Origin of the sequence: Novosphingobium sp. PC22D (assembly GCF_002556635.1) — a bacterium.
Lineage (GTDB): Bacteria > Pseudomonadota > Alphaproteobacteria > Sphingomonadales > Sphingomonadaceae > Novosphingobium.
The window spans coordinates 57672-111632 of record NZ_MWMO01000016.1; the positions used below are offsets into that span (position 1 = coordinate 57672).

Genomic DNA, 53961 nt, shown 5'->3' on the forward strand with positions numbered 1-53961 from the left:
GTCGAGGTCTAGTCGCCTCGATCCTTTTCCTCAAACCATCTACGGTTCTGTTTGTCTGTTACCTGTTGGCCGAGATCCACAGCGCCTTGAACCGCCGACGTTCTGTTCGCTTCAGCTGAATCCCGTCGACCTTCAATCGACTGACGACCAGAACTGATCGCCTCCGCAACCTCGTCAGCCAATCCACTGGGGTCCGATTTGTCCCGACGGTGCCCTATCCCTCCGTGGCCGCCTAAGCTCGACCGTAAATCAGACTCCGAAAAGTTACCCGGGCCGTCCACATGTCCGCGCAATTCAGTAGGTGAAATGAACTCATCCCGCACAGGCGCCATAATGCTGTCGACATAGTCGCGTGCAATTCTGTCGACGATCATGTCGCGCGCGCGCATTTGCGTCGGCGTCAAATCCACGGACTGAAGCGATGGCGCGCCAAGGGCCCTGAATTCGGCGCTATGGGCATAGTCCTGATACCGGCTTGCCACGATTTGCGACATGTCCTGCGAGAACTGCGCACCACCGCCTTCTCGGAGTGTCCAGGTCGTACCCAGACTTCGCGATGCTTCCTCGATCTCGGCCAGGTTGTGGTCAATCGATCGAATCTCCTGAACCGTCCTGTCGCGAAACGATCGCGAATCCGAATAGCCTTCGCGCTGCGAGAAGGTGCCCGATCGCGCAGACGCCTCCTCCTGATGCCGAAAGTCTTGGCTAGCCTCCTCACCTTGGCGGCTAACGGACCCCGAACTTACACTGGCGCGGTCGCTACGCGATTGTGAAGCACCATCCGTGAAATATACCCCATCTGATGCATCAACTGAATAGTTGCCAGAAAGGGCGGCGTTTCCAACACCTGCACCGCCAACTTTGCCAATCTTGCTACCCTTTCCACCTCCCTTTGGGCCGCCGCCGGGAAGACCGACAGATCCTCCAAGACCCCATGTTGTATTCTCAGCAGAGCGGTACTGATCCTGCGCCAAGCGAGTAGCTTCAACGCCCTGCCCGATATCTCTGCTGGACCCGACCTGATCAGTTACGCCCTGATTTGACGAGTAGCCTTCTCCCTTGGAACTGCTCGAGCCTTGGGTCGTAGAGTTTTGTGAACCACTCGACGACCGGAACCCCGTCGATTCGCTAAAGCCCATGCTCTCGAGTGCCGCAACGCGCTCCTGGCGAGCATGGGTCAGCTGTGTACGGCGCGTTTCGAGCTCTGACGCGGCCTGGCTGATATCCGCCATCGTCGAACGCGTGACACTCGGATTGAAGCCGAGGCTGCTGATGCCCGGCCGGTTGTCGAAGATCGCAGTCCCATCAGATGTCTGACCAAACTGTGTGCCGTTGGGGTTCGTAAAGGACGAACGCGCGAAACCGCCCTCAAAAGAAGGCGCCGTGTTCCAATGATCGCGCTGCACGACGTTGCCAGTCAGATTTTGATAGCTCTGGTTGCCATAGGCGTAATTGCCGGTAGTCCGTTCGATCGCGGCAGCCTCGGCTGCCGACTGCGCCGGCGCCAGCATAGAGGTCGCCTGGCTCGACACCGCCATGGCCCCGCGCGCCAAGCCGGCCGCCAAGAAGGGAATCGACATCATCAGGAACCCCGCGATCGTCGCCGTGTCCGAGTTCACAGCGTCGATGCCCTCCATCGTCGCCATCGTGAAGCCCGTGGGCGCGGCCGCGGCCATTGCAGCTTCTTCACGCCCCATGATGAACATGTGAAGAACCGCATAGAGCGGGCCCCATGCGGCAAGGTAGAAGAAGCCCGTCAGGTAGCCCTGGAGCGCGCTCACGCCCGACTGAGGCATCAGGAACAGCGGGAAAATGACAGGGAACATCGCGTAGAACACAACCGTAAGCACGATGTTGAGCAGCGGAACCCACGTCATCGCCTGCTGCGCGATCGTCACATAGGTGTTCTTCGCCTGGGTCTCGGCGCGCAGCATCGCAAAGGTGTCCCCGTCAGTGCTGGACAGGTTTGCCCGCGCCTCGAGAAACGCGTCGGTTAGAGCCCTCTGCTGAAAAATCTGAGCGGCCGTCTGACCAACGCCATGAAACTGCGCCGCCACTTCGGGCAGATCGGCTTCCAGCTTGTTCTTGGCCGCCGCAGCGGTGAGATCTGGAAAGATGCTGCGCGCCGCAGTCGAGAGCTCAGTATCAGTGGCTGCAGGAACGCCTGCAGCCCCGGCGAGTGTGTTGTAAGCTGCCTCGCAGGTCACGATGCTGGTTGTGTTGTCGGCATTCCAGAACGTCATAGCGCGCGCCGGCGAGCCTGGTCCCATTGCGGCCAGCACGTCCGCCGAATTCATGACATCGCCAATATCCTTCTGCCCGAGCAAGAAGTCATAGAACAAGCACTGCTTGTCGTACTCGGTCAGATTGGCGTGGACGCGAGGATCGCGGAACTTGAAGTCTCGAGTCTTGTCGTACAGCCGCGCGCCATAAATCATCCCATTCGTCCGATACTCGAGCGTGTCCGGCATCACGAATACGGTCTCTGCCTGCTGGGTGAGCCAATCACCGATCTGGCTTGAAAAGGACGCTATCGCCGCAAGACCTATCGGAACGTTGGCCACGACAGCCGGCGCCAGACCGGGGTTGATCCGATCCGTCACTTTGACGCTCGTGGTCGGGACGATCAGCGCCATGTACATGAGCGTCGACGACAGGAACCACGAGAACCAGGCGCGCCAATTCAAGCTGAACGCCACCACGAGCAGCACGTAGGCAAAACCGATCACCATCGTTACCCGGAGCATGGCCCGAAAACCCCCTCCCCCGGTCCATGCGGCAACCGCGTTGAGGACATTGACGATGTACTCGCCGCCCCCGATGGTGAAGATCTCAAGCATGGATCGCCTCCGTCAGTTCAAGCCCTGGGCAGCCGCCCCAGATCTGAATGAAAGTGCCGCGGACATTTGCGGAGAGATTGTGTTTCGAAGTGTTCGCTCCAAAAACACGGCTCGATCGACAAAGATTTGGGTCCGCTGGAGACGCTCGTTCATCGAATAGCTGTAGCTATCGATGACCGAACTGACGTTCTGCAGCTGGTCGCGCCACTGCTGCAAGGTCGCATCGTCAGCTTCGCTGAACGATCCCTGCGCCTTCTGTACGTAGCTGTAATATTCCCGGACAATCGTTTCGAGCATGTCCATCGCCACGATCTCGGCGAGGCCTTGAATGTCGGCTTCTGTCATCCCTCCGAGCTGGGCTGCCGCGTTGACGGTAATAATCTTGTAGAGAGGGACGCTCGTACCACCGAGAATGCCGACCTCCTCGGCCGTCAGCGCTTCGTTGGTGCGAACCTTGTTCGCCATCGATCGGATTAAGGTGGCGATACGAGGCTGAAGAGCCTGACTGGCACTGATGGTGACGGTATTCGAATACGAAGGATTGAGGCAATCGTCCGTCTCATCGCAGCGCAGAACCTTGGTTTCCGTCGAACCGACCAGTAGAGCCTGGATCAAGTCGCGGTTTCCATGTCCAAAGTACTTGATGGTGCCGTTGGCATCGTCCGAATCGGCCCGCTGGTAGACGATCGTCCCGACCAGCGTCATCAGATATTCCTTGAACTCCCGATCGAACGACGGGTAGCTCTTGTTGAGCATGTGCCAGGTATAGTTGTAGGACTTCGACGGGATGGTATCATCGCCATTCTTATTGAGCGTCTCCGTTCGCTCCCCGCCAGCATTGCAATCCTGCCTCGCCTTCGCCCAATCGGTCGCAAAGCCCTGACTGTTCGCTATTGCCTTGCAGACTTCGGAATCGCGCCCCTGATTCTTACCCCATAGACCAGCAACCAGCCCCTGCGCCGCCTCGCAGGACGAGATGTTCATCTGATTGAGCTTCTCGATCTTCTGAGCCATCTCCTCGATGGTTTGCGAGATCTGTGGGCTGATCGACTTGATCGCCAACTGGAAAGCGAAACCAAGCGCGTTGCTCGCCACAGCTTTGAGCATCGCCACGATCTCGTCCGTATTAATGAACGAAAACGCCCCGCCGAAGATGTCGATGCCGCCACAGCCCGCCTTTACGCTCGGCAGCTGGACGTTGACCGGGTTGATGTCCTTGTTCTTGAAGCGCGTCCAGACGCCGCCACCCGTGTAGTACCCGGCCGACTGGCCCTGAAAAGCCGTCGGACCATATGCGTTGCCGGCACCGCCCATATCGTTGAAGAAATCGTTCAATTCCGTGCCCACATTGGCAAATGTCTGAACGGCGCACATCTGCGATGCTGTAAGCACCAGCACCGCAATCCTCACACGCTTCCGCCACGGGGCGCGCCCGCGCCTGTCGATCCCGGCCATCAGTAATCACTCCCTGGTTCGGTCTGCGTGAGTGTGAAAATCCGGTCCATGACCTCATCAGCAGCCATTAAACCGTAGCCGATCGGAATTGGCCGCTTGGTCTGGGTATCGAACAGAACAAGCGCCGGGACCTGATCTCCCGTCAGCCCCATCTTTCGATATTGGCCGGTGTCGACCACATAGTGCGGAAACTGGTCGTTCGGCCCGCCGTCCATGGAAACGGCAAGAACTTCGAGCCCATACTGATCTGAAAGTGATCGGACGATCGGACCGAAGACACGGCAAGCTGAGCACGCTGACGAGTAGAAATAGAAGACCCCGTAACGCTGCGACAGCTGCGCCATCGTCGAGGCCTTTGCGGCCTTGCGATCCTCCATCCAGGTTCGCTTACCAAGCGAATTTATCGGGCGCTCAAACGTATAGTCGAGCTCCGGATTCTGCCAAACCGTCCTTCCCCAAACATCGGCAAACGTCGAAGCACGATCCAACTGCGCGCGCTGATAATGCATATATGCCGCCAGGTTCTCGGTCGTCGGATTGAGAATGGCCCGCGCCTTGAGTTCATCGAGCTCTTCGCCAATGGCTGCCAATTGCTTGACTGCAGGCACCGCACTCGGCGTCTCTAGCAAGGTTGGATACTTCTCCTTGTCAGGATCACAATAGAACCAGCTCCCTAGCTTTCGCTGCTCACAATAGAAGACATCGCGAACTGGCCCTGTGTCCTCCGCAAAGGTTGGTATCGCCGCGGCCGCCTGCGAGATAATAAGCGCGACCGCCGTCACACCATGAAGCGTTTTACGCATCGTCCGACTCCCGCGTCGTTGTGAGTAGATTGAGAATCATGCTGACGTTCAGAAGGCCCAGGCCCCGATCGATCATTCTGATGCAGCCGCCGTAGAGCGACGTCACAGCGTCGATTCCGTGCGGGGTGAGCCGATACTCGCAGAGCGTTTCGTCACCGCGGCGCACGATCCCTTTGGCGATCATCGTGTCGAGCGCGGCCGATACGTCCGGAACACGCACCTTGCGCTGGAACCAGTCGGAGAGAACCTCCTGCAGGTCTTCATCAGTTGAAATCTTCTGGCGAGAAATCGCATTAGCGACCGCCAGCTCGAACACGCTGAGATCGGGCACCCTTCGGTCAAAATGGATATGAGAAACGTCAGGCATCAACGTCATGACCCCCCGTGCAACTTGTAATATTCCTCGATCTTGTTCTGGATCTCGATCGACGTCTCGACTTCGTCGGGCACCTTCGCCGCATCAACGAACTCGTCATAGACTTCGGTGAAATCCATCTGCGACAGATCGAGTTGCTGAAACTCTTCGACCGTGAAGCCTTCGCAGTCGGGGTTCTTTGCCGTTCCCCAACTCATTGCGAGCTGCGCGCGCCCCTGTTCCTGAAGGATCCGGCTCAACTTGCTTTCAAAGCAGCAATAGCTCTTGCGCTTGCTGGTGCAGACCCCGAGGATCTTGTCGGAACAATATGTCCCGACATAGTGGCACAGCCCCATCCGGTCCTTCACATCGAGCAACTTTTCGTCGTTCGAGCACAGGAACATCGTCAGGAACGGCGTAGCCAGTGCCGCGATCGCCGTGGGCCCGCCCGCGATCGCGGCGGCGCCCGCGGCTGTTGTTATGAGGCCCGAAGTCTTGCCTGCGCAGCAATTGACCAAACCGAATACCGGCTTGTGACACCCTTCCTTGGCCCCATTGAACAGCGTCAGGTTATCTGGGTCGAACTGATCTCGGACATCGCCCATGGTCTGCACCGCGACCATGGCATCCTTGAATTCAGTAGATGCCTGCCGCTCAACCTGCATGCATTCGCCGTTGATGCAATAAAGATCGCCAGCGCACAGATAGGCCTGCGGATTTGTCGTGCCGCTCGCCGGCGTGACGCAGCGATACACGTCATCGTAGACATTGCATGACCCGTCGTCGTTTTCGCTCAGGCATTCCTTGTGATCAAACGTACATTGGGCGTTCGCCTGCAGCTCAGAACAGTCGTTGGCTGCCTTGCGCTCCGTGCACTGAAATGTCCGCGTCCAGGCCCAGCATGGCTGCGTTACGTCGACGCCGTTGATGTTGCGAGTCACCGGATCGCTGTCGCTGCAAACTTCGCTGCCCTGTTCAGCGCACTGCGCGTTGCCGGCGAAAGAAGCACAAGCAGACGTATTTCTGGTGATAACGGCGGGCTTTACCGTCTCGCCCTTCGACATCCAGAACGCCCCTGTCGATGGAACGATGCCCGTAAAATAGGCGGAAGAAGCCGCCGTAAGTCCGGAAATTTCCTGCGTACATTCAAGTATCTCGGTGCTGTAAGAAGAGTCCTTGCAATCGCCTGCAGCCTTGTATCCATAGAGACCCACATTACCACAATAGGAAAACGTTCCTTTGCTTTGACAGGTTCCAGACGTGACATATGAATTGAACAGCGAGCGTTTGGCATATGGACCTCTGTCCGCTGTGTAATAAACCCATGTCGTTATCTTCTCTACTTCAACATTTAGGGTCTCAGTGCACGTTTGCGTGCTCGTGATGATCTGGTCGCCCTCATTACATGTCTCGAAATACGTCGATGATGTCGTGCCGTCATTGGGCAGAGGCTCGCAATTACCGGTCGATCCGCCTGCCGAAAGGCCCGTTCCAACATATGCCTCCGGATCATATTCGATATCCTGAGCCGTGGAGAGGTCGATCGTTGCGGGGTCAAACTCCGGCCGCGAACTGTCGATAACAACACCGTAGTCCGGGTTGGAATATCGCTCGGAAATGCCCGCGTCAGTCAGTCCATCGGGGTCATCGAGATATTTCGACGCGTCAATGGCGGTGCCGCCGTAGCCAGGAACATCATTTTCGCTTCCCTCAGCTACCGCGCCGCTCGCCTGTGCGTCACGAACTGACTTCGCGAAATCTTCGCCCTGCTTGAGCGCGTCCGCCTGCGCCCAGCCAGGAACGGGTGCCAACAGCAAAACTGCTACAACAAAGGCACGCCAACCAGTCATTGCCGCGGTGTCAGGTTGGCAAGAGCGACACGCGCCGCAGGCGCACCAGGCCCCCTGCCCTCAACGAATTCCTGGAGAGCATAGGCCAAACTGACGTTGCCCGAGATCCTGTCGTGTGGAGGCGCCGGAGTTACGCAGTCAAGCTGATCGCACGGCTCGAAATTCGTCGACGCCGCGACGATGGTGGGTACGCGGTCGACCTTGAACGCCCGAAAGAGCCGCGGATCGATCGCAATGTTCGACGCCGATTTCTGGTCTACTACTCGAGACAGCGCCTCGACAAATGGCTTAGGGCCCTCAGCCGAAAATCCCCGGAAGATCACGACACCGCCAGCTTTCGTCGTATCGGCGATCGTTCGGCGAAGCGATTCCCCTGGCATCGACAAACTCACGAACGCCATGATTAGCGGTGTCGATTTGGGCCCAGCGACGGTGCTCTTCGCGCCTGCCACCAGCTCATCCAGATTTACCGGACCTTCGCTCTTACCAATCGCACTCACATCAAGATCGGCGATCCGATCCCGGGCATTGTCGACCACCTCTCGTGCCGCAGCGGCCGGTGGATCGCCTTGGCCAGTGACGAAGTCGAACACGTCCTGCGCGTCCTGACGCCCGTTTTCCGCGCGCTTCTCCACAGCCTGCAAATCAAGCCCGTCGATCGTCTGCGCCAGTGCAGCGCTCACGATCCCGATCGCCAATACACCGCCAAGACCAACCATCGATTTGCGCATTTTCGTCCTCACAACACGCAGCAGTTACGCTTGCGCCAAAGTAGAAAGCCCATGTCTTCACCAGTCACTGGGTAAGTCCTCGCGGCACCGGGCAGCAAAACCGAACCGCCGATCGGGGAACAGGCCTCGCGCCCCGACACCATTGGCGTCGGGTTGACTTGCTGCAGCCGGTACTGACTCTTTTTGAGGATCGGCATGACATACTTACCGCACAGCGCCTTCGAACCCATCGTTCCCCATGCAAGCGCTTGGCGGTGCATCTTGTAGACCATGCGCTCTGCCGCCAATCGTCCCGACTGGGTCATACCCACGCTCGCACCCACGTTCCCGTTGAGCGGATACATCGACCCCTGGCAGCCATCACACCAAAACAGTTCATTGAGCGGCAGATGTGCCGTCGCGGCCACGCAGTCGGCCGCGCAAGCCGCCTGAGCTAATGGATTTGCAAAGATCAACGCCTCCGGATTAATCAGCGTCGTCAAGGTGTCGTCCTGCCAAAGCGGATCGATCTCGGTCATGTAAGCGATGTCGAAGCTGGCCTGTTCGAAACACACGAAATCCGTCAGGATCTCCAGCCAATAAAGCAGTGGATAGACGTAGTAGTGGACATGATACTTCGCCGTGTCAGTCCCGCCGTTCGAGCCCACATTGGCGGCATATCCACTGCCCATGGTCAAACCCGGTGACAACTTGATCCCACCCAGGTTCGGAAAACAGAAAGGCTTCGTCGTCACATCAATCAGGCGTGCCGGCTCCCAAAAACCCATTGCGACGCCAATGCGCGGAATGGGTGATCCGCACAGGCAGATGGGCGAGCTCGGATTGCTGGTGTCCGCTCGCGAAGAAGGCCAAATTCGCAGACCGCCAACGGATAGCGGGAACATGCACCCCCAGCACACATCAGTGATCGGATTGACAAAGCTTCCTGAGCAACTGCCTGTCGGAACTTGCGCGCGCGCCGCCCCGGGGATGATCAGGAGCAGGCCGAGAATGGCTTGGACAATCCACCTAGGCATCGTCATCGCAGCCGTCCCCGGAGAACAAATAGGCGTCGTCCGCTGCATTTTTCGCTCGAGCCCAAAAGAGGCCCTGGACGAGCACGAAGGCGCCGAGACCGGCAAACAACGCAGCCGCACCTAATTTCGAAACCGATACCGCAAGCGGCCACAGCCAGGTCAGGATAGCGACAGCGACGAGCGCTCCTATGAGCCGGCGTCGCGCAGAGCGAAGTTGACGCGTTTCCGGCGCCGCCATCGGATACGGCATATGCTTTTCGATGAACTTCCTCATGACCCCTGCCCCGGCTTGAGTGCAACTTCACGCACGATGAGTAGCTTGCCCTTTTGCTCGACGAGCGCAGGCGTATGTTCGATGCCGAACTTACCGGTGAGCGTGCCAGCCTGGTCGAAGTAGAACCGGCGCTGCTTGGCCTTCATGAGATCAAACGGAGACCCGCTGACCATGATGATCTTTGCTGCGCGTTCATCGCCCTGTCCAAGGGCCCACGACACCTGGGCTTCGTCGTCACCATCAATGAACAATAGCTTTTCGGACATTGTAATCTTGTCGAGGGGATTGATCCGCTGACCAGCCACCGCGATCAGGTTGCCCTTGGCGTCCCTAATGTCGCTCTCTAGAGTGATGGTCGGATCATATTCCCAAGTACGGCTCTCCGTAGCCGCGACCATCCCGGCGACAGGCGTTGGCCGCATGACTTTTGCCTTCACCCGCTCAGCGAAACGTGCGTTCAACTCGTCCAGCTTTCCGCTGGCCTTCGCCGCTTCGAGCTTCGCCTTGATCACGTCGAGAAAATCTGGCTCGATGATCGGCCATGCCTCGCCCACTTGCCCATGATCCACGGCCATCGCCGCGTGGAGGCCCGGCAAGCCTGCACCGCCGATCGCACCAAAGAGAGCGACTGCCGCGAGTGACCGAATCCTCACAGCACCGGGCTCCCAACGCCAGCAATGCGGTCACGGCACACAAAGCCTATCTCCGCATATCGGCTATCAAACCCGTCCTTGTGACCACTTCCTGCATAGACGCACCCATCAGGAATGCGGCCAGTCGGCCCCGCGGCCAGCGGGTCTCCCTTAAGTGTGAATGGCTTGAGCCGAGCGACCTTGTGACCGTTCACCAGGACGTCGCGGCCAACGTGCTCGACAACGTCACCGGGAACCCCATACGCAATCTTGGCGAACGCCGGCGGAGGACTTCCGAAATACTTGAGGACCATTGGATCGCGGCCCGGGTTGAAGATCACATAGTCCCCCCGGTGCGGGAATTGTCCTGCGGAAACCAGAAAGGCCCAATTGGGAAGCGACCCGCTTTCATTGATCATGAAGGCGTGCGTCCGGCTCCAATGGGAGAGCGACTGGCCGGCTACAGCAAGAACACACAGCCCGCCGATCGCCGCCATCTTGGCCCGAAACGACAACCGAACCGGCCGCGCCTTATTGTCTATGACGATCGTCACCGTGACCTCCGTTGCTGGCCATGAAGGATTCCATGCCCTGCTGTACCGGCGTTATGGCGGCCACCTTGGGCATGGGCACCTGGGCATAGACCTCGCTCTTCACTTGCGCTGTGATGTCCGGGATATCGCCGCCGACGATCGCTTCGTTCACCAGCACGATGCGGCCATCCTGGCCTGCGGCAGCCACAGCCTTGTCGAGCACCGCCATGAATTGGGCCGTCTGCTGCGCGGCCGTGCGATCGTCGCTCCCAGACCGGGCTTGCGCCTGAAGATACTCGGCTATCACACCCTGGAGTTGAAGCTTAACGAACCTGTCTTTACCCATGCCGTCATCGAGGAGGCTCTTCGTCACCCAGGCGCCCCAGACAAGGCAAACGGCCAAGCCGACAACCAGAGCGGCATCTTTCAGCTTCAGTCCCCCGGAATTTTTTGGCCGCTTCGCTCCCCGAGCAGACGCGCTGGCCGACGATACAGGTGCGCTTCTATGCTTCGCAACCAGCCCGTCTTCGGGAGAGCTCGCAGATCCGGCGCCGAGCTGGACTGCCATCGCTGAGGCATCCCCCCGGGAAGCTTCATCCTCGATGGCGCACGATGCTCCAGCATCCGCAGCAACATCCCCCTCTCTACCGCCTAGCAGGTCTCCTTCCATATCGCCCGATTGCAATGATAGGACCCCTGCAAGACCTCGCTTAACTCGCTGTGTCATCGTCAAATTCCTTCAGGAGAATGTGCGCCAGTGATTGCCGGCGAAAAATGCCAGCGAGTGCGAACACGACTGCCAGCACCCACAGGAGAATTGCATCGAACTGATGCTGCCGGGCTGCATCGGCCGTGATGTAGCGCGACGACAGATTGGCCAGCTGATGCATGAAGCCTTCGAGCGAGAAATTCGCGACGGCACACAGCGCCATCGTGACTGCACCGACCGCCACCAAAGCGTTGACCGACACCCAACCGAGCAGCCTCAAGCCAGTGGCGAGAAACGATTGCGCGAACGCTTTAATGCTGGCCTGCGCGTTCGGGCGAGGAGCAGTTCTTGCGAACGCCATCACTCCGCTGCCTCCCGCAGGCCATCCTCGACGACATACCGGTTCGGAAATGCGACCATCTCGATCGCCTGCGCCATCGGATATCCGGCAGTGACATGGTCCTCGATCTTCGCGAAGACATCGGGACTTGAGGAGTAGAGCGAGGCGGAAAAGGCGTCGAGCACGAGGCGGCAAACCGTCTCGGTTTCCGGCCCGCGAACCAAAACGTCCGAATATTCGACGCCGTTGCGCTTCAGGGAACGCAAAAGCGCCTCTGTGTAATTCGACATCTCAAATCGATCGGACTTGCGGAAATCGGCGATGGTCTCCGATTTCTGCTGCAGGATCACGAACCAGTCGGAGTTCTCGAGGGCAGCGCGCGATCCGTCGGACTTGTAATAGTCATTGATAGACTGTGTCGCGGTGATCAATGACGCACCGTATTTGCGGCATGTGCGCGCATAGGTTTCAACGAAATCCGCCATGGCGCCGCCCTTCAGCATCTGCCAGGCTTCATCGATCATCAGCGCCTTGGGAATCGAGCGGCTCATGCGACGCATCGTCTGTGATGCAACGAACATGATCGACGTCAGTACTACGCCCCTTAATTCCTCGCGCGAGGCGAGATCGGAAAGCTCGAACACCGTCAGGTCAGCGGTCAGATCGAGATTGTTGTCGCCGACGAAGAAGCGGCCATATGTCCCTTGCTGCGAAAAGGGCAGCAGCGACGTCGCCAAGTCCCGCGCGTAGTGGTGCGCCTCTCCTTCGAGCGCGGTGATGATATGATCAACCGTGCCGTCCCGGTTGTGCTCGGTCCAGACCGTGTTGACGGCTCTGTCGATCAAGCCCCGCTCGGTATCATTCAGCCTGTTCTCGTTCCGCGCCATCTGGGCAATGATCGCCTTGAGCATCGCCATGCAGTCCACGAGGTAATCCTCATCCTGCTCAGCAACTTCTTGGTCGATCATCCGGAACGGATTGATGGAGATCCCCGACGAAAGCTTGAATTCGCTGAATGTGCCGCCCAACGCCTTTGCCATGTGCTCGAACGACCGTCCGTCGTCGATCACGATGACCTTTGCTCGCACACCGGCAAGACTTGCAGTCAGATCCTGCAGAAGCACGGACTTTCCCGAGCCGGACTTTCCCGCGATGGCCACGTTGTGGTTGCCCGCCTTGTTCTGGAATGGAGACCAGAACTGAGGCTGCCCCCGTCTACCGATGAAAAGCACATGCGGAATTTCGCCGCCGACATATTCACCCTGAAGCGGCGCAATCGCCGCCACGTTGGACGACAAGAGTGTGCGAAACCGCTTCATACGCTCCAAATCGGATTGCAAACCGTCAGCAATCATCAGCGGGAAGTGCGACATGAACGCGGGGAGCTGAATATGGGTCTCGTCGATGAGATCCCACCCGGCCGCCTTGTACATGCCCTTCACAAGCCGCTCGGCGGTTTCGGCCGTCCCACGCGGCGCAATGATACTGAGCGTATAGTATGTACGGATCAACTTCTCGCCCGATTTCACCCGGTCCTGGACCATGCGCCACTCGGCCGCCTGATCCTTGATCTTCGGAACCAGCTTGACGCCTTGCCCTTCCGACAGCGATTGCGTGCGCGCGAACTTGAACCCTGCCTTGGCCTCGGATGCCTCGACGCCCGGAATCACGCCGCAGACCGATTGAAGCGTAGGACATGGCAGGCAGAGCTTTGGGTTGAAGATATCGCCGATGGTCTTCTGGGTGTCCCATGGTGCCCAGCGATCGGGAAAATTGCGGATCGACATCGTTCGAACGTCAAACCGCTCCGGAACGAAATCGTCATACTCCGGCACGCCGTCAACGACATTCCCGGTAGGCCGCAAAGATTGCGCGTGGAGAAGCAACCGATCTTTCTCGACATGCGTCACAAGGTCGCGCCGGATGCACTGCTCGTTGATCGGATCGAAACGATTGTAGCCAGGCGCATCATCTCCCGCCCCTGTCGACGCGCACAGAATCTCGTCAAAAAAGCGGATAAGGTGCACAGGGCCCAGATGTCGCACCGGCACATTGATGGAATCGAGAGCCGAAACGACGCCTTCGCGCATCGTCAGCAGGTCCTCAACTTTCAGTCCGGAACCATCCGGCGCACCGACTGACAGCAACACGCGAAAGTTTCGCAAATTGAATGGCCCGTCACTCGCGAGACTCTTCCATGCCCCCGACCGCAGCTTATCCGCTCGATGACGTGCGAGCGTGCCGAATACTCCGCCCGCCTCGATCCGAGGCAACACCCATTCAGTAAGCTTCTCGGAAATGCGCGGACTGGCATAATTGACAATGCTAAACGCACACCCTGGCATGAGAACGTCGGAAAATATCGTACCGACCATCTCGGCTGTCCGCTCATCGCCGCCGATCAACGGCGCCAGTTCAAGCACGAAGCCTTTGGACCGAACCTGGTAGAAGAGCTGCCTTTCGTCGTCGTAAGAACGATATCCCAGGAAATTCGACAACATCGGGATCGATGCCGGCCGCATCGTCTGTTCCGGCTTTCGCCGATCGCCCAACATCAGTTCGGTCAAGTTTTCGATGATGCCCATCGAATTCACTCCTGCGCAGGGAACGATGCGGCCTGCCGGCGCGCGCGCTTGGCAAGCTTGGCATCGACCTCGGCCTTGATTTGATCGATGGCCTCCGGTCGCGCCTTTGGTGCAGCGTCACCGGCGGTGACGAGCGCGCTTTCCGGCTCGGTTGCCGGGCGAACCAAAGACAGCAGCGGCGGCGCGCTCTCAGCCGCCGCCAACAGGCCTCGCGAGTCCCCTCCCTCGCGGCCACGATTAGCCAGCTCGACGCTGCTAGCCGTCCGGCCCGGCAAACCGACCTCCGTTTTCACGACCGCGCGATCATGCGTGACGCCGGCCCCATCAGTGTAGGCCGGAAACACCACCGAAAGTTGATATCGCTGGTTGTCCTGCATCGGCGCGGATGACGCCGCCGCCTTCGCATCAGCCATGTGCGAACGATCCAAATTACCGTCATCGACTTTGTACGGCCCTGCCGGTGAGACGAAGCCGTCCGCACTTCCCGTGGCGATTTCAGCGAGCGCCTGATCGTCGATCGTCATCGACGGTGCGCACTGGCCGTCTGGCGCCGCGCATCGAAACGAGCCCTTGACGTTCGTCCCAAGCGACGTGCAGCCGGCGAGCGCGACAAGCGCAAGAACGGCCATACCGCCTTTGGCAGCGTAAGCTATCGCGGCCATCAGCTCGCTCCCTTCAACCATGTCTCGAGAAATTCGCGCGGCCTGAAGCCATGGACCACTGCTCCGTCGCTGCGGACGATGACCGGCGTCCCGGAGAATCCGTTCTTGCGAGCAAAAGCCTCATTTGCATCAAGGCCGCTTGTGTCGCACTTCCTCGCCTCCAGAGGCTCCTGCTCGTAAGCCTTCTGCAGAGCCTTCGCCCGATCGGTTGAACAGATCACCGCGTCTGAAATCGACCGTGTGCCCAGTACAGAAATTGGGCGTTCGACCACTTTGACGTTCATCGCCGCAAGCGTCTGGTGCAGACGGTTACAATACCCGCAGCGAAAATCGCTGAAGACCGTCACAGTGCGGCTGCCCGAACCCCATGTAATGGCGCCCGACGCCGGCAAGCCTGCAAGCGACACCTTCTCTGCGGGCGCAGCCACCTCCTTGGCTCCAGGTTGCGAAGAACTACCCGCGTCGGCATCCGGATCGCTCGCTCTCGCTGCCCCCCCAACGATCGTTTCCGGGCTGATTTCCAGTAGCCGCGCGGCGGTCAGATCCTGCCGGGTCTCCATGTCGTAGACTCGGCCGATGATAAGGAAGCGGCCGCCCCGGTCCGTATAAAATAGGTTCGACCCCGCCTGAATCTCGCACAATCCAGGAATCTTGCCGCAATCAACCGCCGCGATCTTCGTCTTGGGCAAACGCTCTGCAAGCGTCTTCAAAAGCGACGCATCGTCCCCGCTCATCGCGTAAACGGCGGAGCCTCCCGCCACTACGAGCAAAGCCACGCCCAAAAATTTCGCCAGCTTGTACATGATCCACCTCAGTTTCGAATGAAGGTGCCGTCAAGGAACACCACCTCGACATCGGCGCCGGTGGGCATCTCGATGACCGGCTGATACTGCTCGGCCCGCTCGATCAGATAATCGGATACGGTATCGCCGGCCTTCGACACCCCTTCACCAAGACCGCCCTTGACGATGTCGCCTGTTGAAAGCTGCTGGCGCTGGCCGTTGACACTGACGTTCGCGCCGCTGAAGATTGAGTTCGCGTTTGCGGAGAAGCCGCGGCCGAAGCCACCCGCGAGCCCGGCCAGGAACGCCTGACCAATGAGCCCCCCTTCACGACTGACAACGCGCCCTCGCAGCCCGACTTTCCCTCCAAAGGAGATAAAGCCCTTCACTTCCGAAACCGCGAAGCGCCCACCGGGCTGCGGGCAGGTCATGCGCTGCAGCTTCACATAGACCTTCTCCGAGGAAAGATCTCCGTAGGCAGCCCCATTGACCATGCAGCCTTGGACTTGCGTCCTGTAGAGTTTCCCGTCCGAGAAGACCGACCGCGCAGGCCCGGTGATCCGCAGCAGAACGGGCAGAGGATCGCTTTGGCTGTGAACGTTTGTTGCCGCGTCAACGCCGACGACGACTTTGGCCGTCGCTATCGAATTAGGCGGCAGGAAATTTGGGCTGTCTGTATATGTTGCCGCCTGTTTTCCGCCCGCTTCGATCCTCTTTGCGTCACCCGAAGGACCCGGACTGCCACCATCAAACGAAACCAGCTTCACCTCATTGCTGCGACCTGTACCCGCTTGAACGCCGGATACGCCCAGCGCACGCGCCGATGCGAGAGCACCAGGCGCCGATGCTGAAGGGGCCGACTTCTGCAGGCTGTCCAGTTGCCCCTTCAGCTGATCGTTCTCGCGCTGATAGGCCTCCAAGACCCGCGTCGCGTCCGCCTTCATTTGCTCGTTTTCCTGACGAAGGCTCTGCACTTCATCCTGGACCTGATCGACCCGCGTCGCGGTCTTATCGACGCCCCTCAGCTGATTCTCCTGCGAATTGAGCTGCTGGTCGTACATCGTCATCCAATCACGATCGGCCATCTGCCGGTTCATGATCGCGTCGGTCGACACCTGCGTCTTGGCGTCGCCTATCACATTCTTGGTCGACTTCGAGCCGCTCCCGCCCAGAATATAGTACATCGCCAAAAGGCCCACGACGGCAACGCCCCCGTAGAGGATGAGTTTTTGACGCCGCTCCGCCGATGCATTCTCGGAGATCAGCCCGGTATCTTCGACGGCGTCATACTCGCCGCCCCGTTGCCCCTCGACGTCCTTGGCCTTGCGCTTGAAAATGTCCATCATAGCTCTCCTGCAGGAACCACCACGTAGGCTCCTGTCGCTTGGCCGGGGGCCAACGATGGGTTGGAAATGCTCACCGCGACAGCGCCGCGTGAGGCGATCAGGTCTTCGCCCAAAAGCACGGGCTCGCTTCCCGTGTTCTCGATGCGCAGCACCTTGCCCGCCAGCAACAAGCCGTCGTATTCGCTGACGAGCTGCACTTTCAGATTACCGACATTGACAGGCGCATGCGGCCGATCGTGGATCTCGAAACCTTCGGCCGGCTTCTGCTCGAACATCGCGCGCACCAAGCCAACCGCCTGCTGGTCGAGTGGCAAGCCCGATTTCAGAGCCATCGCCTCCCGTTTGGGCTTGTTGATCTCCGCATTGGCGACGAACACCTGTTTGGCTTCGGCGCCGGATACGCTGCAAACAAACTTGTAAACGAAGCCCTTCTTCGTCGTCCCGAAGAACGACAACGACGTGCGAACGTAGCCTTCGGGAACCGACAAGTAGATGTCACCTCGGGTCGCTTCGTGAACGACTGAAAAGTCCTCATTGGGATTGCCGCTCGATACTTTCGAGACCGACGCGAATTCATCGTCCTTGAGCGAGATTCTCGTGAGGTCCTGCTTAGAGGCATCGCATTGCACGGTTCCATTGTCGGCGACGGAAACTGTCTGATCGGCGAGAGCCGGTGCCGAAGACAGCAAACCTAGCGCCAAGATCACTGCTCCTAAGGAGCGCTTTGCCAGGCAATCGAGTGACGAGAGCAGCGCCGCTCCCGCGACCAATTCGCATTGGCCCAAGACGTTCGTCATTCGGTTTCATCCTTCTTGAGAACAACGCCAAAACCGAGAAGCTTGAGGCTCAGACCCTCGTATTTCCATGTGAAGCGGAAGACGCGATTCTCGCTGCGAACATCGCGCGCAGCGACAACCGTATGCAGAACGCCGCCGACCTCGCTGGTCAGCGCTTCGGGATCGACCCGTATCCAGTCGATCGTCACGAACTGGGTGACTTGGGAGCCCTGCTGCTCCTCGACGATCTTCGCGAGTTCCGCCTTCAACGGCCCGCGAGCCTCTGGAGCGGTAATCTTGAGGATGGAATCCATCCAGTACTGCAACGTCTCCGGCGATCGATTTAGAGTGAGGAGTGCCGCGTCGCGCGTCACCGCTTCCAGGTAGTCCGCCGAAACGCCCGCGGACGAAATCGCCATTTCCTTGGGCACGACAGGCTGAAGAATGACCTCGCGATCACGTCGGCTCGCGAACGTCAGAAGCGCGAAACAAGAAAGCAAGAGTACGAGGCAAGCGATCGCCAGCAGATTTCGCTGCTTGAGTGCCCGCTGCGATTGCTCGTGTGCGAAAGCAAGATCCATATCAGCCCGCCATGACCCGAAGATGAGAGGGCGGGGCGACCTTCAGACCAAAGAAGCCGCCCGGCAGATGCCAGTAAGCGACATGCAGCACCCAGTGCATCGAGCGACCGGCTCGAAGTTTGCGATACCCCAGCCAGGCAGCCACTGACAGGGCGAGCCCGATGACGATGTGCTGGCTAAGAATCCCCCAGGTGAAAGGGATAACCATCACAAGGAATTCATCGAGCGTCCAAAAGCCAATAAGCTCCGGGTCGTCGAGATGCTTGGGAATGCTATACTGATCCATAAGACCGCCCCGAGGAGATTTCATGGGCCGCCGGAGACGTGCGGCCCATGAAATTGGTTCAGATGGTGGCGGTCACAGTCGACGTGACGATCGGCACGCCGGTGCCGGCGCCGACGCCGACCCCGACCGGAATCGCGACCTGACCGAGCGAGAAGCGACCCGAAGCCAGACCGACAACGCCGCCGGCGAGAGACAGCACCGTGATGATCTTGCCGCCCGAACCTTCGAGGAAGTCCGTGAACTTCGTCAGCGCCGTATCGAAGGTGCCGTCCGTGCCGGCGAACGCCATTTCCACACCGACCACCGACGCAAGCGCCACCAAGCCGGCCGCGACGGCAATATTCTTGCCAACATTGGCAGCTTCCACTTTGAGAGCATTCATGAAGAGTACCTTTCCGTGTAATCCTGCGCATCTGCGCGAACACACCACGGAACAGACCCGGCGCTCGATCAATAACGCCCCGTCCTTTTTGTAACCACTTCTTAAATGAAGGCGGTCTATTTGATGAAATCGGGCATGATTCGGCACCCTGCACGGTTGCTTGCGGCACCACCTGGAGTCACGCAGTCTCCACTCCGGGTTCTATTTGCCCCCACAAGGAACAATATGCGCCCTCGCCTGGCGCTTTTGTGCGCCTCACGAGGCGAACATAGGTCGACCTACGGATACTCCGACCCATCGTTCCATGCCGAACCACATCGTTCAGCGCTCGAAGCAAGGCGCTTATCTACCGCCAGTTCCAGTGCTACCAGCGGCTCGGGATAAGCAGGGGCCTCCAGATCCGTGAACAGCGATTCAAGAGTTACCGTCTATAAGATGCGGGTAAACGAAAGTGCATTTGCGATGACACTGAACGCGATTCGGCAATTAAGCCGCCGTCATCTAAGATATGAAACCCTGTCCGGCGTTATAAACTACACGATATCGACTGATATCGCCCCCCCTTTCGAAGCCATTGAAGAATTACGTCTTGGAGCACCCTTTGATGGTGATATCCAGATTTTCCTCAGGCTGCATGCCAACAAGAGAGATCAATTCGAACACTTTCGTAAGCGGCTTCAAGAACTTGTGGATTTTCCTGTTTCCGCCCGAGAAACGGTAATCTTTTGCTGCTTGCTCGTGACACTCTCTGATTGAGGGCTTGCCAAAATCCTCTGTTTCCTCCCATAACAGCAATGCAAGTGCATTGGCCGTATAGGAGTCAGTCCCATACGGCTCAATGAAACCACACTTTGGGGTATTCATATGGGCCAGTTGATTCGGATGGACGCCGACGAGCAGAGCGCCGAAACCAACCCACGATCCAGCGCAGGCTTTGGGTATGCAGTGATCATCAGAGAAGCGATGGCCAGCCAGAATGTCAGCCTGCGCGAATTGCAACGACGAGGCGTCGTGAACGACCGGCTACGACGACAACTCTTCGAGAAAATCGAGGCAGGCCTAATAAGCGTTACCGAACTGCAGCAGGTCTACGATTGCCTCGGCATTGATCCCCTAAGAGCGATGGTCGCCGTCCAAGTCCTCAATAATCCGCAGGCCTATTTCGATCCATGCTGCGAAACGATCGCTGCCTACACCGAAGAACTGGGAATCGCTCTAAACGAGCAGCTCTCTGCGGTCCGGGGTGATTTCAAACCGATACGCAGAAACCTCTGCCGATCCCACGCGCAGAAGATCACAGAACAAATCTGCGCTCACCACGCGCGGGTCGTAGAGCGAGAGGAAACTCCGATCGCCTGACACTGTGCATCGGCCCTGCCATTGTTCAGCCTCCCCGTCCCTAGGAACAGCCGCGTAACGTTCCTCTCCGAGAGGAGTACCCACATGGCGATCGACCGAAAGGCAACGCACAGACAGCGCATGCGGGACCGCGGCCTGAGGCCACTGGAAGTCTGGCTGCCCGCGAGCCTCATCAACAGCATCGACGAATTGAAAAGGGACGGCGTAAGCCGTGACGCTGTCATTACCAACGTCATCAATTCCTACCTTAATCGAGAAAGGCACCAGAACGACGATGTAGCAATTCAACGCAACCCAGAATGAAAAAGGGCTCGGTTGGCGCCGAGCCCTTTTCATAACCCGCTGGTGGGAAAAGCAGTCACTTTCTCCTTACCAGTCCAACCCTTTTGGCGCAACCGATTTTGCGCAGCGTTTTGCTGCGCTCCAACGGTACGCCAAGCCCGGCCGGGCGTATGCCCGACCTTCACTGGTCCACGAAGGAGGAGATAGCACAGACAAAAAAGACCCAGGCATGGCCCGGGCCCTTGGAAGGATGAGGCCTCCGCCTGAAAAGGCGGGCAGCGCCAAAAGTTCACGTCCGAAAATACGCCTCACCTTCGCATTCTACAAGATCTAACCCGCGCCTGCCGCGGAGTATGATCGCGTCTGTGCCGTCTCTCGCAACACGCGGGAGCGAACGAATGAGTATTGCCATATGTCCGGCCGGAATCGTGACGACCCACCAAACAAGTGCGTATCGCGGTCATTCCAGTGCGATCGGGGACTTAGTTAAACTCGCTGATCGGCTGCCTACCGAGATCCCGGAGTTGCTCACGCCGGCGGACAGATCTCGATGGGCGGCACTCGTGTATTCAAGTTTGAGGAACGCGGCTAACAACCTCGAAACCCCTAACAAACCACTTCGAGCACGACTGCTCTGTGCGCTGAATTACCTTGCGAAACGAGGTAGCGTGACCCATCCCATCACGCGAAACACCTGGGGTAAACTCTATGAGCTTTGCCTCATGTGCGCCCATGAACAGGACTGGTCAGCTCCAGCAGGTCCGGTAATGGGCGCAAGCAACAAAACACTCGAAGACCGCTGGAACATCCAGAACGCAAGGCGTGTGCTGCGCGAATTGGCGCGCTGGGGCATGATCATCCCCTTCTGCGCCAAGGGCAATGGGCATCGATCCTATCGTCGAACGGCAAGCGGGCCGATTGGATCTGGATGGTCATTGGCCCCCCTGCGCATCCTCGTGAAATCGATAGAGGACCTCGTTCAGACCGAGGAACATCTGAGGATGAAGAGAATCGAATTGCCTAGGCGAACCACAGACGCACTGCGGTCAGCCTCAACTCTCCTTCGCAGCGTAACCGACTGCTCGTGGGCGAACGAGGCAGAGCAAAAACTCGGAATGTTAAGGGCGCAAAGAGACCAGCTACGAAACGCTGACATAGCCGAGCTTCAGGCCATTTGCTCCGATGCTGAAGACTTCCTGCTCGAAGTAGAACAGCTACTGCAATCTGCGATCCGTTGCCCCGATTTTGCGGACGAGTCGTCCACTAGACCGGACGATACCGTCCACTACCAATACAACGATTCAACAAACCAAGGTGAAAGTAGCAGCTCGGCAGAAGAGGAGTACGCGCACGACGGCCGCTCCCTTCCCGCTTCAAGGTCTTTAGGGGATACCTCTAAACCGGGTTTCGAAGATCCCTACGGCATCATTCGAAGCGGATTTTCGTGGCGTGAGACTTCTTGGCTTTTTCCCTTCACGCACGATCTGATCAATCTGCGTCATGGTCCTACCCGGTCGACACCACACGAACTGGCGCGGCTCATAGGCGTGTCCAACAACATCGCCGATGCCTCCGTCGCCGCGCTAGGCATCGCCGCAACGACACTGTGCTTGCTCATCACAGGCCAGCTCGTGGCGGAGAGTAAGATTCACAAATCAGCCGATGCCTATATGCGCGGAATAGTCCGTAAAGCCGCCGACGGCGATTTAAACATCGGGCATACTGTATTTGCGCGCAGGAGAACTGCGGAACACAAGCCCTTGGTTGCTTGTTAATGATATTTGCGTGAGTTGGGACTACACTTCAAGCATGAACCAAGCAGCGCTCATAGCCTGGACGTCCCTTTACATCGCGGTTGGCTGCATGGCGCTTATTTGCGGTGCTCTTGCCGCGGTAGCCACGTTTCTCGACCTGTTTCAAGGAAAATGGCGCCCCTCTTTTGCCACCCGCCTCGACATTGCCCTCGCCTTGCCCAAGATATGGCTGCGATGGCAACGAAACTATCTGCTTGGTACACCCGTAATCGCCTTCATTGCGCTGTATTTTGCCTATCATGTCGGCTTCGACGTCTTTTGGAACATCGAACCTACGGGATAAACGAAGCAAGCATCACCGATCGAGTTGGCACGCGCGTTCCGACCGGTTCATCACCACGACCCTGCTGGTGCTGCTCGATAGACGCCAAAATCTTACGAACATAGGCCCTCGTCTCGCGAAATGGCGGGACACCGCCATATTTCTGCACGTTGGCAGGGCCGGCATTATAGGCGCTCAGCGCCAGTGCCCAATTTCCAAACGCATCGAGCTGCTGCCGCAGATATCTCGCCCCACCTTCGAGATTGTCCGAGACATTCCACCGATCGGCAACGCCGAGAAGCCGCGCGGTGCCTGGCATAAGCTGAGTTAAGCCGGTTGCACCCTTCGGACTTAACGCCGCCGGATTATAGCGACTTTCCTGGACGATGAGCGCATCAAACAAATCTACGGGTACGCCGGCGCTGCAGGCGGCCGTGACCATCCGTTCGAAAAATCTGGCTCGCCGTACCTGCTGCTCTGCCGTCAACCCCGGGTAGGCCCGATATTGGCGTTGACCACATTGGGTTTCGGAGAGCCGCGCTGGAAAATCCCCAGTTACCCCGGCTCCGCCGCCACGCATCCATGACGGTATATACACCAAGTCTCCCGCAGATGATCGACTCGGCAATTCATCATCACCAAATCCGAGAAACTCCGACTGAAGGTTCAGTCCCGCAGATGCGGACGGATCATTTTCACGTCGAACCTCCGCCGCCGGCGTGTTGCCCGGCTGCAGCAATTGAAAGCCAACCGGTTGCCCTGAGAATGTCTGAACATCGGCTTCGCGAGCCTGGGCAGACCCTAGCCACCCCAAAGCACACGCCAGGGCCGTCATAATCGTCAACGTCTTCACATCAGACCTCGTTTCCAAAGCCTGGCTGTGGGTATCGCCGCGATGGCCTACACCCCCTCCGAACTGACATCAATCCGGTTTGTTCGCTGCGAGCCTTTGAGAACACGAGCGGTTGATGTCGCGGCTTTGCAAAATCGGGCTATTTTGAACAGCAGTTTGACATTTGACGCTGAATACTGGCATGAATATCAAAGTTGTTCGAAATTCTCGAATCAGGCCGGAGTGGTTCATCCATGCCATCGTATACCGTCAAAACACTTCGCGCTCTGACTCGCTCGTGCGAGGACATGCGCGACCGAGTCAAACAGATCGCATTCGAACCCGAAAATACCAAAGTGCTCAACCTTACGTTCGGTCCTGGCATTGCCGCCGAACTGGTCGGGCGTTCTGTTGAAGCTATCCGGCAAGCCGAAAAAGACGGTCGCCTGCCGCAGCCCAAGCAGCTGGGGAACGCTCGTCGATATTATACAATCGATGACCTCACACATATCCGAAAGGTGTTCGGCATCGAAGTCGGTAAAGCGTCCGATGAAGATGCTGTCGTCGTTGCAGTTCAGAATTTCAAAGGCGGCGTTGGCAAGAGCACCATCACCAAGCACTTTGCAGACTATCTAGCACTGCATGGCTATCGTGTTCTTGTGGTAGACTGCGATCCTCAAGCATCCACGACCACAATGTTCGACATCCAACCCGAATCGCTCCTCGACGACGAATGTACTCTAGGCGAATTTTTATCGCCTCGTAGTACCTTCGATGAATTCCCGAAGGCAATTCACGACACCGCTTGGCCGACGACCAAAATTGTCCCTTCCAGTCTTGGCCTGCAGGACGCTGAATGGGATCTCACTTCGACACTTACCGAAGGAAGCCAAGCTGTTCGAGAGAGCCTTCAACGGCTCAGGATCGGCCTGCAGACGGTCATCAAAGATTTCGACGTCATCCTACTCGATCCTCCGCCAGCCATGGGCTTTTTGGGCCTCAACGTAATGGCAGCTGCCTCGGGCATCCTTATTCCAGTGCCTGCCCGCCAACTCGATTACCTCTCGACCATACACTTCATGGAAACGATCGCTGAAAATCTCGAGATCCTGGATTCCCACGGAACGCCAGTCGACTACGGTTTCATTCGAATTGTGTGCTCCGCCTTCAACCCTGGCAAGCCGGGCGAACACGAAATGCTGCAGATGATGCAAGCGACCTACGCCAATTTTCTCCTGAGCCAGCCCATTCTGTCATCAGAAGAAATAAAGAACGCTACGCAAGCATTCCGCTCGATCTACGAAAGCAAGCCATCGGCTGCCACTGCGACATATCAGCGTTGCCGCGACAACCTTGATTCGGTCTTTGGCGAGGTTCTGCAACAAATTCGCCAACAATGGCCCTCTAAGAATCTTGCGATGCAACGAACGACGGACGATTCCGGGAGTATTGCAGCATGAGCCGTCCCCGCCGTCGATCAATTATCGGTGAGGCTTTGGCCTCCACTCCGGAAGCGGCCACCGATCAAAGCGAACCAGCGGCCCCCACAGCGCCGGAGCAACGAACCACGTTTACCGCGAAGCGTCTTGACGCATTCAGCGAAGCATCGCGCATGGTCAAGCGGCCCACCATCAAGCTCAAGCCCGCGGAATGCTCGATCTGGCCGGGCAACGCCCGCGACTATCAAGAACTGTCCGAAGACCGCCTACGAACCCTGATCGAATCCATTCAAGCCGAGAACGGAAACAAGATCCCCGTAGTCGTTCGACGTACCCCAAAAGCCCCCCTGCCCTATGAATTGATCATCGGCACCCGGCGACATTGGGCAGTTTCCTGGCTCAACGCCAACCACTACCCCGATATCGATCTTGTCGGCATCATCGATGATCTCGACGATGAAGCTGCATTTCGTCTCGCTGACATTGAGAACCGCGAACGCGAAGATATCTCCGACCTCGAGCGCGGACGAAATTACAAATTCGCTGTCGATACGTACTATGGCGGCGTCCAGACCCGCATGGCCGAGCGTATCAAAGTCTCAAAATCGATGCTGGCCCGCTACATCAGCCTGACCGAAATCCCCAGCATCATCGTATCCGCCTTCAATTCGCCGATGGACCTGCAAGTCCGTCATGCTGACAAGATCCTTCCTGCTCTTCGCGATCCAACCAAACGCCACAAGATGGAAGAAGCAGCTAAGGCCATTGCCGCAGAGCAAAGTTTCCGTCAGTCCGGTGACGAAGAGCCCATTGCAGGCAGCGCCGTCGTCGATCGACTTATTAAAGCTACGGCCAACCGCCCAAGAGGCAACACAAAAACCGTCATCCAGTCGGGCGACGTCGCAATCGGCCAGGTCGACCGTGATCGCTCAACCGGCCTTACGATTACGCTCAAGCCAAGCACCCTGTCCGCGGATGAAATTCTCGACGCAATCAAGCCGCTGATCGAACAGTCGAAAATTTTCCAATTACCGCCGCCCTCGTAGCGCCTCGACATTGACGGCATTCCCGGCACCGCTTGTCGACATTTTGAACGCCAAAATTGCACGGTTTCGTCTTGATTTTCATATACATACGTTGAATTTCCCACGCGTGGGAAACGCCGCTCCTCAGATAGGTTCACGCAGTGTCAAACAAGAACACAACCACGATCATAGACGGGAGGCCCGTCCAGTTCGAAATGTTCTTCACGCTGCCCGATTTCAGCGACATATCCCTTCGCGACTATCAGGAGACAATGCAGCGACCCTTCTTCAGCCTCTCCAAGAGGAAGCGGCTAAAGCCTATCGACTACGTCAGCCCCGACAAATCCGTTCGCGTCAACGTCTCGGCCAATCCTCAATACGGCATGGCAACGATCTGGGACGCGGACATCATGATCTACCTCGCCTCGCACCTTAATGAGCTGCGCGAGCGAGGGGAAAACGACCTCTCCCCTTCGATCCGCATCCAACCTGGCGACCTCCTCAAGCGTATCTGCTGGGGTGTGAGCGGCCGTGCCTATGAACGCCTGGTTGCGGCATTGGACCGCCTTCAAGCCACGACCATCAAGACGAACATCCGCGCGAACTCAAAGACCCGCGAAACGACATTCTCCTGGATCGACAGCTATACCCATCTTGTTGACGAGCGCACGCAACGCTCGCTCGGGATGGAAATCACGCTGTCCAAATGGTTCTTTGATGGCATTATGGACCAACGCAACATCCTCGCCATCTCTCCTCTCTACTTCGAGATCACCAGCGGTCTTGGCAAGTGGCTCTATCGCGCGAGCCGAAAACACGCCGGCGGCAACGGAGCAAACGGCTTCACGATCGGATTTGAAACACTCCATCAAAAGAGCGGCAGCGAAAGTTCGCTGCCCTCCTTCAAAAACAAGATTATCGAGCTCGCCAGAGCGAACAGCCTTCCAGACATTAGCCTTGAGGTCATCGATCCCGACACCGCAAGGCCAAAACTCAAGATGGTAATGCGCAAGTTCCTCAAGGAGGAGCCGCCATGTGATGATCAAGAGCCCCCTGCCCTGCGCTCCGCTTCCCGGGCCATTGAACCCGAGCGCACCGCCGTCTCGCGTCCTGCACAACAACGTACTTCAGATGCACCCGATAATGAATTTGTGAGTGTCGAAGCCGCTCGAAACGTGATTGCCAACGTAGCCGACCTGCTGAAGGCAAACGACCTCGAAACTCCTGCAGGAGCGGCCTCTAGCGAACCGTCGGGCCAAAGGAAACGCAGCGCCACCACCCGAGCAGAGCGAATACTCGATCCAGGCGTATACCACGCCATAAGAACCGAGTGCCCTGGCTGGGACCTCGACGTTATGATGAAAACCTTCGACGCGTTTCTCAACGCAAATCCCGAGGAATTGCCGCACAACTACTCGAAGCGCTTTCTAGGGTTCATGCGCAAGCATCACGAGCGCAACAAATATCAACTTCGACAAGGTTAAACGTCTCGCGCCTCTCGCCCTGCACACGAGACCGCTGCCCTCATCCTCTGCCCTCCCGGGCCCCTCCCCACGCAAATGCCTGGCCCACGATCGCGCCGACGTGTTTTCAGGAATCGGACAATTCATCGATCCGCCCGCGCCTACCTTTGCAACGCCGTCGAAGGTAGACAGTGTGTTAGGCCCCCTTCCCTGCCTAATTCAAAGGTACGGAGCCATCACTCGAACGTGGAATAGATCGCCAAAATGCGCGCGATTGAGGCGCTTATGCCTCCTCTCGCGCGTTCACACCGCGATTCATGTCAACAACCACGCCAACCCGACATGAACCGCCGAGAATCGAGAAGATCGACCTTCCCGAAAACACGATACGACGTTTGACACACGTTCCCGAAAACACGTTCCTCAAGCCTTCGCAGATGCCAGACACCCCATACATCCGCCGCAATTCCAACATCATAAGCCATCATGCTCGCGACATCCGGCTGAGTTATCCACACCGCGCCCTTGGCCAACGTACTTTCAGATGCGGATCGACGTGTTTTCAAATCAGCCGCAACGTACTTTCAGATCGAATCCGACGTGTTTTCAGAATCTGTCCACAACCAGCGACTCGCCGGTTTTCTGGACAAGTTCTGCGCTGGGAAATGCCGCTAACTCTTTAACTTCACCCTTAACACCACTAACGCGCATTCCGCCTGCGGCGGGATCTTCGATATGAGATCAGGAAAGGAGATTCTCCTACCTGCAGCACATCAACGCATTGTTAGGGCAGGGCAGGAGGCTCCTGCAAACAATCACCTCCCCAGCATTTCATCAACCTCCTCAGCCCTCAACCATTCGAGCCTTGGACAGTACCGCTTTCCTTGATATGAGAACATACTTGGAACGGCTTGCATTTCCCGGGATCGGAAACCGTGTGGATCGTACCTCGTGACACCAATGGCCTCAAAAGCCGGACTGCTATACCGGAGGCCTTACGCAGCGCCCTGGTGCGCTGGTACGTTGGAAGCGGTTCCGACGCCGATCATCGAGCGGCTGTTTCTCTCGTCGTCACCGCTCGAGAAAACGCTCAATGGATCGCCTGCGACTGTTTGAGCCACGAGCAGCCACCTCCGCTCATCAGCCCGGCATATCTGTCGGAAGCTGAAACCTATTACCTCCGCCGTCTCACCGGCAGACCGCATCACCATCGTCGCTGCCCTCTCTATCTCCCCCCTTCACCTGACAGGATTCGCGAACGCCCAAACGACAGCCTTTTTGAGATCGAATATCCCAAAGGACTCTTCTCAGCCCACAAAGAGGCGCCTGAAAAACTAGCCCAGAAGCCGCTTGAGGATGATCCTGACGATCGCAGTCGCGGAGTTGCCATACCACGTCTGGGTCGCTTGATGTGGATGCTTCTGGAGGCGGGACACACAAATGTCTTGCCCCCGCTTCCTCCGCACGGATCACCTAATCACGGGTTGAACCATGAATTCGCTCGTCTTCATGCCGCGGCCGAACGTTTTGAAATCGCGCCCCACGTCAAATTATCGGATCATCTCTATTTCAACGTGAAGCAATGGGAATCCCGTCGGGTACAAGCACGATTGCGCGAAGCGGAACGCGCCTGGCCCGAAGGACATGCACCACAGGCATTTCTCGTCCTTGAGGCTCATGCCATTTCAGGCACGACCATTCACACGGGGTTGGGCGACCTCGATATTCGAAATCGCATACAGCACACCGGCATCATTCGCGCCAAGGTCGAACCACCCTTCATCGCTTTGGTCGTAATCGGCGAACACAATCCGCGTGAGGGATACCTGCCGTTACGGGCCTACGCGCAGCCAGTGTTCAAGGGAAACAGGTTCATACCCGTCGACCGGCATAGTGATCGCGTTCTCCTTGAAACGCTCACCACGCTTCAATACAAGATGCGCCGCAAACGTGTCGAACTAGCCGTCAAAAAACCGCTATTCGACGTCGTCACGCATGCCGGGATGGTAAGACCAGACGCGATCGTGGCATTTCTCGATCACAGGACAGGGCTCGAGGCTGACTTTGCGATCCAGCTCCTCAGGGAGCGAAGCCCACAATACCTTGAAATGAAAGCCCTTGAACGCAAACGTTTCGAGGAGTTTCACCGGACTATGACATTGGATGTCCGTGATCTCGAAAATGGCGATGTCATGGCATCACTAGAACAGATGATAGATGATGCTTAAAATGAAGCCCCGTCACTCGTGAGAGAAACAGGGCTCCCCCATGTGGATGTTGGGTGATAGCCTTGGAGACACCTCTATAGCAACACCCCTGTAATTAAATATTATTAACCAATCTTATCCCCAAATACTCAAAATATATAAAATATGGCTCAATGCATAAATATAGTATTCACGAGAAATTTTCTAGAATTAGATGTACTACGCCGGTTTGGCAGCAGTACCACGCTGCAACAGCTTTTGAGGGAAGCGAGGAAAGGGAAGGGCGTAATTTGAGGAGAAGATCCCGTGACGCACAACCCGACATCGGAAACCCTGGATATTGTCAAACGTCTCGGCGGCCAATGGCACGGCCATTACGCCTTGTGCAGATGCCCCGCGCATAATGACCGGAAGCCCAGCCTCAGCATCAAGCAGGGCCGCCGGTCCATCCTCGTCCACTGCTTTGCCGGCTGTTCCGGGCAAGCAGTCATGTCATCGATCCGCCGCGTCCTCGGGCGATCGGTAGAGGACCAGAATCCAACGGTCGCTCCACACCGCTTACCCAATACCTCATTTAGGCAGATCTGGGAGCAAGCCGGGCCGATCAGTGGAACACTCGCCGAGCGTTACCTGAAGGAGATCCGGGGCATCACGTTCATCCCCAAAGACGTCCGTTTTCATCCGCGTTGCCCAAAGGGGAAGGGGAGGGACGTCCAATACCTCCCGGCACTCATCGTAGGCGTTTTCAGGTTAGGCCAACTTTGCGCAATCCAGCGTCAGTTTCTCGATCCCACTACTGCTGAGCGGACCGCACGAATGATGCTGGGCAATTCCCGAGGCGGTATCTGGCCAAGCTATCATCCCGGTACGAAACTCCATCTTGCGGAAGGTTTCGAGACGGCCTGCGCTTTCCAACAGATCAAAGCGCTGCCTGGCGCCACATGTTTTGGCGAGCGCAACTTTAGTATCGTCACGCCTCCAAGCCACATCAAGGGTATCACACTGCTCCCGGACAATCAGGCCCAAGCCATCTCCCTGGCCAACACGGCAATTGCGGAACGCAGCACCGAAGATGTCCCCATCGACATGCTTCCATGCCCCGATGGGTTCAACGATTGGGCCGACATCATCGCGCCGAAACGACCCTAACGATCATTGCCCGCGGTCACGTATCCTCGCAGCCGCGTACATCCGACAACACAAAATCGGCATCCGCACAGAACAATCGCTCGCCGGCCTACGGCAGGCGAACATCCCTGGTTCCTAGCCGACCCAAATCGTTCAACACGCATCGAAAGCAAAAGAGGAGAGGGGGGAGTGTGGGGTGATCTGCGAAGCCGCAGATGCCCCAAGGAGACCTCCATGTCCGATCTTCTCGATTACACCGTCGTCAACGACGCGCAGGCCGCACGCAAGATCGCAGCGCACTTTGCAGTAGGCGGGTCCGTTACGCGACGCCAACTCAACGCGACAATGTCCGAGACGTTCGGAGGCAGCGACGCAGACGGCTACTGGACCCAGCGTGACAGTTTCGAAATGCTCGAACACGCTCTTGCCCTTCACCTCGCCAGCGATGTGCATCGTATCGACAAACTGGCAGACATCGCCATCTCAAGCGCGCTGATGCAGCGCCTGCCGACCCAGACCGTGCGAAGCGAGGAGCAAATCGAGCTTCAGCAGTTCTCGACCCCCGCAGACATCGCGGCGCTGGCCATGCTGCTCGCCGCGATCGGCGACGACGACATCGTGCTCGAACCGAGCGCTGGCAACGGCCTCTTGATCGCCCAGGCCCCGCGCGGTCGCGCGCTCCAACTCAACGAAATCGACCCGCGCCGCCGTGATCGGCTCGCTCACATCTTTCCCTATGCAACGATCACCGCCAATGATGGCGCGTCGCTGGTCGCGCTTCACGCGGATCTTCCGCGCCCGAGCGTCGTCCTCATGAACCCGCCGTTCTCGCGCAGCATCGGCCGCGGCGCCGATGACCTGGCGGCGCTCCGCCATCTGCAGGCCGCGATCAAGCGGGTCAGCCCGGGCGGCCGCGTCGTGGCCATCATGCCCGACTGGTTCGGACCCTGCGCCCGCCTGCGCACGGCCTACGAGGCGATCCTCGCCGGTTGCACCGTGCGCGCATCGCTCCGACTCCAGCACTGCTACAGGAAACACGGCACCGACATTGCCGTTCGCCTCTATGTCATCGACAAGATCGCCGGCAACCTCATGCCTGCGGTCATCGAGCGCGCGGCCGTCCTCGACTTCCTCGATACCGTCGACATCCCGGCTCGCATCAAGCTCGAGCCCGTCGCGAACCTTCCGGTTCACCATGTGCCTGCGAAACCGACTTCGCTGTTCGGCGCCGCGCGCAAGACCAAGCTGGCCGCTCCGCGTCCCTACCACGCGCCCAAGGCCAATGCGGTCCTGCCGGTCGGCTATAGCAAGCTGAAAGAGCCCGCACCTCTGGCCGAACAGGTCGGCGTCTACTTGCCCTACCGGCCAAGCCGCATCGTCTTTGACGCCGCCGGCGAACACCCGACCGCGCTCGTTGAATCGGTCGCGATGGGTTCGATCCCGGCACCGATCCCCACGCACATCCCGCATCTGCCCGAGCGCACCGTCAGCGAACGCCTCCTGTCCTCCTCCCAGCTCGAGACCGTCGTGTATGCAGGCCACGCATGGAGCCAGACGCTGCCCGGCACCTTCAAGCCTGCCAAGGAGGGCGTTGGCCTCGACATCGATCCTGAAGGTCGCAAGTACCGCAAGGGCTTCTTCCTTGGCGACGGCACTGGCGCGGGCAAGGGCCGCCAGATCGCTGCCTGCATCCTCGACAACAAGCTGCAGGGCCGCCGACGCCACATCTTCATCACCAAGAACGAGCCGCTGCTCGAGGACATCCGCCGCGACGTCACCGCGCTTGGCGGCCTCTCGGCCGACGTGCAGCCGCTCTCGAACTGGAAGATCGGCCAGCCCATCACGATGGACGAAGGCACTCTGTTCGTCACTTATCCGGGGCTGCGATCTGGCCGCTCGGACGCAACCCGCCTTCAGCAGATCCTCGATTGGGCAGGGCCCGACTTCGATGGCGTGATCGCTTTCGATGAGGCTCACGAGATGGGCGGTGTCGCAGGCGGCGAGGGCGCCCTTGGCAAGACCGAAGGCTCCCAGCAGGGCATCTGCGGCGTCCTTCTGCAGAACCACCTTCCTGATGCGCGTGTCCTCTACGCTTCCGCCACTGGCGCCTCTGACGTCAATAACCTCGCCTACGCCGTGCGCCTCGGCCTCTGGGGGCCGGAAACCTCCTTCCCCGACCGGGAATCGTTCATCTCCAATATCCGGCAGGGCGGCATCGCGGCGATGGAACTGGTGGCCCGCGACCTCAAGGCGCTCGGCCTTTACACGGCGCGCGCGCTCAGTTTCGCGGGCGTCGAATACGAAGTGCTGCGCCACGAACTGACACCTGCCCAGATCGAGATCTACGACACCTATTGCCGCGCCTGGCAGGTCATCAACACCAATCTTGCCGCCGCACTCGAAGCGACGAACGTCGTCGACGCCCTTGAAGGGAAGACGCTCAATTCGGGCGCGAAGGCCGCCGCTCGCTCGCGCCTGGAAGGCACGCGCCAGCGCTTCTTCGGTCAGGTTCTGCTTTCGATGAAGCTCCCCACCGTGATCGCGGCGATCGAGGAGCACCTAAAGCAGGATCATTCCGTAGTCGTGCAGCTGGTGACGACGGCGGAGGCCATCCTCGACAGGCGCCTTTCGGAGATGACGGCCGAGGAACGCGCCGAGCCGCAGATCGAGCTGTCTCCCACCGACCAGATCGTCGATTACCTCAAGCGTGCCTTTCCGACTCATCAGATGGAGGTCTTCACGGACGATACCGGCGCCCAGCATTCCAGGCCCATGCGCGATAAGGACGGCAACCCGGTCCACAATCCCGAAGCCATCGCCGCGCGCGACAACCTGATCGAGCATCTTTGCGCGCTCCCGCCGATCAAGTCGGGTCTCGATGCCCTGATCGAACATTTCGGGCCGGATCGGATTGCTGAAGTCACCGGGCGTTCCAAGCGCCTGATCACCGGACCGGACGGCCGCCAGAAGGTCGAGACGCGCACGCCGCGCACCAGCCAGGCCGAGGCCAGCGCCTTCATGAATGACCAGAAGAAGGTTCTCGTCTTCTCCGATGCAGGCGGCACGGGCCGATCCTACCATGCCAGCCTCGACGCGGTGAACCAGGACCGGCGCGCCCATTTCCTGCTCGAGCCGGGCTGGCGCGCTGACCGGGCCATTCAGGGTCTCGGTCGCACGCACCGCACCCATCAGGCATCGACGCCGCTGTTCCGGCCTGTCACCACCGACTGCAAGGGCGAGCTGCGCTTTACCTCGACGATCGCCCGCCGCCTCGACAGCCTTGGCGCCCTCACGCGCGGCCAGCGCCAGACCGGAGGGCAGGGCCTCTTCGATCCCGCCGACAATCTTGAAAGCGATTACGCGCGCGACGCCCTCGTCTCGTGGTTCCACCTTCTCTATCTCGGCAAGCTCAAGAGCACGAACATGACCGAGTTCATTGACCTGAGCGGGCTCGAGATCACCGAGGGCGACGGCGTCCTGAAGGAAGACTTGCCGCCGATCCAGCGCTGGCTCAATCGCCTGCTGGCCCTGCCGATCGGGCTGCAGAACAAGATCTTCGAGGAATATCTCACCCTCGTTGAAACCCGCGTTGCCGCGGCACGCGAGGCCGGCACCCTCGATGTGGGTGTCGAGACGATCACGGCCGACAGCGCCCGCGTCATCAGCGACACGATCCTGCGGACCGATCCCGGCACCGGCGCCACCACGCACCTTCTCACGATCGAGATCGCACGGCGCAAAAACCCGATTTCGCTCGAGCGCATCCTCGATATGGTCCGCTGGCGCGAGAACCCGGCATTCGTCATGAACGCCAAGTCGGGCCGTGTTGCACTACGTAGCAAGGCAAACGCCTGGATGGACGACGAAGGCGAGCCGATCCTTCGCATCGAGCTGCAGCGACCCTGCAGCCGCAAATCCATGCGCGAGGCGGATCTGTTCGAGACGGCCTGGGAGGAAATCGACGAAGACACCTTCCGGGCGAAATGGCAGGCCGAAGTCAACGAGGCGGCCGGGCAGCTGGACACCGAGACGGTGCGCCTCGCAACCGGCCTCCTGCTGCCGATCTGGTCGGCGCTGCCGTCCGATCACCTCGCGGTCAATCGGATCGTCGATAAGAATGGCAATAGCTGGCTTGGCCGTATCGTCTTCGAGCACAGCATCGTCGAACTCTTCACCAAGCTCGGCCTTGCGAGCAGCGAAGACATGCCCGTCGAAGCGATCACCAATGCCGTCCTCGCCGGGCGCAGCGTCCAAGTTACCCGCCCGTTCCCGATGGCCTTCAAGCGCTCGCATGTGAACGGCAACCCGCGTGTCGAGATCGTAGACGCTCCGGCATCGCAGCTTTCATGGCTCAAGTCGCTCGGCGCATTCACCGAGATCATCCAGTATCGCACCCGCATCTTCATCCCTGTCGCGCAGGCCGAGGCCATCATCGCCGAGATCCTCAAGCCTTCCTGACACCGGCCCTATCCTTCCTGATCGACCAAGAGTGCCGTGGCTGCCAGGTCGGTCAGGAGAGGGGAGGGGGAAGAGAAGGGGTGTCCGTGAATTGGCCGGACGATGAGAAAAAGGTGTTTTCCCCATGATCCAGACCGTCAAGCTCGCGAAGCTGGTGCTGTCCGACATCAACGTGCGTACCCGCGGCGAAGACCTGATCGAACAGTTCGCCGCCGACATTTTCGCGCGCGGCATCCTGCAGAACCTGGTCGTGACTTCCGTGAAGAAGCCGCGCGGCTCCTACGGCGTCATCGCCGGCAGCCGCCGCTTTCGTGCTCTCAAGTTGCTGGCTGAGCGCGGCGACATCAACGAGGCCGAATACGACGTGCCCGTGCTGATCCTGAGCGGCGGCAATGACGAGCTTTCCGAAGCCTCGCTCGCTGAAAACTTCCATCACCTCAATATGTCGCCCGCCGACGAATGCCGCGCCTTCCAGCACTGTCTTGGTCAGGGCGGCGACATCGACGCGGTCGCCAGGCGTTTCGGCATCACCCGCCGCTTTGTCGAAGGCCGCCTGCGCCTCGCAAACCTTGCCGAGCCGATCTTCGACGCCCTGGCGTCCGGCGAGCTGACCCTCGACATGGCCAAGGCATACGCCTCCACCGAAAGCCATGAGCGCCAGCTGATGGTGTGGAAGAGCTACGGCGCCAACAGCTACCATGCCAGCGCCGACACCATCCGCCGCGTCATCGCCAACGAATCCATGAAGTCCACCGATCCGATTGCGCGCCTTGTCGGTGAAGAAGCCTACGTTGCTGCTGGCGGCATCGTCGATCGAGACCTGTTCAGCGACAACGGCGATCGCTGGACCAACCCCGAGATCGCCCACACGCTGGCAGCCGCGGCGATGGAAGCCGAAGCCAGGCGGATCGGTGAAGAACGTGGCCTCGCCTGGATTCGCCCTGTCGCCTCGAACTCAACCTGGGAAGTCGCGCGCGACCTGTTCCGCGTCAACCTGCCGAGCCTGCCGCTTAGCGATGCCCAAGCCACCCGCATCAGCGAGATCGAAGCACGCCTCAGCATCGTAAGCCTCGAGATGGAAAACGAGGAACTCGAGGAAGAAGCCTGGCAGGCCCTCGATGCTGAACACGATGCTCTCAGCGACGAACTGCGCGATGCCGGTCGCCGCGAGAAGATCCTTCCTCCCGAACTCGCCCCGCGTGTCGGCCTGTTCCTGACGCTCTCGCAGGACGGCAGCATGAAACTCGACGACACCTATTACAGCGAAACGCCGCTCAGCGTCACCATGGTCGAACCCGATGAAGACGGCGAGGACGCGAGCGACACGGGCGAAGACAGCATCGAGGGCGAAGCTGCCCCGCGCGCCCCGACTTTCCGCATCGAGGAACGCGAGACCGGGACCATCACCGGCACAACCAAGGAAGTGTCGCCCGACGAGGCCGCACCGGGCGGGAAGGCGCTCAGCCAGGTTCTCCTCGACCAGCTTGCGGTTCAGCGCCGCGACGTTCTAGGCGCATCCATGATCGCCAACCCTGCGCTCGCGCTCGACTACATGCTGTTCGCCATGGTCGACAAGTCCACGGGCACGGACGAGACCTGCGGCACTACCATCCGCGCCCCGCACCCGGAAGATCCGGTCCGCTTCGACGCCTATCCCAAATCGGTCGCCCATGACTACCTCGCCGAAGTGCGCGAAGGTCTCGACGCTTCCTGGCAGGAGCATCGAACCATGATCGCCCGTTTCGATGCCTTCCGGGCACTTGATGATGAGGTCAAGGCGGCCTGGCTAGCATGGACGGTCGCCACGTCGTTCAAGTCGAAGGAAAGCTACAGCCATCGCCAGAATGCCCTGCAGAACCACCTGGCCGGCCTGCTCGAGGTCGATGTCGCCAAGTGGTGGCGGCCAACCTCCGAGAACTTCTTCGACCGCGTACCGAAGGGCTCGCTACTCTCGCTCCTCGACGAAGTGGGCGGGCCCGCTCTCTCGAGCCGCCATGCGAGCCAGAAGAAGGGCGAAATCTCGACTTCCTGCGAGAAGCTGTTCGCCGGCGACGCGGTGATCGAGGCCGACGTGAAGGAAAGGGCACTGGCCTGGGTTCCCGCTGCGATGCGCTTCGCCGCCGCCGAGGCGTCGACCGATCAGGACGATGGCGATGCGCCCACTGATACCAACGGAGCCGAGGACGATCTGGCCAGCCTGATCGACGCAGCCCTTGCTGGACCCGACGACGGCGATGACGGCGAGGGTGTCTCCATTGATGACGACGACTCGACCGATGGCGACGAGGATCAGCAGGTCGATGACGGTTCGCCTGCTGTCTTTGGCGACGATGATGCGGTCAGCGAGTGGGCCGAAGCGGCGGAATAACGCGCGTCCTTCCAACCTCATTGATGAACCGCCGGTGGGCTGTGCGGCTCACCGGCGACCTTTCTCGCCACACCGGACAAGGGACATACCCCGTGAAGACTCCCCGCAATTCGCGTGACATCGCGCGCGAAGTCACCAATGCCATCGTCTCCCGGCTCGAGGCCGGCACCACGCCCTGGACCCGCTCCTGGTCGCTGACCGGGGAGGGCGGCCGTCCACTGCGCCACGAAGGCACCCCGTACAACGGCATCAACTGCCTCTGGCTCTGGACGATTGCCGACGCGCGTGGATACCGCAGCCGCTACTGGATGACCGCCCGACAAGCCGAAGAACTCGGCGCGCAAGTGCGCCGCAAGGCCGATCCGTCCATGTCGATCTATGCCTCCAGCTTCCGCAAGGCCGGGCAACCCGGATTGATGGGCGAGGCCACCGGCCAGCTGATCCGCTTCCTGCGCCACTACATCGTCTACAACGCAGACGAGATCGAGGGCCTGCCCGACTACTACTACGCTCGCGACGTACCCCCGACACCGAGCCTGCTTTCGCAGCGCCAGGACGCGATCGACACCTTCTTCGCGGCAATTCCTGCGCGGGTACGCCATGGCGGCGACGAAGCCTACTACAGCCCGCTGGGCGACTACATCCAGCTACCCCATCCCGGCAGCTTCAAGTCGGGTGACGCTTACGCCTCTACCAGAGGACATGAAAGCGCCCATTGGAGCGGGAGCAAGGACCGTCTCAACCGGACGTTCGGCAAGCGTTTCGGTGACGATGCCTACTGCGTCGAGGAACTTTGTGCTGAACTGACAACAAGTTACATTTGCGCTGAACTCGGCCTGCCGACCGAATTGCACGATAGCCATGCCAGCTACCTCGCGCATTGGGTCAGGGTACTTCGCGCCGACCACAGCGCCATCTTCACCGCCTCGGCCAAAGCCGAACAAGCCTTCAACTATCTGCGCGCTTTCAGCCTTGCCGAGGCGAATACGCCTGCCGGCGATGCCCTGAAGGCAGCGGCATGACCTCACACATCAGGAGACATCACCATGGGCTGGCTTTTCATGAACAGGCACCACATGGGCGGGCACGCTACCCCCAAGTCCTATCTCGACGCCCAGTTCACCTTCATCAATGCGCCGGACGACACCGGAGTCGCGCGCGGCGCCCGCGTTCTTGCATCGTCCTGCCCCGGCAACCGGGTCTGGTACGCAGCGGTGCAATACTCCGAAAACGGCGTGCCGACCGAGGTCATCGCCATGGTCTGCCTCGTAAAGTGGAACCCGAGGGACAAGGAGGCCATGCACTTCGGGTACAAGGACATGAGCGAAAGCATGGGCCCTTGCGAGGCTGAGGCCCCGGAGAACATCCTTCGCCTGCTCACGCCAACCACTAACGAATATTCTCTCGACTGGCGCCGGCGCTGCCTCGCCCGCCTGCAGAAGCGTTCCCGAAAGATCGTCGATGGCATGCGCGTCAAATTCCCGCAGGCGATCACCTTCACAGATGGCTTCGCCGGTGACGAGTTCACTGTCATCAAACGCGGCGCGACCATAACCTTCCGCCCCGTTGGCAGGCACGGCCACTATCGCATCCGCAATTTCCGTGACCTCGACTGGTCGATCGTCCCGGAAACGAAGGTCCATCGAACGATCTTCGCGCCCCGTCCTTCTTCAACGATGCCACCGCCATGAGAAGGGCATCCAGCCTCTCGCCGCTGCGGGCACGGCTCTGCAGCCGCGAGAATGCCATCCGTGTCGCGCAGCGCATGATGCAGTCCGGAATCGCCGTCATGGTCGCCCCCGGCGATGACATGCAGCCCTGGCGCGTGATCGAGCGCGCCGATCTATCGGCCAGCGAAGTCGCCGTGCGCATTGCCCTCAAGAGACAGGAGGACTTGAGATGTCCCGCCTGAAACCCGCATCACCGCGATCCAAGCATCAGATCGACGACGCCCTGAAATTCATGCGCCGAGCGCGCGGCCTCCTGCGCGCAGCAGGCGCCCCCAAGGCGGCGAGCCGCCTCCACAGCGCCATCAACAGCGCCGAGGGCGCCCGGCGACACTGCGAACGCCGCCCCGTTGTCGAGACCATGTCGGCCTCGCTCGCCGACGCTGAATGAGGGGAGCGGGGGAGGGGAGAGCGAACGATCGAGGAGAACATACATGCCCGCATTCGCTTCCTCCCCCGCACCCGAAATGACCCGTTGGGGTAAACCCGCCACGGCCACCCAGCGCCTGCCCGGCATCTGGCGCGTCGTGACCCCATCGCATGGCGGCTTTGTCATCTCCGAAGCGCGCCAGGCCGCCATGCCGGCGGCCTTGCGTCTGGACGAACCCGAATACGAGCATGACGTTGACTGGTCACTCGTGATCCTGGCGTTCCAGACCGATTTTGCCGCTGCCGGAGATCCGCTCTTCGACATCGAACTCTCGCTTGCCACCAGTACCGTCAAGAGTTGGCGGCCCGAACGCTGGGAAGCCTATGCCAGCGAGGCGCTCGAACCACGCCAAAGCCACGTCAGGCGTGAGCGCGAAGCCTTCGAGGCACGCATCGGCAAGCTTGTCGTGACCACCGCCTATGGCGATTGGGCCGATTGGGTGCCGGAGGGCAAAGTCGGTATCCTTGGCTATACCCTCGTCAGCGTCGATCATCTGGCCCGCCCCACATACGCCGATCCCATGGTCAAGGCCCTGGTCGATGCAGCTCGTTACGAGGCGCGCGGCAGCGTCATCAGCTTCGATGAACTCGACGCCGAGATCCTGCCATGACAATCGAGGTCATCATCGGCCTGCCGCACCTCAATGAAGGGCCGATCCTGCAGCGCGCGCGCATGATGCAGCAACCCATGCTGATTTCCGCAAACTGCCTGTCGCGATGGCGCACCGCTTCAGGTGGCTGGCGCGAATGGCAAGGCTGGCGCACCGGCCAGCTTGCCAATGCCCATGGGCTCAAAAGCCTCGATCTGGACAGCGCCGGATATGTCCTGATGGCCAGATATGGCGGCTATCCTTGGTCGATCGCCGACTACATGGCGCTAGCCGCGTCCTATCCATTCCGTCGTTTCGCGGCGGCCGACTATTGCTGCGAGGCCGAAATCGCAAACGATCGCGCCGAAGTCCTCGACCGGATCTCGCGAACTGTCGCCACTAACCGCGAATGCCGCTCACGCGCGGCCGACCTCGGGATCATCGATCGGTTCATGCCCGTGCTGCAGGGACGATACCCGCAGGACTACGAACGGTGCGCGGAAGCCCTCGCCTGGTCGATGCTTCCCGGCGCCGTCGTAGGCGTCGGATCGATGTGCCGCCGCGACATCGATGGCCCAGACGGCCTGCTCGCGGTTGTAGCGCACCTCGACAAGATCCTGCCCAATCCCGGACCACGGCTCCACCTTTTCGGTGTCAAAGGTTCTGCCATCCCATACCTGCAACCCTATGCCCACCGCGTCGCTTCGCTTGACTCGCAGGCCTGGGGCACCGCGGCACGCCGTGACGCGCATCGCCGGCGCGTGTCCAAGTCCGACGAGCTCGCAGCAGACCATATGGAGCGCTGGACAGGGGCGCAGCTTGATCGGCTCAGCGAGCCCCATCGTCCTCTTGCGATCGCGCCCAGTCCTGTCCCGAAAACGATGCCTGCCGATCCATGGGAGGCGGCCGTGGAGCAGGCCCGGGACGAGATGCGAGCCCTCATCGAATCTGGCGACCTCGCTCACGATGAAGTGACCGGCGGTTGGATCGAGGCATGGGCAGCCGACATCTACCGCGAACGGCCCAACGCCGCCTGAAGGCCATTAGCCCCGGAGAAGAGGGGGGAAGGGAAGGGCGGGCGCGATGATTGCGCCCGGTCCGTCCCGGAGCCCCACGATGACATACGACGTCCCGTTTCGCCACCAACAGGCGCTCGATCCCAGCAGTCTCACCACGATCGCTGCGACGTTCCACGCGCTCGGCAAGGGCATCGAAGATTGCCGCAACGCCGGCGTCGATCCTGAACACGATCCAGCCATCGTTCTACTCGTCCGCCACTTCGCCCGCATCATGGCATTCCGCGCCGATGATGACAGCCTGCGCGCGCTTTGCCGCCACCGTATGGGTGAACTCGAGCGCTTCCCGGCGCTACTTTCGCTCGCACTACACGGCGTCAACAACGACCGGGCGGCCAAAGAACGCTTTCACGCCGACGGCCGGACTGCCATGCGCGGACTTGCCAGAGAGCTCGGGCTTCCTGAAGGCTGCTATCGCGTGACCTCGTTTCACGGCGACCCAGCGATTTCGGGCGCCGTCGTGCTCAGCACGTGCGACCTCGAGGTGTCTCTGAGCGTCGGTCCGCTCCACGAGGGCAACGAAGTTCAATACTTCGCCAAGCGCGGACCAGCGGCGCGCGATCGCCTGCGCTTCGCCTCCATGCGTGAATTCGTGAAGACGGCGCGTTTCGCCGCCCGAATCCGACGCGAGCTGCAACTTGGCGCCACCGGGCAATCACATGCGCTGGCGGCCGCTGCCCGGGGGCCTGCCATTCCTGAAACAGTCGCCGCGTAAGACATTTTACCCTATCAGGGATGTCACCCATGCCCTCGTCCAAGACCATCGATGTCGTTGTCCGCATCCGCTGCCCCAAATGGCTCACTCAAGCACAGGCCCGGCGCGAAGTCCGCACCCTGATCAACGACCAGACACACCACGGCCACGTCGAGCCATGCGCAGCGCGACCTTGGGACAGCGAAGTCATCGGTGCCGAAAACTTCCGCGCTGTCGCCGTAAAACCCGCCCCGCAATCCCGATAGTGCGAACGGTCGGCATCGAGCAATTTGCCCGGCGGCGCACCTGCGGCAACGGCAACCCGAATGCCTGATGTTGACCAATTGACAGGAGATCCATGATCATGAGCCGATATGACTTTCCCGGCAAAGGCGTTGCCAACAGCGTTACGATCGGATGGGATCGCCCGCTGGCGACGTTCTTCGTCCAGGTGATGCAGCCCCATCCACGAATCGATGGCGAAGAGGCCATTTTCATTTGGCGCGGCACCGCGCCCGGCGAACTCCCCACCGCCGCGGCAGCGATCGCCCTCGCAGCGGACTATGCCGACCTTCCAGACAATCTTGGCGCTATGCTCGAAACCGACCGCCTCAAGTCGCTCGGCACATTCGACGGTCCGGCCCAAATGGCCGCCAAGCCCTTCATCCAGGCAACGCCTCCGCCGATCCGCTCCGAAGCGGAAGCACGCGAGGCCGGATATACGCGCGCAGTCGTGGCGGACTGTTCCCAGCACACTCTTGAGCTGCTGATCGAACCAGGCACCGATCTCGATTCCACCTTCCTTGCCTTCGACCGCAGCGAGAACGAAATGCTCCACGTCCATGGCTGGAACTTCACGATCGAGCCGGAATGACCCCTGTCGGGACACAGTTGGATTAGACCCGGCAGTGTAGTATATCCCAACGCAATGGAGGATATTCCGATGTCTCTTTACGTCAAGGACGAGGAGGTCAACCGCATGGCGCAGCGCCTCGCCGCGATCCAGCGTGTAAGCAAGACCGAAGCGGTGCGCCGAGCGCTCGAACACGAACTGGAACGCGAAGAACAAACGCCGACCCTCGTCGACAAGGGCCTGGCATTCGCGCGCGCACTGCGTGCCAGTGCGGGGCCAAATGCGGGCAGGGCTGCCGACAAGGCTTTCATCGACGACCTTTACGGAGAACTTTAATGTTCGTCGATGCATCGGCGATCACCGCCATCCTCGCGGGGGAAAGCGATGCCGCTGACCTGCTCAGGCGTCTCCAGGATGCACGCATACGCATAACTTCGCCTCTCGCAATATGGGAGTCGGCCCTTGCGGTTCGGCGCATCCTCGATCTGGAGGTCGCCGTGGCGCACAAGGCCGTCGAGGAGTTCCTCCAGCTTGCCCGCATCGAGGTCACCGCTGTTCCAGCGCGAGCCCACAAGCAGGCGATCGATGCTTACGATCGCTACGGCAAGTCGCGTCATCCGGCTGCGCTTAATTTCGGGGATTGCTTCGCTTATGCCTGCGCGCGCATCGCCGGAGTGCCGCTCCTGTTCAAAGGCGATGACTTTCCCCAGACCGACATCGAAGCGGCCTGAGAATACGCCAATACTACCATACAAGATCCGGATGCGCTTGAGGTGAGGGGGCAAGGGCTTGTCGATCCATGAAGGATCGACGGAGGTTCCCTTGTCCTACACCATCGATATCGGAGCAGCACCGGCCAACGCCGAGTGCGCCCAGCTTGGCCAAACCCCTGACTTCGAACGGGTCAACCGCTTCGAAATCGACGCCTACCGGATCGCTATCATCGCTATCCATGGCCTTCCCCCCGAAGGCTGCCGGCTCACCAGCAAGCCCAACCAGCATGATTTCGGCACCTATCGCACGCTCGTCCTGCAGATCGATAATGAGAACGACACCGCTGTTTCCGCCTATGCTGAAGCGGTAGAGGACGGACTCGACAACTGGCACGATGCCGGAATGGCGCCACCGATCGACTATGATGGAGTAGTCGCCCGCATTCCGCGTCCCCAGCTTGACGAAGTCGTCATCGGCGCGCTGCTGACCACAAGGCCGGCCGCGGACGGCCGCTTCGCGATTCCCCACTTCGAGACGCTCCACAACAACCTCGCAGCCGCATTCCCCGAATGCGCCGAGAGCGCTCAAGCGCGACTTAGCCGTCTGGTTGATAATCCGGGGGAAGCTCACTCATGACCAAGGCAAAGCCCCAAATCGAACTGCGCTGGCGCGAGGAGAACTACGGTTCCGTGCATGCCGTGGCCGCGTTTCGCAACTACGCCGGCACCTACAACTGGAGCCAGCGAACCCACCAACGCTTTCGTGGCTGCCTGAAACGCTCCGGATTTGCCTTCCACCAAGCTCGCAGCAGCTACATCTGCCACACCGGTGATTCCGACGAGCGCAAGGCGGCACTCTGCCGCGAACTCAAATCTGCGGGCATCAACATCATCCTCGGTGATGTGACGGACCCGGAGCCGGAAGTTCGTCCGGCATAACTCAACCCCCATTTCAGGAAGGCTGCGAACCATGCATCATGGGGCGATTACCCGCGTGCGCGAAATCCGCCATGCTCACCTGTTCTGTGGCATCGGTGGCGGCGCGAGGGGCTTCAACAAAGCCTCGCCCCGCGTCGGCAACACTCTGGCCCGCTTCGTTTGTGTCGGAGGTATCGATGTAGACGCCGGCGCCATCCGCAATTTTTCGCGGATCACCGGCTGCCAGGGCACCGTCATGGACCTGTTCGATCGCGAACAATACATGATGTGGCACGGCCGCGAACCGGCGAACGACTGGCAGGAGGCGATCCCCGCCGACATCCGTAAGGCTTTTGGCCCGGTAGTCGACGTCGCTTTCCTTTCGGCGCCGTGCAAGGGCTTCTCGGGCCTGCTCTCCGCCGCCCAGTCCAAAACGGACAAGTACCAGGCGCTCAATCGCCTCACCCTGCGCGGCGTCTGGCTAATGCTGGAAGCCTATAAGGACAACCCGATCCCGGTTATCCTCTTCGAGAACGTCCCCAGGATCCTGACGCGCGGCAAATGGCTACTCGACCAGATCACCGCGCTGTTCCGCGCCTACGGCTATTCCGTAAACCTCGACACGCATGATTGCGGCGTCATCGGCAACCTGGCCCAAAGCCGCAAACGCGCACTGCTAATAGCACGACACATCGAAAAAGTACCGCCGTTCATTTACCAGCCCCGCGAACACCGCTTGCGCGGCGTCGGTGAAGTCATCGGCAAACTGCCTCTTCCCGGCGATCCCATAGCCGGCGCCATGCACCGGGTGCCCGCCCTGCAGTGGAAGACATGGCTGCGCCTTGCTCTTGTGCCTGCCGGCAAGGACTGGCGGGCTCTCAACGAGCTATCCGTGGTCGATGGAAACCTGCGGGATTTCGGCGTGGTGCCCGAAATGCCGCTGCGGGAAAATGCGCTGGGCGTGAATGCCTGGGCCGATACCGCGCCGGTCATCACCACCCACCGCGCTCCGGGGCAGGGCCGCTTCTCTGTTGCCGATCCCCGTGTCGATACGCGTTGGAATGCCGACGTCCTGGGCGTGCGCGAATGGCAAAAACACACCGGGACAGTCGCTGGCCGGAGCTCTTCGACCAACGGCGCTTACAGCGTTGCAGATCCCCGGCCGCCCGCGAGCGCCAATCAGACCTACCACCAATACGGCGTCAACGAATGGGACAAGAATGCGGGAACCGTATCCGGCCAATCCCTTCCCGGCGGAGGGGCCCACTCGATCGCGGATCCGCGCATCGCCGGGAAACCGCGCTTCAACAACGTATTTCGCATCGTTCCCTTCGATCAGGCTTCACCGGCCGTCGCCGGGCCCGGCGGCCCTGCCGGCGGCGTCGCTGTCGCGGACCCGCGTCCAGAGGGAAAGGGATATACCACCACCAAATACAAGGTGACGCCCTACGATCGCAGCACCCGCGCCGTGATCGGTGCCAGCACCACCGGTGATGGTGCCTTTGCCGTCGCGGATCCCCGGCCCGCCTGCCTTAATCGCCCTGATCGCGAAGGCTACTCTACGCAAGGGCATTACGGTGTGACGGCATGGCACCAAACCTCGCGCGCGATCCCTGCCTATGCGAAGAACAACAACGGTTCCTGGTCCGTCGCTGACCCGCGCGAGGCAGTATTCGACAGCGATCCGATCACGCTGCCCAAGCCCGACGATCGCCTGACCTGCCGGATCATCGCCACCGACGGCACCTGGCACCGCCCGTTCACCACGCTGGATCTCGGCGCCTTGCAGTCCCTGTTCGATCCCGAAGAAATCTTCTTCCAGGAAACAACCGAGCAAGGCGATATCTGGCGCTGCCATACTCCGTTCGACCTGATCGAGGGTAGCGACGTCACCAAGCGTGAATGGATCGGCAATATGGTCCCCGGCGCTGCCGCTACCGGAATGGCCGAAACGATCGGCGAAAGCCTCATCCTTGCCGACATGGGCGAAAGCTTCTTCCTCTCGAGCCGCGAGATCTGGGCCAAACCCGGTGCGCTCGCGCTGTCAGTCAACAACGACCAGGCTGCCTTCGCTCTGGACGCATCGGCATGACTGCCCGTCCAACCCGCGCCGAGGTGCGTAATCCCGTCCTGTCGCTACCCGCTGCCGAGCGACTTCGCACACTCGACCCCGACAGCCGGTCCGCCCTTCGCGCAGTTCTCATCGACCTGCAGATGGATGCCCGCCAGCGTGCCGAGACATCCTGGCGCCGGCACAAAGCCCCGATGGCCGCCTACTGGAAAGCGGTGTCCGTCTATGCGGGCCATCTGGCACGCGCGCTATCCGGCCCGGCGCATCGGCGGCCCTCCCGAGGCCAGTGTCCTGCCGACCCAAGAGTGGCACTCACCCGGGGAGGATCGGGACCCATTAGAGAGAAGAGGGAAGGGGAGGGTGATCTGCCCGCCAGCAGATAACCCAGGGAGAACCCACATGGCCAATCATTACCTTACCAGTTCGTTCGTCCTCGAAATGTCCACCGAGGACGCTGAGATGGTCCGCCTGGCGCAGCGCGCGAGCGAAGCGCTCAGCGACTTGGCTGACGAGGTCAGCTACGCCGATCTCGGACCCCGCTTTGCCGCCTTGTTTCCACCCAAGGATGGCGACGATTTCGGAAGCTTCCTCGACCTCTTCGACGATCGCAACTTCCCCAGCTTCGACTGTGACATCTCCATCGATACCTCCAACGCCGAAGGGTGCTGTGCAGTAAGCTTCAACGGCAGTAACTTCGGCGTCGAACAGGTCGCCAAGCTCATCTTCACGGCCTGCAAGTCTGCCCTGCCTTGCGCCTTCTCGTGGGCGTTTACTTGCGACCGGCTGCGTCCCGACGAATTCGGCGGGGGCTGCGCTGTCATCACCGAGGCCGGAATCAACATTGATAGCACGCCCGCTATGGTCGGCCGCGCGCTTGCCGCCGCGGCCATTCTTCCCTTCGATCCGGCATGCGTCGCAATCGAGCACAAGCGATTCAGCGTCACGCAAGGCGAAGTCCTCGTATCCTACAACGGCCAGCGGATCGAACAATACGGCGACCGGATCACGTTGATTGGCAAGGACTGGGAAGGATACCCGGATGCCTTCTGGATCGCGGTGGCGTATCGCGAAGCGATCGCACGAAGTCTCGCCAAGCGACTTCCCGTCCCCGAGGAAGCCGCAATCATGGCGCATCTACCCCAGAAGCGCTGACCGATGCGCCCGGCCATCCTGCAACCTGCCGGCACCCTGCCGGCAGGCCTGCCGCCCCTCACGCTTCCATCGGAAATCCTCACGGCGATCCGAAGCGGAGCATGGGTCGTTTTCAACGTGTCGGGCGGCAAGGATTCCTCCGCCGCGATGTTCACCGTCAACATCGTGCTCGACCAGCTCGGTCACCCGCGCGAGCGGCGCGCCGTCATCCACGCCGATCTCGGCCGGGCCGAATGGGAGAGCACACCCGGTTTGGTCGAACAGCTCGCAGCGCTGGCCGGACTTCCTCTGACGGTGGTCCGCCGCGGTGCCGGCGATCTGTTCGATCGCTGGGCGCAGCGTTTCGCAAACGGCAAGCGCCGTTACGAGGCCCTTGAGACCTACAATCTCATTGGCCATGGTCCTCCGCCTCGCTCCGCTTCTGTACGTCGGAGGCCAAGGCCCACGTTATCGGCCCGCATCTTGCCCGCGTGCTGCGCGGAGCGACGATCATCAACGTGCTCGGCATCCGTCGCGACGAAAGCACTGCCCGGGCACATGCGCCGGACTGGAAACGCGACACGCGCTATGCGGCCAATGGCAACGCCCATGGTACGCGCATGATGCTCTGGCATCCCATCGCCAATTGGGCAGCGGACGAGGTCTTTTCCGCGCACGATTGTCTCGGCATCCCGCTACACGAGGCCTACACCTGCTACGCCAGCTCGCGGCTCTCGTGCCGCTTCTGTGTCCTGCAATCGAGCGCCGACGCCCGCGCATCCGCGAGCGCCCCGGCCAACCGCGATGCGTTCGTCCACTTGTGCGGGATCGAAGCGGAATCGACCTTCTCGTTTCAGCCCTCCCGCTGGCTTGCCGACACGGCGCCCGGCCTGCTGCCGGCAGACCTGCGGACGCGCATTGCGGAAGCCAAGATCGATGCCCAGCATCGCCGAGAGGCCGAAGCCGCGATGCCCGGAGGCCTGCGCTACGTCAAAGGCTGGCCGCCGCGCCTTCCGACCATGGCCGAGGCGGACCTGATCGCCAAGGCCCGCGCGCCGATCCTCGCGCGCCACCAGCTGGCCAATCACTTCCCGACGGCCCGCGCGGTGCGCGCCCGCTTTGCCGACCTGCTTGCTCTGCGGCGGGCCGCCTGACCTTACCACGAAAGGAAACGCCCATGGCCGATATCAGGGATCTTCCCGTCATGACCAAAGCCGATGCCGTCTCGATCGGTTTTGCAGGCTTCAACGACGTGCCGCACAAGCCGATTGACATACCGGACGGCGAATTCACGATTACCGCCAAAACCAGCGACGGACGCCGCGTCACCTTTTGCTTCCTGCCCGGAAAGGACTATGGCCCGGCAGAATTCGTCGACATCCAGTATCACGGTGCCGGCACGGCGATCCCCAATACCGATGGCGAACATTCGCCGATATTCAACGCCTTCGGCATCGGACGCGGCGGCCGCCATATCCTCGATGCGCGTTCGTTGCCGCTCGAGGATCGCCCTTCGATCCTCGTTCTGATGCTCGATCAGCCCAGCGACCACGATGGCCCCAATCGTCCGAACGCCCACGAGCGCCCCGTTGGCGCGATGTCCCACCAGACGTCATCGGTCCTCGCTGAGTGTCCGACCGTCGCCGGTTCCGCTACTCCCGGCGCCAAGCCCCTATGGGCTGCGCATTTCCCCGATTTCCCGCCTGCGGCCATGCCGCCGATACCCGACAACTGGATCGACGAGAGCTGGCGCAACGACGCCGCGCCCAGCTTCAAGGCCTGTACCGGGCCGATGGGCGAGCCAGTGGAAATGTGGATCGATTATCTCGACCCGGCGATGCGCGAGATCGTCGGCGCGCCGCGCTTCGCGCTTTACCGCCGCGACACCGAAGATGACCTCGTGCCTATCTATTCCGGCGATGACCAGGCCGAAGCTATGGAACACGCCAACCGTGAAACTCTCGCCTGCGCCTTCGCCAAGGCCGTGGCCCAGGCGCTGACCTGTAGAGAGTGGCAAGCCATGCGCCTCGCCAACCGGACGATCATGCCCGGCGCCTGTGCCTCTCACGACTACATCGATGCGAACATGATCATGCATGACGTCTGGCTGTCCTGCCGCGGCGCCGCGCTGATCGCCCAAGGCAAGATCACGGACATCGGCGATGACCTTGATCACGTCAACGCGGCCTGGTCGATCGCCAAGGCTCACTACCTCACCGCCACATCCGAGGGTGAACGCTTCGACGCATGGCGGTGCGGCGGGCGCGACATCCCCAACCTCTTGGCCACCGGTGCCGACATGGAACCCGGTAGCCAGGCGGTGCGCACACACCGGATCTATGAACCGGGAAGCATCGACCTCGACGAAAAGGAACAGCTCCTCGTCACCATCGGCAGCGATACGCGAACCTTCGAGAACCTGATCGAGGCTGAAGGGCATCTCTGGCGCGCTTATGCGGCTTTCGAATTCGAACACCACGGCGCGGCAAGCTAAATTTTCCCCTCTCGCACGGCCTTGGAGTGGAGAGGGAAAGGGAAGGGCGGAGGCGGAGTAAGTCCACGCCGGAAGGAGAAGTCCTATGTCCCCCGATACGAAGCAGCCCGCAGCAGCCGCGCCTCACGGCGGCGTGAAGATCATGGTTTGGCCGGACGGCACCTGGTGCTGGCAGGATGAATATTGCCCCGCCGACTATGCTTCCATGTCCGACGATTTCGAGATCATCGACATGGACGACATGCCCCGCGTCGAACGGCTCGCGCGCGACCACGCGCAGCTGTGCGACGACATTCTCAACGAACTTCACTGAGGAGGCCATCATGGTAGATCGCGTTTCCGCCTGGATCACGCTGGGCGGCTCCATCAATCCCGCCGTCTGGGCAAACCTCAAAACCGCGATCGCGGACGAGGGCCTGTCCACCGACTGGGGCGGCGAACCCTTCGACGAAGCGGAGCGTATCGATGGCCAAGCGCTGGAGCTGTGCGCCGAGGAAGTCGCCTACGGCAGATTCACGAAGCTCGAAGAGCTCTGCCACCGGCACGGCGTTCCCTTCGTTCGCTCCTGTAATGGCTATGACAGCCAGTGGGGCGCTGAACGCGTCGTCTTCACAGGCACAGGAGAACCCGTCACCTTTCCCATCGGCAACGATGGCAACCCCTACGTCGACCGCACGAAGATCGCCGAACTTGGCAGTCTGGAGGCCGTGGAAACCTATCTCGACGCTGCCGATTTTGCCGTGCCGCCTCTTGTCGTGACGGCTGAGGAGGCTTCGCATGACTAGCGCAAGGACCTCACGCGAAGCCATCGCCCGTTCTCACAGCAAGGCAACTCTCCACGAGGTGGCCCATATGCTCGTGCTGAGCACGGAACATATGAGCCCTGACACAGCCCAAAACTGGATGCCTCTCTGTCCCTGGGCCTGTTTCGAGAAGGCCGACTTCGGGTGGTTCATGTACGCCGCCGTCGATGTCGGCATCATCCGGGCGAATGACCTGCCGGCCGAGATCCACGCGGCCATCGACGTTGCCAAACGCGAGAACTGCGAATGGATCATGTGGGATTGCGATGGCCCGTGCATTGACGAGTTGCCGCAATTCGCATGGGATCATGAAACCCAGGTGCCCGCATGACACGGCTGCAGATGCCATCGCAGACCATGCGCACAACAACCCGGGTGCGGGACTATCTGGCGCTGCCGCGGCCGCCTGTTGTCCTCGCTTACGGCATCGGCGTCGATTCCACCGCGCTCCTGGTCGAGCTTGAAGCGCGCGGCGAGGCGCCTGACCTGGTCCTCGCCGCCGACACGGGAGTCGAGAATCCTCTTACTTACGAATACCTCGACATCATCCGGCCATGGATGGCCGCGCGCGGCATTCCTTTCGAAATCGTGCGCTATCAGCCGCGGCGCTTCAAACATTGGCCGCCATACTATTCGCTGCTCGAAATGTGCCTCACCAATGCCACGCTGCCGAGCAAGAGCTTGGGCGGGTCGAGCTGCTCGCTCAAATACAAAAAGGCGCCGCAGGACGCATTCCTGAAGACGTGGCAGCCCGCGATCGACGCATGGGCGAGGGGCCAGAAGGTCACCCGCCTGATCGGTTTCGACGCCGGCAAGCGCGACACGATCCGCTACACGCGCGCGGCCAAAATCGTCGATCCGCTCTACGAGTACCGTTACCCGCTACGCGAATGGGGCATGGACCGGGAGGCCTGCGAAAAGCGCATCGCCGCTGCCGGCCTGCCGGTGCCGCCCAAATCGAGCTGCTGGTTCTGCATCGGAATGACCCCGGATGAAGTCCGGACACTGCCGGTCTGGTGTCTGCGCCTGATTGTCCTGGTCGAAGCGCGTGCGGCGCCGCGCCTGCACACTGTCGAGGGGCTCTGGCGCAAGTCCACCCGCGCGCGGCCAGGCCGGATGACGGATTTTATCCGGCATGAACGTCTGCTCCCCGCAGACGACATCGACCAGATCACCCGCGAGGCCCCACTCGACCTCATCCGCTTCCAGGACGTCGCGGCATCGATCCCGGTTGCCGAGCGGCCAACCATGCGCAGCTGGATCGAACGCTTCAACGCGGCAATCCCGCCATCCGAGCGGCCCAAACTGGCCGCCTGACACCACCGGAGACTTCTGATGTTGAACACAACGGCGCCCAAGGACCTATCCCGGCGCGAGATCCTCGCGCGCCTCAATGACCGCTGCAGGCATGGTCTCGACCGCAACGCGCGGACAGTCATGACCCGGACCTGCCTTGGGACATTCGCCGGCGATAGCAAGGTCAATGAACTGGTTGCCCAAGCCCAGATCCTCGCCGCGATCCGCAAGTTCGTCTATCCGGCAGACGATCGAAGCGAACACGACCGCGGCCAGATCGAGTATCAGGGCCACACCGTCTATTTCGCGATCGACGCCTACGACACAAACCTGGAGTATGGCTCGCCCGATCCGGCCGATGCCAGTGTCAGCCGGCGCGTCATGACGATCATGATGCGCGACGACCTTTGAACGTCATGCGGCAATTGCAAATCCGCGTATTCCGTAATATACGGAATGTATATCGCTATGCGGATTTCGCGCCAGCAGGAGATCAGGCCATGAGCTCGTCCATCGAAACCTTCCGCTCGAGCGAAGTCTCGAAGCGCTTCGGCTTCTTCTACGATGAAGCCATGACCCACCCGATCGCCGTCGAACGCAACGGTGCGGCACGCGTCGTCATGCTCTCAGCTGCTGAATTCGAGCGTCTGTCACGCCTCGATCACGTCGCCCTTGCACCCGAAGAGTTGAGCAACGAGGCCATCAACGCCATCCGCAATGCAGATCCGGTCGCCGAGTCCTACGATGCCAACAAATTCCTGGACTGAACCGCGCGCCGGCGAAATCATCAACTACCTCTACCTCTGGCGGCACGAGTACGAACGCGGCCAGGACGACGGCCGGAAAGTACGGCCCTGCATGGTGGTGGCCACTTATCGCAAAGAGGGGCGCCTTCGCGTTATCACCGTCCCGCTGACCACGCGCGACTACTCGCCCGATTTCTCGATCAAGCTACCGCTACGCCTGATCGACCATCTCCGCCTCGATATACGCAGCAGCGTCGTGTGGAACGATGTTAATGAGTTCACATGGGTCGGGCCTGACGTCCGATCCGGTACGGATGGAAACTGTGTGATCGGCGCGATGCCGGAAAAGATCTACCGTCAAGTGGCGGCCAACATCGTCGCGCACCGAGTGAAGATCACGCACCGCACGGAGTAATGCGGGAGACGACGGACGAGCGGCGACTAATGGAGACTCTCATGCGCGATTACAGCAATCGGCTGATCTCGATCAGCTGGCATTTTCTTACGCCAGACGAATGCCAGAAGCGTGCGGAAGCCGACATCGAGCCTGATCAGCGCTTCTGCGACATGCGCGCCGAGCCCGGTGATGGCGAATATTTCGATCCTGCGGTCGATCATTTTCAGCAACTCGCTGGACCGCGCGGAGAACTGCTGGACTGTCTTCAAATCGACCTGCTCCGGCCCACCTACGATTACCTGTCGTTGAAATATAACTCGTTGTTATATCTCCTCATCCGTGCCGAAGACGCCTTGATCCACGCGCTCAAAGCTAGGCTCAGGACCCATTGATTGCCAGGCGGCGATATGATTCAGGCTCCGCAAGGAGACTGAGCATGAGCAACCTG

At 60.1% G+C, this 53961-nt stretch carries 59 protein-coding genes; 37 read left to right on the forward strand and 22 right to left on the reverse strand.

The genetic code is table 11. The features are described from left to right. Positions 1-8: 8 nt before the first annotated feature. The 20 genes from B2G71_RS19295 to B2G71_RS19390 form a co-directional block, all read right to left on the reverse strand. Complete coding sequence (locus B2G71_RS19295) at positions 9-2840, reverse strand: conjugal transfer protein TraG N-terminal domain-containing protein (RefSeq protein ID WP_098108348.1); 2832 nt, start codon at positions 2838-2840, stop codon at positions 9-11. Positions 2841-2852: 12 nt separating this feature from the next. Continuing rightward, positions 2853-4295 carry a conjugal transfer protein TraH gene (locus B2G71_RS19300; RefSeq protein ID WP_098108349.1) on the reverse strand — a complete coding sequence of 481 codons (1443 nt, stop codon included), beginning with the start codon at positions 4293-4295 and terminating at the stop codon, positions 2853-2855. Then, positions 4295-5098, reverse strand: coding sequence for a conjugal transfer protein TraF (locus tag B2G71_RS19305; protein WP_098108350.1), 804 nt, complete (start codon positions 5096-5098; stop codon positions 4295-4297). The genes B2G71_RS19300 and B2G71_RS19305 overlap by 1 nt, the downstream gene beginning before the upstream one ends. Further along, complete coding sequence (locus tag B2G71_RS19310) at positions 5091-5474, reverse strand: hypothetical protein (protein ID WP_141521627.1); 384 nt, start codon at positions 5472-5474, stop codon at positions 5091-5093. Before B2G71_RS19310 ends, B2G71_RS19305 begins: the two co-directional genes overlap by 8 nt. Then, a complete protein-coding gene (locus tag B2G71_RS19315) occupies positions 5471-7303 on the reverse strand; it encodes a conjugal transfer protein TraN (protein ID WP_098108352.1) in 1833 nt (610 codons plus the stop codon). Before B2G71_RS19315 ends, B2G71_RS19310 begins: the two co-directional genes overlap by 4 nt. Then, positions 7300-8034 carry a type-F conjugative transfer system pilin assembly protein TrbC gene (gene trbC, locus B2G71_RS19320; protein ID WP_098108395.1) on the reverse strand — a complete coding sequence of 245 codons (735 nt, stop codon included), beginning with the start codon at positions 8032-8034 and terminating at the stop codon, positions 7300-7302. The genes B2G71_RS19315 and trbC overlap by 4 nt, the downstream gene beginning before the upstream one ends. Positions 8035-8042: 8 nt before the next feature. After that, positions 8043-9050, reverse strand: coding sequence for a conjugal transfer pilus assembly protein TraU (traU, locus tag B2G71_RS19325; RefSeq protein WP_098108396.1), 1008 nt, complete (start codon positions 9048-9050; stop codon positions 8043-8045). Beyond that, positions 9043-9324, reverse strand: a complete 282-nt coding sequence (locus B2G71_RS19330; RefSeq protein ID WP_098108353.1) for a hypothetical protein — start codon at positions 9322-9324, stop codon at positions 9043-9045. Before B2G71_RS19330 ends, traU begins: the two co-directional genes overlap by 8 nt. Then, positions 9321-9977 carry a type-F conjugative transfer system protein TraW gene (traW, locus tag B2G71_RS19335; protein ID WP_240530239.1) on the reverse strand — a complete coding sequence of 219 codons (657 nt, stop codon included), beginning with the start codon at positions 9975-9977 and terminating at the stop codon, positions 9321-9323. The genes B2G71_RS19330 and traW overlap by 4 nt, the downstream gene beginning before the upstream one ends. Next, on the reverse strand, positions 9974-10510 hold the full coding sequence (locus tag B2G71_RS19340; RefSeq protein WP_229710484.1) for a S26 family signal peptidase: 537 nt from the start codon (positions 10508-10510) through the stop codon (positions 9974-9976). Before B2G71_RS19340 ends, traW begins: the two co-directional genes overlap by 4 nt. Continuing rightward, positions 10488-11057 carry a TrbI F-type domain-containing protein gene (locus B2G71_RS19345; RefSeq protein ID WP_098108399.1) on the reverse strand — a complete coding sequence of 190 codons (570 nt, stop codon included), beginning with the start codon at positions 11055-11057 and terminating at the stop codon, positions 10488-10490. The genes B2G71_RS19340 and B2G71_RS19345 overlap by 23 nt, the downstream gene beginning before the upstream one ends. A 142-nt stretch (positions 11058-11199) precedes the next feature. Further along, entirely contained in the window at positions 11200-11559 is a 360-nt protein-coding gene (locus B2G71_RS19350; protein WP_141521628.1) for a hypothetical protein, read from the reverse strand. Next, positions 11559-14123, reverse strand: coding sequence for a type IV secretion system protein TraC (traC, locus tag B2G71_RS19355; protein WP_098108400.1), 2565 nt, complete (start codon positions 14121-14123; stop codon positions 11559-11561). Before traC ends, B2G71_RS19350 begins: the two co-directional genes overlap by 1 nt. Positions 14124-14128: 5 nt before the next feature. Then, positions 14129-14785 (reverse strand): hypothetical protein, encoded by a 657-nt coding sequence (locus tag B2G71_RS19360; RefSeq protein ID WP_141521629.1) that lies wholly within the window; start codon positions 14783-14785, stop codon positions 14129-14131. Beyond that, positions 14785-15588 carry a DsbC family protein gene (locus tag B2G71_RS19365; RefSeq protein ID WP_098108356.1) on the reverse strand — a complete coding sequence of 268 codons (804 nt, stop codon included), beginning with the start codon at positions 15586-15588 and terminating at the stop codon, positions 14785-14787. Before B2G71_RS19365 ends, B2G71_RS19360 begins: the two co-directional genes overlap by 1 nt. An 8-nt stretch (positions 15589-15596) precedes the next feature. After that, positions 15597-16910, reverse strand: a complete 1314-nt coding sequence (locus B2G71_RS19370; protein WP_098108357.1) for a TrbI/VirB10 family protein — start codon at positions 16908-16910, stop codon at positions 15597-15599. Then, positions 16910-17710, reverse strand: coding sequence for a type-F conjugative transfer system secretin TraK (locus B2G71_RS19375; protein WP_098108358.1), 801 nt, complete (start codon positions 17708-17710; stop codon positions 16910-16912). The genes B2G71_RS19370 and B2G71_RS19375 overlap by 1 nt, the downstream gene beginning before the upstream one ends. Further along, entirely contained in the window at positions 17707-18270 is a 564-nt protein-coding gene (locus B2G71_RS19380) for a type IV conjugative transfer system protein TraE (RefSeq protein WP_098108359.1), read from the reverse strand. The genes B2G71_RS19375 and B2G71_RS19380 overlap by 4 nt, the downstream gene beginning before the upstream one ends. A gap of 1 nt (position 18271) precedes the next feature. After that, complete coding sequence (gene traL, locus B2G71_RS19385; RefSeq protein WP_098108360.1) at positions 18272-18556, reverse strand: type IV conjugative transfer system protein TraL; 285 nt, start codon at positions 18554-18556, stop codon at positions 18272-18274. 58 nt (positions 18557-18614) lie between these two features. Further along, on the reverse strand, positions 18615-18938 hold the full coding sequence (locus B2G71_RS19390; RefSeq protein ID WP_098108361.1) for a hypothetical protein: 324 nt from the start codon (positions 18936-18938) through the stop codon (positions 18615-18617). A 402-nt stretch (positions 18939-19340) separates the two neighbouring features. Between B2G71_RS19390 and B2G71_RS23840 the strand changes: the two genes are divergently transcribed. The 5 genes from B2G71_RS23840 (at position 19341) to B2G71_RS19415 (ending at position 22676) form a co-directional block, all read left to right on the forward strand. Beyond that, positions 19341-19694 (forward strand): hypothetical protein, encoded by a 354-nt coding sequence (locus tag B2G71_RS23840; RefSeq protein ID WP_141521630.1) that lies wholly within the window; start codon positions 19341-19343, stop codon positions 19692-19694. 108 nt (positions 19695-19802) lie between these two features. Continuing rightward, a complete protein-coding gene (locus B2G71_RS19400) occupies positions 19803-20297 on the forward strand; it encodes a hypothetical protein (protein WP_098108363.1) in 495 nt (164 codons plus the stop codon). 84 nt (positions 20298-20381) lie between these two features. Further along, complete coding sequence (locus tag B2G71_RS19405) at positions 20382-20600, forward strand: antitoxin MazE-like protein (protein WP_141521631.1); 219 nt, start codon at positions 20382-20384, stop codon at positions 20598-20600. 647 nt (positions 20601-21247) lie between these two features. Continuing rightward, positions 21248-22354 (forward strand): helix-turn-helix domain-containing protein, encoded by a 1107-nt coding sequence (locus B2G71_RS19410; protein ID WP_168176417.1) that lies wholly within the window; start codon positions 21248-21250, stop codon positions 22352-22354. A 10-nt stretch (positions 22355-22364) separates the two neighbouring features. Beyond that, positions 22365-22676, forward strand: coding sequence for a hypothetical protein (locus B2G71_RS19415; RefSeq protein ID WP_141521632.1), 312 nt, complete (start codon positions 22365-22367; stop codon positions 22674-22676). Here the strand turns inward: B2G71_RS19415 and B2G71_RS24575 are convergent. Next, the gene (locus B2G71_RS24575; RefSeq protein WP_229710486.1) at positions 22666-23508 is read right to left on the reverse strand and encodes a lytic transglycosylase domain-containing protein; all 843 of its coding nucleotides are present in this window, start codon (positions 23506-23508) and stop codon (positions 22666-22668) included. The two genes, B2G71_RS19415 and B2G71_RS24575, sit on opposite strands and share 11 nt — an antisense overlap. A 194-nt stretch (positions 23509-23702) precedes the next feature. Here B2G71_RS24575 and B2G71_RS19425 point away from each other — a divergent pair, with 194 nt between their 5' ends. From B2G71_RS19425 to B2G71_RS19535, 22 genes are all read left to right on the forward strand, one after another. Continuing rightward, a complete protein-coding gene (locus B2G71_RS19425) occupies positions 23703-24947 on the forward strand; it encodes an AAA family ATPase (protein ID WP_346426948.1) in 1245 nt (414 codons plus the stop codon). After that, positions 24944-25972, forward strand: a complete 1029-nt coding sequence (locus B2G71_RS19430; protein WP_098108369.1) for a ParB/RepB/Spo0J family partition protein — start codon at positions 24944-24946, stop codon at positions 25970-25972. Before B2G71_RS19425 ends, B2G71_RS19430 begins: the two co-directional genes overlap by 4 nt. A 194-nt stretch (positions 25973-26166) precedes the next feature. Continuing rightward, on the forward strand, positions 26167-27435 hold the full coding sequence (locus B2G71_RS19435) for a replication initiator protein A (RefSeq protein WP_098108401.1): 1269 nt from the start codon (positions 26167-26169) through the stop codon (positions 27433-27435). 914 nt (positions 27436-28349) lie between these two features. Beyond that, positions 28350-29642, forward strand: a complete 1293-nt coding sequence (locus B2G71_RS19440) for a hypothetical protein (protein ID WP_098108370.1) — start codon at positions 28350-28352, stop codon at positions 29640-29642. A gap of 285 nt (positions 29643-29927) precedes the next feature. Further along, positions 29928-30770: a hypothetical protein gene (locus tag B2G71_RS19445; protein ID WP_098108371.1), complete on the forward strand. Its 843-nt coding sequence runs from the start codon at positions 29928-29930 to the stop codon at positions 30768-30770. 213 nt (positions 30771-30983) lie between these two features. Then, positions 30984-35207 carry a strawberry notch family protein gene (locus tag B2G71_RS19450; RefSeq protein ID WP_098108372.1) on the forward strand — a complete coding sequence of 1408 codons (4224 nt, stop codon included), beginning with the start codon at positions 30984-30986 and terminating at the stop codon, positions 35205-35207. Between the two features lie 124 nt (positions 35208-35331). Next, positions 35332-37575 (forward strand): ParB/RepB/Spo0J family partition protein, encoded by a 2244-nt coding sequence (locus B2G71_RS19455; protein WP_098108373.1) that lies wholly within the window; start codon positions 35332-35334, stop codon positions 37573-37575. Between the two features lie 92 nt (positions 37576-37667). After that, positions 37668-38597: a zincin-like metallopeptidase domain-containing protein gene (locus B2G71_RS19460; protein ID WP_098108374.1), complete on the forward strand. Its 930-nt coding sequence runs from the start codon at positions 37668-37670 to the stop codon at positions 38595-38597. A 24-nt stretch (positions 38598-38621) separates the two neighbouring features. After that, entirely contained in the window at positions 38622-39266 is a 645-nt protein-coding gene (locus B2G71_RS19465; protein WP_098108375.1) for a hypothetical protein, read from the forward strand. Then, positions 39263-39487, forward strand: coding sequence for a hypothetical protein (locus B2G71_RS19470; protein ID WP_098108376.1), 225 nt, complete (start codon positions 39263-39265; stop codon positions 39485-39487). The genes B2G71_RS19465 and B2G71_RS19470 overlap by 4 nt, the downstream gene beginning before the upstream one ends. After that, positions 39475-39693: a hypothetical protein gene (locus B2G71_RS19475; RefSeq protein ID WP_098108377.1), complete on the forward strand. Its 219-nt coding sequence runs from the start codon at positions 39475-39477 to the stop codon at positions 39691-39693. The genes B2G71_RS19470 and B2G71_RS19475 overlap by 13 nt, the downstream gene beginning before the upstream one ends. Positions 39694-39736: 43 nt before the next feature. Further along, on the forward strand, positions 39737-40342 hold the full coding sequence (locus B2G71_RS19480; protein ID WP_229710488.1) for a hypothetical protein: 606 nt from the start codon (positions 39737-39739) through the stop codon (positions 40340-40342). Next, a complete protein-coding gene (locus B2G71_RS19485) occupies positions 40339-41358 on the forward strand; it encodes a hypothetical protein (protein ID WP_098108379.1) in 1020 nt (339 codons plus the stop codon). The genes B2G71_RS19480 and B2G71_RS19485 overlap by 4 nt, the downstream gene beginning before the upstream one ends. A gap of 79 nt (positions 41359-41437) precedes the next feature. Next, positions 41438-42112: a hypothetical protein gene (locus B2G71_RS19490; RefSeq protein WP_188821204.1), complete on the forward strand. Its 675-nt coding sequence runs from the start codon at positions 41438-41440 to the stop codon at positions 42110-42112. Positions 42113-42141: 29 nt separating this feature from the next. After that, positions 42142-42357 carry a hypothetical protein gene (locus B2G71_RS24195; RefSeq protein WP_168176418.1) on the forward strand — a complete coding sequence of 72 codons (216 nt, stop codon included), beginning with the start codon at positions 42142-42144 and terminating at the stop codon, positions 42355-42357. 98 nt (positions 42358-42455) lie between these two features. Continuing rightward, positions 42456-42965 (forward strand): hypothetical protein, encoded by a 510-nt coding sequence (locus B2G71_RS24350; protein ID WP_188821206.1) that lies wholly within the window; start codon positions 42456-42458, stop codon positions 42963-42965. Between the two features lie 69 nt (positions 42966-43034). Next, on the forward strand, positions 43035-43280 hold the full coding sequence (locus B2G71_RS19505) for a type II toxin-antitoxin system VapB family antitoxin (protein ID WP_098108402.1): 246 nt from the start codon (positions 43035-43037) through the stop codon (positions 43278-43280). Next, positions 43280-43675 carry a type II toxin-antitoxin system VapC family toxin gene (locus B2G71_RS19510; RefSeq protein WP_098108381.1) on the forward strand — a complete coding sequence of 132 codons (396 nt, stop codon included), beginning with the start codon at positions 43280-43282 and terminating at the stop codon, positions 43673-43675. Before B2G71_RS19505 ends, B2G71_RS19510 begins: the two co-directional genes overlap by 1 nt. A gap of 91 nt (positions 43676-43766) precedes the next feature. Continuing rightward, positions 43767-44294 carry a hypothetical protein gene (locus B2G71_RS19515; RefSeq protein WP_098108403.1) on the forward strand — a complete coding sequence of 176 codons (528 nt, stop codon included), beginning with the start codon at positions 43767-43769 and terminating at the stop codon, positions 44292-44294. Then, positions 44291-44596, forward strand: coding sequence for a hypothetical protein (locus B2G71_RS19520; protein WP_098108382.1), 306 nt, complete (start codon positions 44291-44293; stop codon positions 44594-44596). The genes B2G71_RS19515 and B2G71_RS19520 overlap by 4 nt, the downstream gene beginning before the upstream one ends. Before the next feature lie 31 nt (positions 44597-44627). Then, positions 44628-46667 (forward strand): DNA cytosine methyltransferase, encoded by a 2040-nt coding sequence (locus B2G71_RS19525; RefSeq protein WP_098108383.1) that lies wholly within the window; start codon positions 44628-44630, stop codon positions 46665-46667. 339 nt (positions 46668-47006) lie between these two features. After that, entirely contained in the window at positions 47007-47798 is a 792-nt protein-coding gene (locus tag B2G71_RS19535; protein ID WP_240530240.1) for a hypothetical protein, read from the forward strand. Here the strand turns inward: B2G71_RS19535 and B2G71_RS24580 are convergent. Next, positions 47781-48197 (reverse strand): hypothetical protein, encoded by a 417-nt coding sequence (locus tag B2G71_RS24580; protein ID WP_240530241.1) that lies wholly within the window; start codon positions 48195-48197, stop codon positions 47781-47783. The two genes, B2G71_RS19535 and B2G71_RS24580, sit on opposite strands and share 18 nt — an antisense overlap. 71 nt (positions 48198-48268) lie before the next feature. On the opposite strand from B2G71_RS24580, the gene B2G71_RS24585 reads away from it, so the two are divergent. The 10 genes from B2G71_RS24585 to B2G71_RS19585 all read left to right on the forward strand — a co-directional run bounded on the left by B2G71_RS24585 (position 48269) and on the right by B2G71_RS19585 (position 53905). Beyond that, positions 48269-48931 (forward strand): phosphoadenosine phosphosulfate reductase family protein, encoded by a 663-nt coding sequence (locus B2G71_RS24585; protein WP_240530242.1) that lies wholly within the window; start codon positions 48269-48271, stop codon positions 48929-48931. Positions 48932-48954: 23 nt separating this feature from the next. Then, positions 48955-50271, forward strand: coding sequence for a hypothetical protein (locus B2G71_RS24355; protein WP_188821212.1), 1317 nt, complete (start codon positions 48955-48957; stop codon positions 50269-50271). An 85-nt stretch (positions 50272-50356) separates the two neighbouring features. After that, positions 50357-50584, forward strand: coding sequence for a hypothetical protein (locus tag B2G71_RS19550; protein WP_141521633.1), 228 nt, complete (start codon positions 50357-50359; stop codon positions 50582-50584). A gap of 10 nt (positions 50585-50594) precedes the next feature. Further along, on the forward strand, positions 50595-51056 hold the full coding sequence (locus B2G71_RS19555) for a hypothetical protein (protein ID WP_098108386.1): 462 nt from the start codon (positions 50595-50597) through the stop codon (positions 51054-51056). After that, the gene (locus B2G71_RS19560; RefSeq protein ID WP_141521634.1) at positions 51049-51405 is read left to right on the forward strand and encodes a hypothetical protein; all 357 of its coding nucleotides are present in this window, start codon (positions 51049-51051) and stop codon (positions 51403-51405) included. Before B2G71_RS19555 ends, B2G71_RS19560 begins: the two co-directional genes overlap by 8 nt. Then, the gene (locus tag B2G71_RS19565) at positions 51402-52391 is read left to right on the forward strand and encodes a hypothetical protein (RefSeq protein WP_229710489.1); all 990 of its coding nucleotides are present in this window, start codon (positions 51402-51404) and stop codon (positions 52389-52391) included. The genes B2G71_RS19560 and B2G71_RS19565 overlap by 4 nt, the downstream gene beginning before the upstream one ends. A gap of 18 nt (positions 52392-52409) precedes the next feature. Next, entirely contained in the window at positions 52410-52781 is a 372-nt protein-coding gene (locus tag B2G71_RS19570) for a DUF3768 domain-containing protein (RefSeq protein WP_206049462.1), read from the forward strand. Positions 52782-52870: 89 nt separating this feature from the next. Next, positions 52871-53137: a prevent-host-death protein gene (locus tag B2G71_RS19575; RefSeq protein ID WP_098108388.1), complete on the forward strand. Its 267-nt coding sequence runs from the start codon at positions 52871-52873 to the stop codon at positions 53135-53137. Further along, entirely contained in the window at positions 53115-53531 is a 417-nt protein-coding gene (locus B2G71_RS19580; protein ID WP_229710490.1) for a hypothetical protein, read from the forward strand. The genes B2G71_RS19575 and B2G71_RS19580 overlap by 23 nt, the downstream gene beginning before the upstream one ends. A 41-nt stretch (positions 53532-53572) precedes the next feature. Beyond that, positions 53573-53905 carry a hypothetical protein gene (locus tag B2G71_RS19585; RefSeq protein ID WP_141521635.1) on the forward strand — a complete coding sequence of 111 codons (333 nt, stop codon included), beginning with the start codon at positions 53573-53575 and terminating at the stop codon, positions 53903-53905. Positions 53906-53961 lie beyond the last annotated feature (56 nt).

Excerpts from the sequence above, each read along its gene's own strand:
- B2G71_RS19375 (WP_098108358.1), bottom strand. The coding sequence starts at position 17,710 with ATGACGAACGTCTTGGGCCAATGCGAATTGGTCGCGGGAGCGGCGCTG.
- trbC (WP_098108395.1), bottom strand. The coding sequence starts at position 8,034 with ATGCGCAAATCGATGGTTGGTCTTGGCGGTGTATTGGCGATCGGGATC.
- B2G71_RS24350 (WP_188821206.1), top strand. The coding sequence starts at position 42,456 with ATGAGCCGATATGACTTTCCCGGCAAAGGCGTTGCCAACAGCGTTACG.
- B2G71_RS19550 (WP_141521633.1), top strand. The coding sequence starts at position 50,357 with ATGTCCCCCGATACGAAGCAGCCCGCAGCAGCCGCGCCTCACGGCGGC.
- B2G71_RS19560 (WP_141521634.1), top strand. The coding sequence starts at position 51,049 with ATGACTAGCGCAAGGACCTCACGCGAAGCCATCGCCCGTTCTCACAGC.
- B2G71_RS19480 (WP_229710488.1), top strand. The coding sequence starts at position 39,737 with ATGCCCGCATTCGCTTCCTCCCCCGCACCCGAAATGACCCGTTGGGGT.
- B2G71_RS19435 (WP_098108401.1), top strand. The coding sequence starts at position 26,167 with ATGTTCTTCACGCTGCCCGATTTCAGCGACATATCCCTTCGCGACTAT.
- B2G71_RS19305 (WP_098108350.1), bottom strand. The coding sequence starts at position 5,098 with ATGCGTAAAACGCTTCATGGTGTGACGGCGGTCGCGCTTATTATCTCG.
- B2G71_RS19470 (WP_098108376.1), top strand. The coding sequence starts at position 39,263 with ATGAGAAGGGCATCCAGCCTCTCGCCGCTGCGGGCACGGCTCTGCAGC.
- B2G71_RS19455 (WP_098108373.1), top strand. The coding sequence starts at position 35,332 with ATGATCCAGACCGTCAAGCTCGCGAAGCTGGTGCTGTCCGACATCAAC.
- B2G71_RS19365 (WP_098108356.1), bottom strand. The coding sequence starts at position 15,588 with ATGTACAAGCTGGCGAAATTTTTGGGCGTGGCTTTGCTCGTAGTGGCG.
- B2G71_RS19345 (WP_098108399.1), bottom strand. The coding sequence starts at position 11,057 with ATGGCAGTCCAGCTCGGCGCCGGATCTGCGAGCTCTCCCGAAGACGGG.
- B2G71_RS19465 (WP_098108375.1), top strand. The coding sequence starts at position 38,622 with ATGGGCTGGCTTTTCATGAACAGGCACCACATGGGCGGGCACGCTACC.
- B2G71_RS19570 (WP_206049462.1), top strand. The coding sequence starts at position 52,410 with ATGTTGAACACAACGGCGCCCAAGGACCTATCCCGGCGCGAGATCCTC.
- B2G71_RS24355 (WP_188821212.1), top strand. The coding sequence starts at position 48,955 with ATGGCCGATATCAGGGATCTTCCCGTCATGACCAAAGCCGATGCCGTC.
- B2G71_RS19390 (WP_098108361.1), bottom strand. The coding sequence starts at position 18,938 with ATGAATGCTCTCAAAGTGGAAGCTGCCAATGTTGGCAAGAATATTGCC.
- B2G71_RS19370 (WP_098108357.1), bottom strand. The coding sequence starts at position 16,910 with ATGGACATTTTCAAGCGCAAGGCCAAGGACGTCGAGGGGCAACGGGGC.
- B2G71_RS19580 (WP_229710490.1), top strand. The coding sequence starts at position 53,115 with ATGCCAACAAATTCCTGGACTGAACCGCGCGCCGGCGAAATCATCAAC.
- B2G71_RS19310 (WP_141521627.1), bottom strand. The coding sequence starts at position 5,474 with ATGACGTTGATGCCTGACGTTTCTCATATCCATTTTGACCGAAGGGTG.
- traU (WP_098108396.1), bottom strand. The coding sequence starts at position 9,050 with ATGCCTAGGTGGATTGTCCAAGCCATTCTCGGCCTGCTCCTGATCATC.
- B2G71_RS19510 (WP_098108381.1), top strand. The coding sequence starts at position 43,280 with ATGTTCGTCGATGCATCGGCGATCACCGCCATCCTCGCGGGGGAAAGC.
- B2G71_RS19380 (WP_098108359.1), bottom strand. The coding sequence starts at position 18,270 with ATGGATCTTGCTTTCGCACACGAGCAATCGCAGCGGGCACTCAAGCAG.
- B2G71_RS19430 (WP_098108369.1), top strand. The coding sequence starts at position 24,944 with ATGAGCCGTCCCCGCCGTCGATCAATTATCGGTGAGGCTTTGGCCTCC.
- B2G71_RS19585 (WP_141521635.1), top strand. The coding sequence starts at position 53,573 with ATGCGCGATTACAGCAATCGGCTGATCTCGATCAGCTGGCATTTTCTT.
- B2G71_RS19525 (WP_098108383.1), top strand. The coding sequence starts at position 44,628 with ATGCATCATGGGGCGATTACCCGCGTGCGCGAAATCCGCCATGCTCAC.
- B2G71_RS19330 (WP_098108353.1), bottom strand. The coding sequence starts at position 9,324 with ATGAGGAAGTTCATCGAAAAGCATATGCCGTATCCGATGGCGGCGCCG.
- B2G71_RS19485 (WP_098108379.1), top strand. The coding sequence starts at position 40,339 with ATGACAATCGAGGTCATCATCGGCCTGCCGCACCTCAATGAAGGGCCG.
- B2G71_RS19505 (WP_098108402.1), top strand. The coding sequence starts at position 43,035 with ATGTCTCTTTACGTCAAGGACGAGGAGGTCAACCGCATGGCGCAGCGC.
- B2G71_RS19300 (WP_098108349.1), bottom strand. The coding sequence starts at position 4,295 with ATGGCCGGGATCGACAGGCGCGGGCGCGCCCCGTGGCGGAAGCGTGTG.
- B2G71_RS19360 (WP_141521629.1), bottom strand. The coding sequence starts at position 14,785 with ATGGCCGCGATAGCTTACGCTGCCAAAGGCGGTATGGCCGTTCTTGCG.
- B2G71_RS19405 (WP_141521631.1), top strand. The coding sequence starts at position 20,382 with ATGGCGATCGACCGAAAGGCAACGCACAGACAGCGCATGCGGGACCGC.
- B2G71_RS19315 (WP_098108352.1), bottom strand. The coding sequence starts at position 7,303 with ATGACTGGTTGGCGTGCCTTTGTTGTAGCAGTTTTGCTGTTGGCACCC.
- B2G71_RS19520 (WP_098108382.1), top strand. The coding sequence starts at position 44,291 with ATGACCAAGGCAAAGCCCCAAATCGAACTGCGCTGGCGCGAGGAGAAC.
- B2G71_RS19450 (WP_098108372.1), top strand. The coding sequence starts at position 30,984 with ATGTCCGATCTTCTCGATTACACCGTCGTCAACGACGCGCAGGCCGCA.
- B2G71_RS19350 (WP_141521628.1), bottom strand. The coding sequence starts at position 11,559 with ATGGCGTTCGCAAGAACTGCTCCTCGCCCGAACGCGCAGGCCAGCATT.
- B2G71_RS19490 (WP_188821204.1), top strand. The coding sequence starts at position 41,438 with ATGACATACGACGTCCCGTTTCGCCACCAACAGGCGCTCGATCCCAGC.
- B2G71_RS19575 (WP_098108388.1), top strand. The coding sequence starts at position 52,871 with ATGAGCTCGTCCATCGAAACCTTCCGCTCGAGCGAAGTCTCGAAGCGC.
- B2G71_RS19475 (WP_098108377.1), top strand. The coding sequence starts at position 39,475 with ATGTCCCGCCTGAAACCCGCATCACCGCGATCCAAGCATCAGATCGAC.
- B2G71_RS19400 (WP_098108363.1), top strand. The coding sequence starts at position 19,803 with ATGGGCCAGTTGATTCGGATGGACGCCGACGAGCAGAGCGCCGAAACC.
- B2G71_RS19565 (WP_229710489.1), top strand. The coding sequence starts at position 51,402 with ATGACACGGCTGCAGATGCCATCGCAGACCATGCGCACAACAACCCGG.
- B2G71_RS19555 (WP_098108386.1), top strand. The coding sequence starts at position 50,595 with ATGGTAGATCGCGTTTCCGCCTGGATCACGCTGGGCGGCTCCATCAAT.
- traL (WP_098108360.1), bottom strand. The coding sequence starts at position 18,556 with ATGGATCAGTATAGCATTCCCAAGCATCTCGACGACCCGGAGCTTATT.
- B2G71_RS19295 (WP_098108348.1), bottom strand. The coding sequence starts at position 2,840 with ATGCTTGAGATCTTCACCATCGGGGGCGGCGAGTACATCGTCAATGTC.
- B2G71_RS24580 (WP_240530241.1), bottom strand. The coding sequence starts at position 48,197 with ATGGCCAATGAGATTGTAGGTCTCAAGGGCCTCGTAACGGCGCTTGCC.
- B2G71_RS24195 (WP_168176418.1), top strand. The coding sequence starts at position 42,142 with ATGCCCTCGTCCAAGACCATCGATGTCGTTGTCCGCATCCGCTGCCCC.
- traC (WP_098108400.1), bottom strand. The coding sequence starts at position 14,123 with ATGGGCATCATCGAAAACTTGACCGAACTGATGTTGGGCGATCGGCGA.